The sequence below is a fragment of the Terriglobia bacterium genome (assembly GCA_020073085.1).
Lineage (GTDB): Bacteria > Acidobacteriota > Terriglobia > JAIQFV01 > JAIQFV01 > JAIQFV01.
Genome location: JAIQFV010000001.1, coordinates 519,043 through 576,713 on the forward strand (window position 1 = coordinate 519,043; position 57,671 = coordinate 576,713).

Annotated in this window: 40 protein-coding genes (1 of these 40 running past the window's edge); 23 read left to right on the forward strand and 17 right to left on the reverse strand. The window is 54.9% G+C overall.

The features are described 5' to 3' along the window. The 15 genes from LAO21_02050 to nagA all read left to right on the forward strand — a co-directional run. A protein-coding gene (locus tag LAO21_02050; GenBank protein ID MBZ5551474.1) for an ABC transporter substrate-binding protein crosses the window boundary here: on the forward strand, positions 1-1,373 show its 3' portion. It extends 424 nt beyond the left edge of the window; only the last 1,373 of its 1,797 coding nucleotides appear in the window; its start codon lies off the left edge, out of view; its stop codon occupies positions 1,371-1,373. 18 nt (positions 1,374-1,391) lie between these two features. Beyond that, a complete protein-coding gene (locus tag LAO21_02055; protein ID MBZ5551475.1) occupies positions 1,392-6,875 on the forward strand; it encodes a sigma 54-interacting transcriptional regulator in 5,484 nt (1,827 codons plus the stop codon). A 458-nt stretch (positions 6,876-7,333) separates the two neighbouring features. Then, positions 7,334-7,495, forward strand: a complete 162-nt coding sequence (locus LAO21_02060) for a hypothetical protein (protein MBZ5551476.1) — start codon at positions 7,334-7,336, stop codon at positions 7,493-7,495. A gap of 454 nt (positions 7,496-7,949) precedes the next feature. Beyond that, positions 7,950-10,304 carry an efflux RND transporter periplasmic adaptor subunit gene (locus LAO21_02065; protein MBZ5551477.1) on the forward strand — a complete coding sequence of 785 codons (2,355 nt, stop codon included), beginning with the start codon at positions 7,950-7,952 and terminating at the stop codon, positions 10,302-10,304. Between the two features lie 592 nt (positions 10,305-10,896). Further along, positions 10,897-11,106, forward strand: coding sequence for a hypothetical protein (locus tag LAO21_02070; GenBank protein MBZ5551478.1), 210 nt, complete (start codon positions 10,897-10,899; stop codon positions 11,104-11,106). A gap of 32 nt (positions 11,107-11,138) precedes the next feature. After that, positions 11,139-13,034: a S8 family peptidase gene (locus LAO21_02075; GenBank protein ID MBZ5551479.1), complete on the forward strand. Its 1,896-nt coding sequence runs from the start codon at positions 11,139-11,141 to the stop codon at positions 13,032-13,034. Between the two features lie 567 nt (positions 13,035-13,601). Continuing rightward, positions 13,602-15,599, forward strand: a complete 1,998-nt coding sequence (locus LAO21_02080; protein MBZ5551480.1) for a diguanylate cyclase — start codon at positions 13,602-13,604, stop codon at positions 15,597-15,599. 135 nt (positions 15,600-15,734) lie between these two features. Beyond that, the gene (locus LAO21_02085; GenBank protein MBZ5551481.1) at positions 15,735-16,706 is read left to right on the forward strand and encodes an ABC transporter permease; all 972 of its coding nucleotides are present in this window, start codon (positions 15,735-15,737) and stop codon (positions 16,704-16,706) included. Positions 16,707-16,800: 94 nt separating this feature from the next. After that, positions 16,801-17,760 carry an ABC transporter permease gene (locus LAO21_02090; protein ID MBZ5551482.1) on the forward strand — a complete coding sequence of 320 codons (960 nt, stop codon included), beginning with the start codon at positions 16,801-16,803 and terminating at the stop codon, positions 17,758-17,760. A 245-nt stretch (positions 17,761-18,005) separates the two neighbouring features. Continuing rightward, on the forward strand, positions 18,006-19,046 hold the full coding sequence (locus LAO21_02095) for an SIS domain-containing protein (protein ID MBZ5551483.1): 1,041 nt from the start codon (positions 18,006-18,008) through the stop codon (positions 19,044-19,046). A 136-nt stretch (positions 19,047-19,182) separates the two neighbouring features. Continuing rightward, positions 19,183-20,118 carry a hypothetical protein gene (locus LAO21_02100; protein MBZ5551484.1) on the forward strand — a complete coding sequence of 312 codons (936 nt, stop codon included), beginning with the start codon at positions 19,183-19,185 and terminating at the stop codon, positions 20,116-20,118. 151 nt (positions 20,119-20,269) lie between these two features. Continuing rightward, positions 20,270-22,057, forward strand: coding sequence for a Na+:solute symporter (locus tag LAO21_02105; GenBank protein ID MBZ5551485.1), 1,788 nt, complete (start codon positions 20,270-20,272; stop codon positions 22,055-22,057). Between the two features lie 108 nt (positions 22,058-22,165). Further along, positions 22,166-22,657 carry a hypothetical protein gene (locus LAO21_02110; GenBank protein ID MBZ5551486.1) on the forward strand — a complete coding sequence of 164 codons (492 nt, stop codon included), beginning with the start codon at positions 22,166-22,168 and terminating at the stop codon, positions 22,655-22,657. A 16-nt stretch (positions 22,658-22,673) separates the two neighbouring features. After that, positions 22,674-23,597: an N-acetylmuramic acid 6-phosphate etherase gene (murQ, locus tag LAO21_02115; GenBank protein MBZ5551487.1), complete on the forward strand. Its 924-nt coding sequence runs from the start codon at positions 22,674-22,676 to the stop codon at positions 23,595-23,597. A gap of 59 nt (positions 23,598-23,656) precedes the next feature. Then, on the forward strand, positions 23,657-24,826 hold the full coding sequence (gene nagA / locus LAO21_02120; protein ID MBZ5551488.1) for an N-acetylglucosamine-6-phosphate deacetylase: 1,170 nt from the start codon (positions 23,657-23,659) through the stop codon (positions 24,824-24,826). Positions 24,827-25,007: 181 nt separating this feature from the next. On the opposite strand, the gene LAO21_02125 is transcribed toward nagA, so the two are convergent. The 3 genes from LAO21_02125 to LAO21_02135 all read right to left on the reverse strand — a co-directional run bounded on the left by LAO21_02125 (position 25,008) and on the right by LAO21_02135 (position 29,961). Further along, positions 25,008-25,829: an alpha/beta hydrolase gene (locus tag LAO21_02125; protein MBZ5551489.1), complete on the reverse strand. Its 822-nt coding sequence runs from the start codon at positions 25,827-25,829 to the stop codon at positions 25,008-25,010. A 124-nt stretch (positions 25,830-25,953) separates the two neighbouring features. Further along, complete coding sequence (locus tag LAO21_02130; protein ID MBZ5551490.1) at positions 25,954-29,253, reverse strand: carboxypeptidase regulatory-like domain-containing protein; 3,300 nt, start codon at positions 29,251-29,253, stop codon at positions 25,954-25,956. A gap of 93 nt (positions 29,254-29,346) precedes the next feature. Further along, the gene (locus LAO21_02135) at positions 29,347-29,961 is read right to left on the reverse strand and encodes a TetR/AcrR family transcriptional regulator (GenBank protein ID MBZ5551491.1); all 615 of its coding nucleotides are present in this window, start codon (positions 29,959-29,961) and stop codon (positions 29,347-29,349) included. 370 nt (positions 29,962-30,331) lie between these two features. Between LAO21_02135 and murA the strand changes: the two genes are divergently transcribed. Further along, positions 30,332-31,603: a UDP-N-acetylglucosamine 1-carboxyvinyltransferase gene (gene murA, locus LAO21_02140; protein ID MBZ5551492.1), complete on the forward strand. Its 1,272-nt coding sequence runs from the start codon at positions 30,332-30,334 to the stop codon at positions 31,601-31,603. A 101-nt stretch (positions 31,604-31,704) separates the two neighbouring features. Here the strand turns inward: murA and LAO21_02145 are convergent, their stop codons facing one another. Together LAO21_02145 and LAO21_02150 are read right to left on the reverse strand one after the other, a co-directional pair. After that, positions 31,705-32,505, reverse strand: a complete 801-nt coding sequence (locus tag LAO21_02145) for an ATP-binding cassette domain-containing protein (protein ID MBZ5551493.1) — start codon at positions 32,503-32,505, stop codon at positions 31,705-31,707. A 34-nt stretch (positions 32,506-32,539) separates the two neighbouring features. Beyond that, entirely contained in the window at positions 32,540-33,148 is a 609-nt protein-coding gene (locus tag LAO21_02150; protein MBZ5551494.1) for a molybdenum cofactor guanylyltransferase, read from the reverse strand. Positions 33,149-33,298: 150 nt separating this feature from the next. On the opposite strand from LAO21_02150, the gene LAO21_02155 reads away from it, so the two are divergent. Continuing rightward, entirely contained in the window at positions 33,299-33,502 is a 204-nt protein-coding gene (locus LAO21_02155; GenBank protein MBZ5551495.1) for a hypothetical protein, read from the forward strand. Positions 33,503-33,707: 205 nt separating this feature from the next. Here LAO21_02155 and LAO21_02160 read toward each other — a convergent pair whose 3' ends face one another. The 6 genes from LAO21_02160 to LAO21_02185 all read right to left on the reverse strand — a co-directional run bounded on the left by LAO21_02160 (position 33,708) and on the right by LAO21_02185 (position 40,861). Continuing rightward, positions 33,708-34,916, reverse strand: a complete 1,209-nt coding sequence (locus LAO21_02160; GenBank protein MBZ5551496.1) for a thiolase family protein — start codon at positions 34,914-34,916, stop codon at positions 33,708-33,710. A gap of 132 nt (positions 34,917-35,048) precedes the next feature. Continuing rightward, positions 35,049-36,602: a long-chain fatty acid--CoA ligase gene (locus LAO21_02165; protein ID MBZ5551497.1), complete on the reverse strand. Its 1,554-nt coding sequence runs from the start codon at positions 36,600-36,602 to the stop codon at positions 35,049-35,051. A gap of 47 nt (positions 36,603-36,649) precedes the next feature. After that, entirely contained in the window at positions 36,650-37,642 is a 993-nt protein-coding gene (locus LAO21_02170) for a ketoacyl-ACP synthase III (GenBank protein MBZ5551498.1), read from the reverse strand. Between the two features lie 38 nt (positions 37,643-37,680). Next, a complete protein-coding gene (fabG, locus tag LAO21_02175) occupies positions 37,681-38,463 on the reverse strand; it encodes a 3-oxoacyl-ACP reductase FabG (GenBank protein MBZ5551499.1) in 783 nt (260 codons plus the stop codon). 165 nt (positions 38,464-38,628) lie between these two features. Continuing rightward, positions 38,629-39,648, reverse strand: a complete 1,020-nt coding sequence (locus LAO21_02180) for a VWA domain-containing protein (protein MBZ5551500.1) — start codon at positions 39,646-39,648, stop codon at positions 38,629-38,631. An 85-nt stretch (positions 39,649-39,733) separates the two neighbouring features. Further along, entirely contained in the window at positions 39,734-40,861 is a 1,128-nt protein-coding gene (locus tag LAO21_02185; GenBank protein MBZ5551501.1) for a M20 family metallopeptidase, read from the reverse strand. Between the two features lie 235 nt (positions 40,862-41,096). On the opposite strand from LAO21_02185, the gene LAO21_02190 reads away from it, so the two are divergent. Then, entirely contained in the window at positions 41,097-44,387 is a 3,291-nt protein-coding gene (locus tag LAO21_02190; protein ID MBZ5551502.1) for a carboxypeptidase regulatory-like domain-containing protein, read from the forward strand. Positions 44,388-44,510: 123 nt separating this feature from the next. Here the strand turns inward: LAO21_02190 and LAO21_02195 are convergent, their stop codons facing one another. Next, positions 44,511-44,717 (reverse strand): hypothetical protein, encoded by a 207-nt coding sequence (locus LAO21_02195; GenBank protein MBZ5551503.1) that lies wholly within the window; start codon positions 44,715-44,717, stop codon positions 44,511-44,513. A 271-nt stretch (positions 44,718-44,988) separates the two neighbouring features. Here LAO21_02195 and LAO21_02200 point away from each other — a divergent pair, with 271 nt between their 5' ends. Beyond that, the gene (locus LAO21_02200; GenBank protein ID MBZ5551504.1) at positions 44,989-46,269 is read left to right on the forward strand and encodes a mechanosensitive ion channel; all 1,281 of its coding nucleotides are present in this window, start codon (positions 44,989-44,991) and stop codon (positions 46,267-46,269) included. Positions 46,270-46,386: 117 nt separating this feature from the next. Next, positions 46,387-47,589 carry an NAD(P)/FAD-dependent oxidoreductase gene (locus LAO21_02205; GenBank protein MBZ5551505.1) on the forward strand — a complete coding sequence of 401 codons (1,203 nt, stop codon included), beginning with the start codon at positions 46,387-46,389 and terminating at the stop codon, positions 47,587-47,589. 658 nt (positions 47,590-48,247) lie between these two features. On the opposite strand, the gene LAO21_02210 is transcribed toward LAO21_02205, so the two are convergent. Continuing rightward, on the reverse strand, positions 48,248-48,475 hold the full coding sequence (locus tag LAO21_02210; GenBank protein MBZ5551506.1) for a hypothetical protein: 228 nt from the start codon (positions 48,473-48,475) through the stop codon (positions 48,248-48,250). Between the two features lie 217 nt (positions 48,476-48,692). Beyond that, complete coding sequence (locus LAO21_02215; GenBank protein MBZ5551507.1) at positions 48,693-49,958, reverse strand: adenylate/guanylate cyclase domain-containing protein; 1,266 nt, start codon at positions 49,956-49,958, stop codon at positions 48,693-48,695. Positions 49,959-50,386: 428 nt separating this feature from the next. On the opposite strand from LAO21_02215, the gene pruA reads away from it, so the two are divergent. Further along, positions 50,387-51,946: an L-glutamate gamma-semialdehyde dehydrogenase gene (gene pruA, locus LAO21_02220; protein MBZ5551508.1), complete on the forward strand. Its 1,560-nt coding sequence runs from the start codon at positions 50,387-50,389 to the stop codon at positions 51,944-51,946. Between the two features lie 67 nt (positions 51,947-52,013). On the opposite strand, the gene LAO21_02225 is transcribed toward pruA, so the two are convergent. Further along, positions 52,014-52,544, reverse strand: coding sequence for a protein-disulfide reductase DsbD N-terminal domain-containing protein (locus tag LAO21_02225; GenBank protein ID MBZ5551509.1), 531 nt, complete (start codon positions 52,542-52,544; stop codon positions 52,014-52,016). A 192-nt stretch (positions 52,545-52,736) separates the two neighbouring features. Between LAO21_02225 and LAO21_02230 the strand changes: the two genes are divergently transcribed. Next, complete coding sequence (locus tag LAO21_02230; protein ID MBZ5551510.1) at positions 52,737-53,915, forward strand: acyl-CoA dehydrogenase family protein; 1,179 nt, start codon at positions 52,737-52,739, stop codon at positions 53,913-53,915. A gap of 19 nt (positions 53,916-53,934) precedes the next feature. Continuing rightward, positions 53,935-54,606, forward strand: coding sequence for an endonuclease III (gene nth / locus LAO21_02235; protein ID MBZ5551511.1), 672 nt, complete (start codon positions 53,935-53,937; stop codon positions 54,604-54,606). A 75-nt stretch (positions 54,607-54,681) separates the two neighbouring features. Here nth and lepB read toward each other — a convergent pair whose 3' ends face one another. Together lepB and LAO21_02245 are read right to left on the reverse strand one after the other, a co-directional pair. Next, complete coding sequence (lepB, locus tag LAO21_02240; GenBank protein MBZ5551512.1) at positions 54,682-55,449, reverse strand: signal peptidase I; 768 nt, start codon at positions 55,447-55,449, stop codon at positions 54,682-54,684. 147 nt (positions 55,450-55,596) lie between these two features. Further along, positions 55,597-57,408, reverse strand: coding sequence for a methyltransferase domain-containing protein (locus LAO21_02245; GenBank protein ID MBZ5551513.1), 1,812 nt, complete (start codon positions 57,406-57,408; stop codon positions 55,597-55,599). Positions 57,409-57,671 lie beyond the last annotated feature (263 nt).

Sequence of the window (57,671 nt, forward strand, 5' to 3'; positions counted from 1 at the left end):
CCTTCCAGGTGATTTACGACCCCAAAGTCAACTCACCCCAGGCAGACCAGCTGAAAGTGAACGGACAACCCTTTGCCCTCAAGAGGATGGGGGACTATGAGATTGAATTCACCTTTGCCCAACCTGCCGCCGGGATCGAAAGGGTCTTCGATTCCATTTTCATTCTGCCAAAGCACAAACTCGAAACGGCCTACAACGCCGGGGGTTTTGCTTCGACCTGGACCGTGACCTCCCCCCCGGGCGAAATTGTGGGCTTGGGACCTTTCAGATTCAGCCGATATACACCAGGGCAGAGAGTGGAACTGGAACGAAATCCTCATTATTGGAAGGTTGACGCAGGAAACAGAAGGCTTCCCTACTTATCCCGATTGATCCTGGTAATCATTCCGAATCGGGAAACACAGTTCCTGAACTTCAAGTCGGGTGATCTGGATATCCTCAATGACCTCCGTGCAGAAGATTATTCCGTTCTTGCACGCGGTTCGGGTTCATCGAAGGTCGTGGCGAAAGACCTCGGGCCGAGCCTGGGCAGTGAACTTCTCTGGTTCAACCAAAACCGTAACATAAGCTCCAAAACCCGCCGACCCCTTGTGAACCGGCCCAAATTGGAGTGGTTTACCAATACGCAGTTCCGGCAGGCCGTCTCTTATGCCATAAACCGGAAAAGTCTCGTTGACCTGATATACCAGGGCCGTGCCACCGAGGCTTTCGGACCCCTGACCATCTCAAACAAGTTCTGGTACAACCCATCCATCAAGCAGTACCCCTACGACGTCGATCAAGCGAAGAAACTGCTCGCTGCGGCTGGATTCCAGTGGGCCACCGTCAAGGGTCAACTCCAGTTAAGGGACGGCAGCCAGCGGCCCGTACGATTTTCTTTAATCACGAACGCCGGAAACCGAAATCGCGAAAAAATCGGGGCCATGGTACAAAACGATTTGGAGAAGATTGGGATTCAAGTGGATTTCACCCCCCTCGAATTCAGTTCTTTGATTGCGCGGATTATGGAAACCTTTGATTATGATGCCTGCCTCTTAGGTCCAACGAATGTGGATACAGATCCCAGTGGTCAAATGAACCTGTGGTTATCGGGCGCACCCAACCATCAATGGTTTCCCAACCAAAAGAAACCGGCCACCCGTTGGGAGGAGCGCATCGACGAGTTGATGCTCAGCCAATCGACCGCTTCAAGCATTGAACAGCGCAAAAAGGCCTTCGATGAAGTCCAATTGATCGTCAGCGAACAGCTTCCTTTCATCTACTTAGTCTCCCGCAACGTTCTTGTGGCGGCAAAGAGCCGGGTCGGAAACTTTCGCCCGACTGTCCTGGACCATCATACCCTCTGGAATTGTGAGCAACTCTATTTGAAGTAAGCCTCCTCATCCATTGCCATGCCCCGGAACCTGATAACGAAACGGTACCAGATCGTACGCCCGCTCGGTGAAGGGGGGATGGGTGAAGTTTTCCTCGTCGAGGATCTTTGGGAAAATGGCCGGCAAGTCGCCCTGAAAAAACTCCAGCGGGGAATTCTCACGGAAGGCACCCGGGAGTTCTTCGTGCGTGAATTCACCGCACTTAAACAGCTCCGTCACCCCAACCTGTCCTCGGTATATGACTTCGGATATACCGTTCAAGGCGATCCCTTTTTTACCTCCGAGTACTGTATTGGGGAACATTTGATTACGGGAACGGCCCATATGGGGTTCAGCGAAAAACTGGAGCGTGCCGTCGAGATTTGCCGCGCTCTTACCTACATTCATGCGCGAGGCTATATTCATGCAGATTTGAAGCCCGAAAATATCCTGGTTCTGTCCGGCACTCGGCCGGGCGAAGCCAGTATCAAGTTGCTGGATTTTGGACTGGCGCGCCATATCGATGACCAGGCAAGGCATCGCTTGAGCGGCACCCTTGCCTATCTCGCCCCCGAGGCCATCAAGGGGCGGCCCTTGGATGCGCGGTCTGACCTGTATGCCCTTGGGGTAGTCTTCTATCAGCTTTTTAGCCGGCAACTTCCATTTGGTGACATCGATCCTCAATTGCTCGTCGATATGAAGCTGAATGTGAATCCTTCGCCACCGACCGAGAAGGATGGAACCCTGCCGCTGGCCATCGACATGATCTTGCTGCGGCTGTTAGAAAGGGATCCTGACAACCGGTTTCAGACTCCGGATGAGCTGATCAGAGCCTTCAACGAGAACTTGGGTTATCAGTTCGAAATCGAAACACAGGAGACGGCGAGGGACTATGTCCGCAGCGGCAAGTTCGTTGGACGCGCAAGGGAACAAGCGCAACTGAAGAAGATACTTCAGCAGGTGCTGAAGGCGACCGGTGGGCGCCTCGTTTTGGTGGGCGGAGAGAGCGGTGTCGGAAAAACACGGCTCCTGGAAGAATTGAAGATTCAAGCTCAGTTAGAAGGGGTCAGGACATTTGCAGGCGCTGCCTACGAGAAAATAACACAGCCTTTTCAGTGTTTGATTGACGTCCTCCGCCCCATGGTTCTGAGCGCTCAACAAGCAACCTCAGCGCAGCGGGCCTTTTCCGATAAGTACGAAACGGCCCTGAGCAGGGTTCTTCCCGGCCTTTTTGAAGGCAAACCTCAACCCGCAACGCCCGCCTCTGCGAATGAGAAAGAATTGCTCTTGGAATCACTGGCAGCTTTCCTGCTGGAAGTCTGTGCAGATCACCCCTCGCTCATTTTGATCCAGGATATTCAGTGGGCCGACGCGCTATCGCTGCAACTCATCGAACGCATCGCCCGGGGCCTGCAATCCCAGCGCTTGATTCTTGGCGTTAGCTACCGGTCCGAGGAGGTCAAGGGCTCCGCACTTGAGTCGGCATTGCCCGTCCTGAGTGGTCTCGAATCGAGCGAGACGATAATGGTGAAACCTCTGTCTCCTCACGAGGTCAGCGATCTCGTCAATTCCATGATTGGCACCGAACGCGCCCCTGCGCCCCTGGTTCAAAGAATTGTGGACGAAACGAAGGGGAATCCCTTTTTTATTCAGGAAGTCATTTGGGCCTGGATGGAAGAAAAGATCCTTTCCCCCAGATCGGGCACCTGGGAACCAGAGCCCTCCGTACTGGATTCCCTTCAGGTCCCCCAGACCATGGCTGATGCCTTTCTCCGCCGGATTGGCTATCTCTCCCTCCCTGAGCGAGACCTGCTTCAGGCTCTCGCACTCTTTATCAAACCCGCTCCCCTCACGGCGGTTTCTTTTGTGTTAAACAGGCCTTTGTCGCAAGTCAAGACGGATCTTGACCGACTTGTGGAACGAGCCATCCTCGTCCGAACAGATGCGGCCGAGGACCCCTATTACTTCTTCCAACATACTCAAATGAAGAAGACTGTGGAGACAAGGGTGCCTCCTGCCAGCCGTCCCTCCATCCATGCGAGGATAGCAAGATACTTTGAAGAACAATCAGGCTCAGGTCTTTCTGATTATTCTGAGATGTTGGCCTATTACTATTCGATGAGTGGCGATAAGGGGAAGGCAAGGCTTTACTCCATTCGGGCAGGCGACAAACTGCGACAACTTTATTCTTTATCTGAGGCAATTGTTGCTTACAGACTGGCCGAGGGCTACATCGACCATACAGATATGCGCCGATATGAAATTCGAGAAAAGATCGCCTATTGTTACTACCAGTTGGGTGAGCTTCCAAGCGCAGAAAAGATATATAGGTCCCTGATCAACGAAGGAGGAACTTTTCTTACTCCCGGCAGGATCGCAAAACTTCACTTACGCCTGGGGATGATTGCTCAATTTCGGGGCTGTTATACAGAGGCGATCGATATTCTAAATCGAGGTCTAAGTATAATCGAATCCCTACCTGAACCTATGACCAAGGCGGATCTTCTTGCACGGCTCGGCCTACAACACCAACGATTGACCGACTATCGAACTGCCTTAGAATGTACGAACAAGGGGCTCGCTCTGGTCGAACACCTTGAGAACTATTTTGGTCTAGGGGATATCTACAATAGTCAACTGGCCATTTACTTCTACCAAGGTGAATATGGAAAGGCTGTCGAGGCAGGACATCGTGCTATCGCCGTATACACAAGATTTGGTTGGACAACTGGAATAGCTGGAGTTACGGCGAATTTAGGAGCAATATATGAAGATTATTTGAATGACTATCGGATAGCATTGCGTTTTCAACGTCGAGCTCTCCAGCTACGGGAAAAGCTATTTGACCGTCGGGGAATTGAACAGTCTTATGTAAACCTCTCTAGCATCCACACGAAATTGGGCGAGTATACTACCTCATTGGAATATGTTGATCTTGCTGAGCGCCTTAATAATGTCTTGAGGGACAAACAAATTGAAATCCAAATTTGGCACAATCGAGGGGAGAACTGGACACATCTAGGTGAGTTTGTAAAGGGGCGCGACGCTCTAGACAAAGCAATGAGTCTAGCCGAACAGACACACAATCAACAAGTAAGGATTTCTATTTTCAATCGCTTGGCTGAATGGCATGAGAAGATGGGAGAAATGCAGGAAGCCCACACCTATGCTCAGAGCGCAGCAGATCTAGCGCTTCATACAGAGAGCAAACTCGAAGAACTGTTTGCCCGAGTCGCGTTAGCGAGAATTGAAATTGAACAAGAGAAAGTGAGCAGCCGAGACGATTCATTTTCTATTGCTGGTGCCCTCGCAGAAGAGCTCAACCATAGGGATGGGATACTCCAAGTGGTCCTCCTTCGAGCATTGGTGGACCAAAAGATTAAGTGTTTCGATCATAGCCACAACGCACTTGATGAAATCGCCTCTCTAGCCGAAGGGACGCAGAACATCCTGTTGAAGGCGCAATTCCATTTATTACGAGGACGATTGGCGCTCGCGAGGAAGGATCCCTTTCAGCATTCTGGCGCTGAGGACCTGCACCAAGCTCTTCGTCTTGCAGAATTGACACAGGAAGCTGACTTACTGGCAGAGACGCGGTACTCCTTGAGTCTTTGGTATCAGGCCCAAGGCGATCCCCATAACGCCGGTGTCCAGGCTCAACATGCGCGGTCCATTATCACAGGGATCGCTGGAAGACTTCCGGAAACCCTGAGAAAAAAGTATTTGGAAAAGAAGGAACGGGCCACTATATTAGGATCATTGGAACCCTCGGTGAAAGTCAAGCCGGGGGGCAAGAACTCAATTATGACCTCCAAGAACCTGGCTGACCCATTGGTAACCCGTCAGAGTTATTCTGTCACGCTCTTTCAGATCTCCAAGATCGTCAATTCCATCTTGAATCTCAGCGAGTTGCTCGAACGTGTTATGGATCTGGTACTGGAAGCCATCCGGGTGGAACGCGGTTTGATCCTGCTGGTAGATGAGGTGTCCGGCGAGCTTGAGGTGAAGGCCGCTCGAAATATCAGCAAGGCCACTCTGGACGACGCCACGGCCATCAGCAAGACAGTGCTCGAAGAAGTTATGCACGGTGGTAAACCCCTGATTTCAGTAAATGCCCGCGATGATCTGCGTCTTCGGGATCGCCATTCGATCGTCGATTTTGGAATTGGAATGGTGTTATGCATCCCCCTGAAGGTTAAAGAGAGAATCGTGGGGGCGGTCTATATTGATAACCCTGTGGCAACCCTCCCATTTAATGAGGAGGAGGTCAACTTCCTCTTATCCTTCACCAATCTCTTCGCTATTGCAATTGAGAACTCCCGGTTATACGAGAAACTGAGCCTGGAGAACATTTATCTTCGGCAGGAGGTGCGTGGCAAGTATGCGTATGAAAATATTATCGGCCGAAGCCCCAAGATGATGGATCTGTTCCGAAGGCTGGACAGCGTGGTCAACAGTTCGGCCAATGTCTTGATCTCCGGGGAGAGTGGAACCGGAAAAGAGCTCATCGCTCGCGCCATCCATTACAACGGCGCCCGAAAGGAGAAGAGGTTCATCGCCATCGATTGCGGTGCGATCCCTGAAAACCTTATTGAGAGCGAGTTGTTTGGCTACAAGAGAGGTGCTTTCACTGGAGCTATCTTCGACAAGAAGGGGTTGTTTGAAGAGGCAGACGGGGGCACGATCTTCCTGGATGAAATTACGAATACAAGTCGCGCCCTGCAAGCCAAGTTCCTCCGGGTGATCCAGGAGCGAGAGATCCGCAGAGTGGGAGATTCTCAAGACCGCAAAGTGGACGTGCGAATTATCGCTGCCACGAATCGGGATCTGAAACAGATGGTTCAGAATGGGGAGTTCCGAGAGGATCTCTTCTACCGGCTCAATGTATTGACCCTTCATGTCCCTCCTCTAAGAGACCATAAAGAAGACATCCCGTTGCTGGTGAATCATCTCCTTAAGCAGCTTGAACAACAGAATCCCTCGATCCGCCATACCGTTAGTCATGTTGCCCTTCAAATGTTGATGGAATATCCCTTCCCAGGGAATGTGCGCGAGTTGGAAAACCTTGTGGAAAGCGCCTTTTATATGGCCCAAGAGATTGAAATTCACGTCCCCGATTTCCCGCCGGAGATTTCTCAGCTCAAAGGGAAACTGGCCACTCAAGAGGCCGCCTTACCGATTCACGCTGTCGAAGACTCACTTCGGCCGACACTCGCACCTTCCCCTGGCGAGCAAAGGAGCGAGGAAAAGGGACAAGCCCTGGTCTTGTTCCGACGCATGAAGCTGGAAAAGATCTCATTTTGGAAGATCGTAAAGGAGCCCTTCATGAATAGGGAGATTTCTAAGGAACTGGTACGAGAGATCATCAAAATAGGGTTGGAAGAGTCCCATGGGCGATATAAGGATCTCTTGGAGCCGTTTCATTTGAAAGACAGTGAATATACAGTATTTATGAACTTTTTGAAGAAGCATTCCTGTCAAGTTGACTACAAACCTTACCGTCAGAAAATGTCCTCTGCTTGAGCGCTTGCCGAAACGCATCACTCGGCCTCAACCCTTCCACAAGTCAGCGATCAATCCCTGATCTGCCAGTTCGAGTCAATTCCATCAACAAGTCTCAGGTCACACGTAGTTTAATTTTCATAAATAAATCACCGCTGGAGATTATAATCATTTCTTTTGATTAGTTATTCTAGTTTTAATTCTGTATTCATTTCACAATTCATCATCGAAACAAGCACTAAGACACTTTGTTTGAGTTGTTTATATAAATTTTTAGAAAGAACAAGGATTGGCACTAGTCGTGTACATATCAAAGGCAATTAGCTTTGGAGAGTTGAGAAGATCAACTCTGGAGACGTAGAAAAGGTACCTTCGCTTCTCCGCTCATAGTACTCCTCAGTGACGAGGGGAGGGGGAGACGGGGACGAGGGGGGCCCGAAGCGGGAAACCCAAGTTCCCGTCAACCACAAGATCTCAGTTTGACCCCAAAAGAAACGGACAGGGTTTTGGAGTTTGATAAGCGCTTGGTGCAATTGAAGTTGCTGATTTTTGAGGAGGAAACAAAAATGGAAGAGAATCTGGTTCTTGAGGTTGAGGAGCTTGAGGAAATAGTCGCTCCCAACATCCTCTGGGGTGTATAACTTTAAGATTGTCTAAACTCCGAAATGGGGCGGCTCACCAATCCATTGGTTTCATAACAAGAGTCGCCCCTCTATTAATTTCCCGAAACAAACACGATTCTGGCTGACACAACTGAAATGAAGAAGCCCACAAAGAAAGCAAAGATTCTAACTCTTTTGACCTTGATGCTTGAGATAACGCTTATCTGCGTGGTCGGTCCCCGGTATTTAACACTACTTCTGTTTTTATCTCTCCTAAGCAGCCTTGGAATTCTTGCTGCAAAATCCGAATTGTCTCTTTTGTCCCACTCCAGGTCGGGCAGGCGCAATTCAATTTATTGAAGAGCAACATGGGGCCCCTAGCTCGCGAATCTCATTAGACAAAGCGTGATATCGCGCAAGCCCCCAACGAAGAGACATAAGTCTTTGCAAGACGAAAATGGAATCTTCTAATCATCCAAAATTGCGGCGCGATTTGATCATTACCGAACAGGGTGAGGGGGATCAGACCGCGTACATTATAAAGGACCCCCAATCGAGAAAATTCTTTCGATTGAGGCAACACGAATTCCTGATCGCGAGTCAATTTGAGGGGAAGCTGACCATCGCCCAGCTTGCGACTCATTTCAAGGAAGAGCTCCATCTCAATGTCAATGCAGAAGGGCTTTCAGACTTCGTGGAGAAGCTGGGCGCGAAGGGCCTGCTTGAGACATCTGGACAGGAAACAACTCAAACTGGGCAACCCGTTCTGCCGCCTCTTGCCAACTGCTCGCCCCACCCTTCGTTTTCGCGTGAAAATAAGCGGCGTTCCCGATTGGACAGATTGCTGTATTGGAAGATTGCCTATTTCGATCCCGATGCATTCTTCAACCGGCTATTGCCGCACTTCAGGTTTCTCTTCACGTCGGCCTTCTTCCTGCTCGTTGTCGCCACGATCCTGGCTGCAGCGTGTGTGACTGCATACAATTGGGATGAAATCACGGATCAGATTCAAACCCTCTATTCAACCGCCTCCGTCCTCTGGGCACTCATTATCATGATGCCAATTCTTATCCTTCATGAGATGGCCCATGGCATGACCTGCAAATACTTCGGGGGAGAGGTACACGAGATGGGATTTCTCCTCTTGTACTTCCAGCCTGCATGCTTCTGCAATGTCAGCGACAGCTATGTTTTCAAGAAAAGATCTCAGCGCCTCTGGGTGATGGCCGCCGGCGTATTCATCCAGACTTTCCTCTGGGCTGTCCTCACACTTCTGTGGCGAATATTGGCTCCCGAGAGCTTGATCGCCCGATTCATCTTTATCAATGTTGCGGTCACAGGGTTCGTGACGATTCTGCAATTCAATCCGCTGATTAAGCTTGACGGGTACTACATTCTGTCCGAGCTTTTTTCAATCCCGAATCTGCGGGCGAAGTCCTTTGCCTGGCTTCGGGCGAAGGCAAGATCATTCATGACAGGAACTTCGGGTGCAATAAAAGGGCTTTCGCGGAGGGATCGGATGATTTATTGGCTCTATGGAATGATCGCTTTCATCTATTCATTCGGTTTAATCAAATACGTTATTCTCAGGGTTGAGCAGTTTTTTGTTGAGCAATATCAAGGAACAGGTTTTATACTGTTTTGGGGTGTCGCATTGTTCGTAGTAAGCGACCCGTTGATCCAGGCGATTGGACATGTCCATTCCAAGAAAATGACCGAGAAGAAACAGAGCGCGTCGAAGCACAAGAATCTTTTTGTCACCGGTTTTTTTTGCCTGTGCGGGTGTCTCGTGCTTACCCTGGGCCGATGGGAGCTCAAGGTGGCCAGCGAGTGTACCCTGATCCCCTATGAACGGGCCGAGGTAAGAGCAGAGGTTCCCGGAACCATTGAGCGGATCTATTTCGACGAAGGGCAGGCCGTACACAAGGGTGACGTCATCGCCCGTCTTGCTGATTACAAGTACAGCGGGGAGAAGGCCAAGACTTCGGCTGACATTTCGGAAGCCCAGGCGCGGCTTCAACTGATGGTGGTGGGTCCTTCGAAGGAAGAGATCGCTTTGGGGCAGTCTCAAGTCGATCGCGCAGAGGCCTCCATCAGAAAGGCTGAAGCCCAAGCTCCAATTGCCCGCGAACGGCTGGATTATGCGAACAAGAATTTTGAGCGGGTAAAACGCCTTTTTGACGAAAAGCTCCTCGCTTCGATGTCATTCGATGAAGCCGAGCGTGATCTCAACATTCGAAAGCGAGAATTCGACGAGGTTCAGCACGACGTCGAGGAGAAACGAAGACTCTACCAGGAGGCCCGCAAGGCCCTGGCCAAGGTGATGGCGGGGACACGCGCGGAAGAAATCGAGGCGAAGCGGGCTGAGATCGAAGGACTGGTCTCCCAGCGGACCCTGCTTGATACGGAGAGTACCTATACCGCAATCCGAAGTCCCATTGACGGCATCATTACAACGCATTTTCTCAAGCAGCAGGAAAAGGCCTACCTGGAACAGGGTGACGTGATCTGCCAGGTAGCAAACACTCGGAAGATACTTACCGAAATCCCCGTTCCCGAAAAAGAGGTGGGGGATGTGAAGATCGGGTTCTACGTGCGACTAAAGGCTAACGCATATCCCAGCAAAGAGTTTGATGGGAAGGTCACGCAGATCTCTGATATCGCCGATCCGCAAGATAAGAATGTGCGAATCCTCATAGTCAGAAGCGAGATTGACAACCCGAATTTTCTTTTAAAACCTGAAATGACGGGTTACGCCAAGATATATTGTGGAAAACGAACCATTGGAGAACTTGTCACCCGGAGGTTGGTAAGATTTATTCGCACGGAATTCTGGTCTTGGTTCTGATTCCTCCCTTTTATTCGTCCACATCTCCCTTTACTGCGTCATCAGGGGGCTGCTGAGTCTCCGGTCCGGCCCTCTTCTGGGCTAACCCTAACATCCCCCCTGTAAACCACTCGTAGAAAGCCGCCTTCTGCCTTCCTCTACGCCTCGACCCGTTGTGGTAATTATGGGACTCGGCTCTCTCTCATGTCATATCTAATTGGGTATCGTCGATTGGAGTCTGCTCGCTGGTAGAAATCGATTCCGGGCATTCATTTCGGCGACCGAGAAGTCCTCCTCCAAATTCCATCCTCAGATGCCGTGAGGGTCTTCCTTCACCTTGAGATTTACCTAAGGTTGATCTTTCTTCCTATCAAAGCACAACCCTTCGGGACCGAACTCAAATTCTTAATTTCAGTCAGATTGACTGAAATGCTGTCGGTCATTTTGACCAAAAGCCTGAGGGTTTGGGCGTTCCTCCTTCGTAACCCATTGAAATCCCTCAGTGCAAAGCTTGGTGCACAGGTTGCTGAACTGTAACTGCAGTAGCGCCCATGCTCAGACTGTTTCACGACTGGAAAGTGGGACGATTAACCCAATCTAAGGAGGAAATTCGATGGCTCCAAACAAATCAGGAAGCCGCGATCAAAAGGGCGGAGACCGCATTCGAAAGAATCAGCCGTTGCGGTCATTCGGATCGATTGGAGATCTTGAATTCAATTCAATGACCTTTCGTGGTGCGCGTCTGGTTTGGAATTCTCCCGGCCCAGCGGAGTTCCAGCCGATCTTCTCTTTAGGCGAATCAAGCCAGTTCTTCGTCGAATGACGCACCAACTCACTGAGTGGAGAACAGGGCCGATGCGATACCAACATCTTATTCTCAGGCTCCTCATGGTCGCAGTGTTATCGCTGCCAATGCTTTGCTTTGGCGGAGGTTTGGACAAACTGGACGGATCCCTGCGCGAGAGGGTAAGGCGCGGAGAGCGCGGCACTATCCCGATCATCATCCGGACCGCCCTCGTGCCGGCCGATTCAAACCGTTCAAAATCGCGGCTTAACCAGGCCCTCTACGATAGGATTGAAGGACATCGAGGACGGGTCAAAAAGGAATTCTGGGCGATCGATGGCCTCGCAGCTGAGGCAGAGGTCACGGAACTGGAGGGACTTGCCCAGACACCCGGCATCGAAGGAATCTCGGAAGATCATGTGGTGAGGCCATCGAATGACATTACTGTCAAGTCCGTCGGCGCGGACATTGCCCGGATGAGTTATGGGGTCGAAGGTGATGGTGTTGGGATCGCTGTGCTGGATTCCGGCGTATCTCCCCATGGCAAAGACCTGGATGGCTCTCGACGGATCGGCAGCCGGATTCTCGCTCAATGGAGCACCGTTGGATTGGATGGCAACGCCATGGCGAACGCCGGGTCGATGGACGACAGTTATGGCCATGGGACCCATGTCGCTGGGATCATTGCTGGCAATGGAGATGAATCCGGAGGAGCGCTTTCGGGGATCGCACCGAAGGCGAAAATCATCAGCGTCAAGGTCTTGGGGGATGACGGATCGGGTTATGTAAGTGATGTCATCGAAGGGATCCAATGGGTAATTCAAAACAAACTTAAATACAACATTCGAATCATCAACCTTTCACTGGGGCATCCGGTTTCGGAATCCTACAAAACGGATCCTCTCGCCCAAGCCTGTGAGGCCGCTGTCAGAGCCGGCATTGTCGTTGTCGTCGCGGCGGGCAACTACGGTAAGGATGAGTTTGGGAAGATCGTGTATGGCGGAATTACCAGCCCCGGTAACGATCCCCAGGTGATAACTGTCGGTGCGGCGAAGTCCCAAGGGACGCCCGCCCGTTCCGACGACGCTATCGCGGATTATAGTTCGCGAGGACCCACAGCTCTCGACCTCCTTTCCAAGCCGGACTTGGTTGCCACCGGAAACCGGGTGAAGTCGATCGCAGATCCGAGCACCAATAAGAACGATCTCTTCGATCTCTACCCCCAGAACCGTGTGGACCCGTCTTATTACACTCAGGCTGGAGGGACCGAGATCAAAAAGGTCCACTACTTCATTTTGAGCGGAACGTCCATGGCAACCGCGGTGGTATCAGGGACAGTTGCGCTGATGCTCCAAGCCCAGCCTCATCTCACTCCCAATTTGGTTAAGGCAATCCTCATGGTGACGGCGCAGGACCTGCGACTGCCCTTCGTGGTTCAAGGGGCAGGCTACTTGAACACTCTTGGGGCGGTGATGCTTGCACGAAACGTCTCGGCAACCAGGGCCCCCCTGGGTTCTTCGCAGCTTCTTGATAATGGAAGAGCCTTGAGCACACAGAACACAATCCAGGGAGAAACTGTCAATTGGGGAGGCAATATCATTTGGGGAGAAAACCTGCTGTGGGGTGGAATCATCGAGAGCAATTTAGCGATATGGAGCACTCAGGTGGCCTGGGGCAGCGGCAATGTCATTTGGAGCAATGGCAATGTCTTATGGAGCAGTGGTAACATGCTCTGGGACAGTGGAAATGTGCTGTGGAGCAATGGAAATGTGCTGTGGAGTAACAGTGTCATCTGGGGAGGAAACTTTATAACTGGCGGAAGCTATATCGGAGCAAGTGCCGCGCAATCACTCAATCCCTTGCTAGTATCCAGGTCGTTGTGGAGTTCTGACTTTTGTGGAGGGATGTCGGTGACAACCAGTGGAAACGTGATATGGAGTTCTTCAGCCTTAATATCAGGGGAGTAGTAACAAAACAACGAAGATTCGGGAGTATCCCACCGAATCGCGTCTCGTGATAATATCAGGTGCGCTGCTCATCTAAGGAAGAAGATAGTGTCTAAAAGACCTCTCCAAAACATATCTCTTCTTGATCTCTACATCTTCGTCACGTCAGTTACAGGGGCATACTTTCTCGTAAATGCGGCCATTCACGCCCGCTATATCACGTATTGGAAAGAACTGCTGATACTCGGAACTCTTGGGGCTGTCTCGGCTTCAGTTAAGGTTATCCTTCCCTCGTCAAAAGGTACGATCTCGATTGCATATGCTTTTGTATTCACGAGCATGCTTCTGTTAGGAACACAAGAAACTATCTTGATCGCTGCAATCTGTGCCTTCACTGGGTATGCTGTACAGGTCAAGGAGTTTCGGACGCACCAGCTTGCCTTTAATGTTGGCAATCTAGTTGTTTGTGTGATGGTCGCATGCTATGCAATTCGAATTCTCAACGCCGATGTGTTTTGGTTCCGAAACAGCTTTCAGATACTCCCAATTATTACTGCAACTTCAATCTATTTTGTTCTCAATTCCTTCATGGTTGGCCTTGTCATTTCCCTTAGTGAATCGAAAGGATTTCGGCGCATTTGGCTGGAGAACTTCTACTGGACCGCTCCCAGTTTTTATGTGGGGGCATCCATCGCTTGGGCGCTGACGGTCTTTTATCAGCGGTATGGAATTGCCGTTATCTTCCTTGCTCTTCCCCCTCTGTACCTCACATATTTCACTCACAAGATGTACATGGCCCGTCTGGAAGAGAGTCATTTGCACCTGCGTGACATGGCCGATCTTCATTTGCGCACCATTGAAACTCTGGCCCTGGCCATTGATGCAAAAGACGAAACGACGCATCTGCATTTGCAACGGGTCCGCATCTTTGCGACGGGGCTTGGCAGGGCATTGAACCTGAGTGATGACGAACTCAATTCTATCAAGGCAGGGGCACTGCTTCATGATGTGGGCAAGCTGGCGGTGCCGGAATACATCCTCAACAAACCGGGGAGACTGACGCCGGAAGAATTTAACCGCATGAAGGTTCACCCTCTGGTCGGAGCAGAGATTCTCTCCGCAGTCAATTTCCCTTATCCTGTTGTGCCGGTGGTCCTGTGTCATCATGAAAGATACGATGGCACCGGATACCCAAACGGACTGGCAGGAGAAGAGATCCCTATTACAGCCCGCATCCTCTCTGTGGTGGATTGCTTCGATGCGCTTGCTTCAGATCGCCCCTACCGCCGGGCCTTGCCTCCCGAAGAGGCGATGAAATATATCCATGAACAGAAGGGAAAGGCATTCGATCCAAAGATCGTCGAACTCTTTGAGAGCCTTTATCCCACCCTTGAGCAAGAAGCCCGGGCTGCGGCGCTGGAAGCCCACCGGATCTCTGCCAATCTCCCCTCCTTTTCGCTCCAAACGAATCCCAAGGGGGCGCTGGCGCACCCGGCGACCGGATACAGCGAGACCACCCAGATCCATCATCTTCGAAACATCGCCGCTGCCAACCAAGAGGTTTATTCGCTGTATGAACTCATCCAAACGGTGGGCACCAGTCTCAATCTTGTTGAGACGTTGAACCTCATCGCCTCAAAAATCAGAAAGGTGATTCCCTGCGATTGTTGCGTTGCCTATTTGCGCCAGGACGAGACGCTTGTGCCCCAATACATAGACGGGAAGGAGAAAGAAACCTTCTCTGACCTTGCCATCCCTCTGGGAGAAGGAATTACCGGCTGGGTGGCTGAGAACAAACGGCCTCTGATCAATTCCAATCCGCTGGTGGAATTCGGGTACCTGGGCAATGCGGCGCGGTTCACTCTGATGCGGTCCGCCCTATCCGTGCCCCTTAAGGTGAATGAAGAGGTTCTCAGCGTCATCACTCTTTATGATGAAACCCCCAACAAGTTCGTGGGAGACAACCTTCGGGTGCTGGAGCTCATTGCTTCCAAGACCGCGCTCGCCATCAAGAATGCGATTACCTTTGAGCAAACCTATGAAAACTCCCTGACGGATGATTTGACCGGCCTTCCCAATTCGCGGCATATGTTCCTCAAGCTGGATGAGGAAATCGCGAGAGCCCGCCGAAACGGGACCGCCCTCACCGTTCTGGCTATGGACCTGAACTCCTTCAAGGAAGTGAATGACACTTTTGGACACTCCGTCGGCGACAAGGTGCTTCGCCAGATTGGGAAGTATTTGAGAAGTACACTGCGCGACTACGACTTTGTGGCCCGTCTCGGGGGAGACGAATTTATGGCTGCCCTGCCGGGACTTCTCGGAGAGGATATCAACAAGAAAATTCAACAGGTGCAAGCCGCCATCGAAGGGATTCAGTCCGAAAAACGGTTCGGCCGGTTTATTAAACTCTCGCTCAGCATCGGATCCGCCACTTTCCCCCAGGACGGAAACGACGCCGACACCTTGCTGTCTGTCGCCGACTCGCGCATGTACGCCAACAAATTCACGCAAAAGAAACGTCGCCAGCAGATTGAATTCGCCATGGATACTTCCGAAGAAGAGAGATCGTTTCCAATTCAATGAAACCGGCACCTTAAATTTAGCTCTTCCATTCAATGCAACAACTTTAGCCTGCGCGTCTCCTCCTCCGCGCAGGCTTTTTTTGATCCGCTCTTGTTTTCCGTTCATAATTCTCCAGACGCCCGATATAATCGCAGCATGCTCCGTCGACTCGCTCCCCGGATCCTTGCCTCTATCCCCCTCCTGTTCGGAGTCACCCTTCTTTCATTTCTGTTGATGCACACGGCCCAGGGCGATTTTCTTTCTTCGATGCAGTTGAATCCCCAGATTGATCCCGCCACAATTGAGACCGCACGTACAAAATTCGGGTTGAATCTCCCCTGGTACGTACAATACTTCAAATGGATTGCGCAAATCTCCCGGGGAAATTTCGGGTACTCGTTTGCCTATCAGCAGCCGGTCACCGAGATCATCGGATCGTATGTCGCCAACACGCTTTTACTTTCCGTCACTGCGCTTTTCCTCGCGTTGATTGCGGCATTGCCGTTGGGGATTCTCTGTGCTGTTAAAAGAAACTCGTGGATAGATCGGGCCGTCCATCTGGTCTCCTCGGTCGGTGTGTCGCTGCCCACGATCCTCCTCGCCCTCTTCGCTGTTCTGTTCGCAGCAAAGACGGGTTGGTTCCCCATCGGAGGCCGCGAGCGGCTGGATGCCGCAGAACTGGGTTGGTTCGCCCATGGCCGGGATCTGCTTCATCACCTTGTTCTGCCGGCCATGGTCCTGGCGGTCAATCCGGCCATTGTCTATTTTCGACAGACTCGCAGCAACCTCTCCGCCGTATTGGACGATCCGTTCATCATGACAGCACGTGCCAAAGGACTGGGGCCTCTTCACATTCTATTGCGTCATGCCATGCGCAATGCACTGAACCCCCTCATATCGCTTTTTGGGTTTTCAGTCGCAAACCTGCTAAATGGGGCCTTCCTTGTGGAGATCATTATGTCCTGGCCCGGCTTGGGTCGACTGACCTACGAGGCCCTTCTCAGTCGCGATTTATACCTTGTGATGGGTTCTCTTACATTGGCTTCACTGATGTTGATTGGGGGAAATTTGTTGGCTGACTTTTTGATGGCGTGGAATGATCCAAGGATAAAAGTCAGCTCTATGTAGTATTGTTCCACGGTGAGGTGACCGAAGTGACGGCAGGGCATTCATTCAAGACCCTTGGAACGAGGCACTTGTTATGGGAGCGGAACCTCCTGATATGAAGAGAACCCTCCTTTGGAATCAAAAAATGCTCTGGGGATCCGCCCTTCTCCTTCTCTTCATCCTGGTCGCCTTGGGTGCCGACTTTGTGGCGCCCTATCCCCCTTCCAATCAGTATCGGACGTCATTCAACTCGGCGCCCTTCTCGGACAGCGCGCGGGCCGACGGTGCTCCTCCGTCAATCCGTTTGTTTGTCGCCGCGGATTCATACCGATGGCTTGGATTTCTTCCATCGCGGCGGCACCTCTTCGGCTCTCAGGAGGGAAAGCCGATTTTCCTTCTTGGAAGCGACGAATTCGGACGTGATATCTTCTCACGCCTGGTCTTTGGGGCACGGATCTCGCTTCTCGTCGGTTTCCTCGGGGTTGCCATCTCTTTCTTCGTGGGGATGTTGCTGGGGGGAATCTCGGGGTTCGTGGGAGGTTGGATTGACCAGATGACCATGCGCGGTTCGGAGCTGTTCATGGCGCTGCCCGGCCTTTATCTGCTCCTGACCCTGCGATCCGTATTTCCCAAACAACTTTCCCCAACAGCGAGCTTTTTTCTAATCATCAGCATTCTCTCCCTGGTGAACTGGGGTTCGATTGCCCGCGTCATCCGCGGAATGGTTCTTTCGTTACGAGAAAACGATTTTGTCGAGGCAGCCCGGGCAGTGGGTGCTTCAAGAGCACGGGTCCTTACCCGGCATATCCTCCCCAACACTGCTCCTTTTCTGCTGACTCAAGCGTTGTTAAGCATTCCATATTACATTTTGGGCGAAATTGCCCTATCGTTCCTGGGATTGGGAATTCAAGAACCCAATCCAAGCTGGGGCAACATGCTGGCCTCAGCCCTGGATATCACCGCCCTCACGGAACGACCGTGGATTCTTGCGCCCGGTGCTGCCATCTTTTTGGTCGTGTTGGCCTTCAACCTATTTGGGGAAGGGTTGAACGACGCATTCAAGCCCAGAAGGTAGAGGCCTTCCGCCATCGACGGCATCCTTGATCATTTCTCCTTCCGGCCCGCCTGACAGGGTTTTAAGGCTGGACCCTTCAGGGAGGCGGTCTCCTTGTCGTTACTCGATTGTCCGGCCTCCAACCTCTTCACGGTTATTTTGTGCTACAATTCTCCCACTCCTGGGGTTTGCTGAATCCACGCAACTCAGATGCGCCTGGCCTTTCCGCCACGGCAGACTCGCCTGACTGAGGAGCAACCGCCTTAATGTCTTTGATGCTTCAGGAAATCGATGAGCAACCCGGCGTCCTCGAGCGCACTCTGAATGCAGAATGGAAACATGCCGAGCAGTTGAGCCGAGTTCTCGCGCGGCGGAGTCCTTCCTTGATTGTGCTGGTGGCTCGAGGAACCTCCGATAACGCCGCCCAATTTGGCCGGTACCTCCTGGAAATTACGACTGGGATCCCCGTGTCACTGGCGGCGCCTTCGGTCCACACGTTGTATCGGGCCAGACTACGCCTTTCCAATACGCTTGCGATTGGAATCTCTCAGTCCGGAGAATCTACCGACATTAACCTTACGATTCAGCACGCCAAAGAGTGCGGCGCCATGACCGTCGGGATCACCAATGATTCCCGGTCCACCCTGGCCTCCCTTGTGGACGAGATTTTTGTCACACGGGCTGGCCAGGAAAGAAGTGTGGCCGCGACTAAGACTTATACCGCCCAGCTCATGGTGCTTTACCTTTTGGCGGCTTGTCTTCGAGGATTTCCCGATGGGTGGAGCAAATCCCTGACGCGCATCCCCGGATGGACCGCACGATCCCTCTTATTAAAAGCGAGCATCCGCGAGATTGTGGAGCGATATCGTTTCATGCGTCAGTGTGCTGTGGTCGGCCGCGGCCTGAATTATGCCAATGCCTTTGAGCTGGCGATTAAGCTGATGGAAACCTGCTATGTTATGGCGGAGCGTTTTTCATCAGCAGATTTCCTCCATGGCCCGATCGCCATGGTGGAAGGAGGGTTCCCCGTCATTCTCTTTGCTGCGCCCGGAAAAGCTTTTCGCGACATGCTCAGGCTCACGCGTCGACTGATGCAATTAAAGGCCGAGACCGTTGTGATTTCCAGCGAGGCCCAGATCCTTAAGTTCGCTACGCGCGCATTGAAAATGCGAGACCGGATCGATGATCTCTATTCTCCAATCCCTTACATTGTTCCCGGCCAAATCTTCGCAGCTTTACTTGCGGAAACGAAAGGGCTGAGTCCGGACACCCCTCGATCGCTTAGCAAGATCACCCGAACAGTCTGATAAAGTTCAGGTGGGGCCTCAACCCGTGAAACAACTTGTTCGAAAACCAAGCCGATTGTATCGCAACGGTCTCCCATGAGATCGGAGGACTGCAAATCCCCGAACCCGGAAGCCACCAATCGGCAGAAGTGATCCTATGAAGATACTCATCGGAATTGACGGAGGCGGGACCAAGACAGAAGCGGCAGCCGCCACCGAGGGAGGGGAAATTATCGGCACGTTTGAAGCCGGGCCGTCGAACGTCTTCAAGGTTGACTTCGCCGCCTCTGCTGCGGCGCTCGAAAACGTGATTGAAGGTTCCTTAGCGAAAGCCCATGCCAGCCGGGCCGAGGTCGTCTCCATCTGTGCCGGTTTGGCTGGGGTCGATCGCCCTACCATCCAGAAGCAGATCACCGATATCCTGTACCGGATTGTCCCCATCGACAGGATCTCGGTGGTGGGCGACGCGACGACGGCACTGATGGGGGCCACGGAGGGGGAACCGGGAATGGTGGTCATTTCCGGCACCGGTTCCATCGCTTATGGCATGAACGCTCAGCGTCAACGCGCCCGTGCCGGTGGTTGGGGGCATATCGTCGATGACTTCGGAAGTGGCTATGACATCGTCCGGAATGCCTTCAACGAAGTCTTTCGGGCTCACGATGGGCTGGAACCTCCAACCCGTCTGACGCAAGCCTTCCTCGACACCCTTCATGCCGAAAATGTGGACAATCTGTTGATTGCGATCCACCGGGATTACACGACCGCCGGCAAAATCGCTTCCTTGTTCCCTCTTGTCCAGTCCGTCGCTGATGGCGGTGACATCATTGCCAACAAGCTTCTGGAACGGGCAGGGCATGATCTTTCTTCCACCGCAGAGGCCGTCGTGCGCAAACTGGACTTATACAACCAGGATTTCATTTGCGGAACGACGGGCGGAGTGTTTCAATCCAGCCGGCAGGTTCGAGATTCCTTCGCGTGGTATGTTCACCGGTTCGCCCCTCGCGCCAATGTCTGTTTTCCCAGGAAGTCAGCCGTGGAGGGAGCCCTCATGCTCGCGAGGGCAAATTTTCAAGGCAGAAGGATGTTCTAGCCCCTTTCGTCGCCCCACCTCCTGGTCGCTCTTGTCTCAGACCAAAGCCAAGGAGGGCCATCTCGACACTTCAGGGAGCGACTCACGGGAAATGGTTGAGGTGGACTCAGAAGGGCCTTGCTCCCAAATCTGAATTTATTGGAGACTTCGCTTGCAACTCACATGGATTGACTGGCTCGCCATCGCGGCCTATTTTTTATTCAATATTCTCATCGGCCTCTATTACCGCAAGCGTGCGACGGGTTCGACCGAAGACTTCTTCATCAGTGGCCGCAATGTGTCCTGGTGGCTGGCAGGGACCTCCATGGTGGCCACCACGTTCGCCGCGGATACTCCCCTGGCGGTCACCGGGATGGTGGCCAGCTACGGAATCGCAGGGAATTGGCTGTGGTGGAGCATGCTGATGAGTGGCATGCTGACGGTGTTTTTTTATGCCCGGCTGTGGCGCCGGGCCGGCGTGCTCACAGATGTCGAATTTGCAGAGATTCGGTACAGCGGCAAACCAGCGGCCTTCCTCCGGGGATTTCGATCCCTTTACCTCGGGCTGCCCATCAACTGCATCATCATGGGATGGGTCAATCTCGCCATGGTCAAGATCCTGATGATCATCTTTGGCGTCACCAAGCTTCATGCCCTCATGCTCGTCTTTGCGATCATGTTGGTCACCGCGATGATTTCGACGCTCTCAGGGCTTTGGGGCGTGCTGGTCATGGATCTCTTCCAATTTGTCTTGAAGATGGGCATGGTCATCATCCTGGCCTATTTCTCTGTCAAGGCGGTTGGGGGCATGGGCGCGCTGAAGGAGAAGCTGATGGCGCTGGACGCGGCGAAGGAAGCGACCAGCGGGGGACAAGGTTCGATTCTCTCGTTCCTGCCGACCGTCGGGTCTCCGTGGATGCCAATGATCACTTTTTTTGTTTACATCGCCATCAATTGGTGGGCGACATGGTATCCCGGCGCAGAACCGGGGGGCGGAGGTTACATTGCCCAGCGGATTTTTTGTGCCAAGGATGAGAAGAACTCGCTGCTGGCGACCCTCTGGTTCAACATCGCCCATTACGCAATGCGGCCTTGGCCGTGGATTTTGACCGCCCTGTGCTCGCTGGTTCTTTACCCCACCCTGGTTGACAAGGAATCCGGGTTCATCAAGACCATCGTCGATCCCAACGTATTTCCGGTGGCCCTGCGAGGGGTGATGATCGCCGCTTTTGCCGCGGCTTATATGTCCACCATTGGAACACAACTCAACTGGGGCGCCTCGTACCTGGTCAATGACTTCTACAAACGCTTCTTGCTAAAAGGACGACACGAGAAGCATTATGTCCGGATCTCCCAGGCGACCACGATCCTGATTATGGTAATTTCCTGTGTCGTCACTTACTACCAGGACTCGATCTCGGGGGCGTGGAAATTTCTGATTGCCATCGGGGCGGGGACCGGCAGCGTTTACATCCTTCGCTGGTTCTGGTGGCGCATCAATGCCTGGAGCGAGGTCGCGGCGATGGCAACCTCGTTTTTCGTGTCGCTCATGCTGCAGTTCTACTTTAAACTGAGCAGTGACAACCCCCGCGACTTTGCCTGGATCGTTATCATTACAGTCGCTTGTTCAACCACCGTTTGGCTGGCAGTGACGCTGATGACCGCCTCTGAAAAGAAAGAGACCTTGCTTTCGTTTTATCGACGCGTTCGACCAAGCGCTGCCTTGTGGGGGCCGATCGCCTCTGAGGCCGCCGACGTAATCCCCAGTCATGATGCCTTTTTCAATTTCCTCGACTGGATCTCAGGTTGCGTCCTCGTGTATATGACCCTGTTCGGCGTCGGAAAGATTATCTTCGGGCAAACGGGAACCGGCATGGTGTTTCTTGTGATCGCTGCCGCCGCAGGATATGTCATCTATTGGGACCTCAACCGCCGAGGTTGGAAAACGGTCCTCGAGTAGGCTCACTTTGTTGGGCCCTCGATGAGCCCTCAAGGAGGCGGTTCGGAGGGGCAGCACGATATCGGGTTCCAAGAACCGACCCGGCCGGTCGGTGGCGGCTTGAATCGAATGAGCATTTCTTCAGAAAAATCTGTGCCGAACCCCGTCCGCCTGTTCCGCTCAGCAACGGGGCTGACCGATCTCTTGCACGTGTTATCGATTGCGGCGCCGCTCTTCCTGATTTTGCTGGGAGCCTATATAATCTATGGAAACCTTATCGCCGACTCTGTTGCCCGGACCGCCGTGTTGGTGGCGATCTTGGCTGTCGTCGCAGCCCTGGCGCCCGTGGGAAGCCGCCTCAAACATGTCGACATCACGGAAAACGGCTTGCGGGTGCTCTCCTCCCACATCCCGCCTTATGACATCGCTTTCGCGGATATCGAGCGGATTTCCATGGTGCCGGTGTTTGGTATTGTGAAGCTGAAAGTGAGTGCATCGGAAACCTTGCCGAGTGACTCGGTTTGGATCATCCTTGAAACACCTGATGGAAGGACCAGGCAAGAGGTTCTAGAGGAATTCCGGGGGTTCTTACAGGGGCACCTCGGAGCTTCCGGCCTTTAAAGATCTCAATTGACCCGTGAGAAACAAAAAAGACTTCAACCGACTAACGACAGAAGCCCGCAATCCAAGAACGCGGCAACTTGACGTTCTGCCGACGCGACAGCTTGTTGAACTGATCAACCGCGAGGATCATAACGTCGCCAAAGCCGTGGGGCGCTCTGTGGCTCAGCTCACGCGCGCTGTAGAGATAATCTCGAGCCAGGTGGCGAAGGGGGGACGTTTGATTTACATCGGGGCGGGCACCAGCGGGAGGATTGGAATCCTTGATGCCGTTGAATGCGCTCCTACCTTTAACACCGATCCGGACCAAATCCAGGGGATGATCGCGGGCGGATTTGATGCTTGCTATCGCGCCATTGAGGCGAACGAGGATGATGCGGATGCAGGGGCCCGTGACCTGCTCAAGAAGGGGGTCTCCGCACGGGATATCGTGGTGGGAATTGCCGCGAGTGGGCGGACCCCCTACACCTGTGGGGCGTTGCGGTTTGCCAACTCCATGGGTGCGAAAACCATCGCCGTGGTCAACAACCCGCGCTCCGAGATGAAGAAGATCGCCGACCTCACCATTGAAGCCCTCACAGGCCCGGAGGCCCTGACGGGATCAACCCGCATGAAAGCGGGCACAGCCCAAAAAATGATTTGTAATATCCTTACGACCGCCACCATGGTTCGGCTCGGCGCTGCCTATTCGAACCTGATGATTAATGTCCACATGAAGAACGAGAAGTTGCTGAACCGCGGTCTGACGATCTTGCACGAAATCACCGGGGCCGGTGAGCCAGAGGCTCGCAAAGCGGTGGCCTCGGCTCGAGGTGACCTGAAAATCGCAGCCGTTATGCTCGCACGAAAGTGCAACGCTGCCCAGGCCCGAGACCTCCTGAACGGAAGAGAGGGAAACCTGCGGAAGGCGCTTGAGAAAACCACGCCTGCAAAGAAGTGACTGCGGGCACCCGACCCCAGTTGGACTCATTATTATCTGACGAGAGCGACTGAAAAATTATGCTGACTGCCATTCGAACAAAGTCCGTGACAACGCCACGGGAAGAAATCCAGGAGGCCGTGATTCTGGTCGAGGGGGGGGTTGTCAAGCGGGTGGCCTCCAGAGCGGATCTGGAAATCCCGGCGGAAGCAAGCATCGTAGACGCACCGGACACCACTGTTGTGCCGGGTTTTCTCGACATCCATGTGCATGGCGGTGCGGGACATGATGTGATGCACTCTTTCGACGAATCGCTTTCGGCCGTTGCGACTTCCCTCTTCCGCCACGGCACGACGGCATTCTATCCGACCACGGTAACCGCCTCGAGGGACCAGACCCTCCGGGCGGTCGAGTTTCTGGGCCAGGCCATTAAGCGGATTGAGGCCGGAGAGTTTCCCGGACAGAATCGGGAACCGATGGCCCTCCCATTGGGCATCCATCTCGAAGGGCCTTTCATCAGTACGGCCAAACCGGGGACCCATCCGGCTCAACACATTGCTGCGCCTTCCAAGGAGTTTCTCAACGACCTGCTCGATGCCTCCGACGAACGCATCGAACTCCTCACGGTCGCTCCGGAGGCCGAGGGAGCGGTTGAATTCATACGTTATGCAAGATCGTTGGATCTCAAAATCGGTTTGGGTCACAGCAACGCCACCTTTGAGGAGACGGAAAGGGCCATCAATGCCGGCGCCACCCACGCCGTCCACTTGTTCAATGCGATGCGACCCTGGAATCATCGCGACCCGGGAATTGTGGGGGCCGCCCTGGCTGATCCGCGCCTGTCGTGTGAGGTCATTGCCGACGGGATCCATGTCCATCCACTGAATGTCCAAATTGCCTTTCGACAAAAGTCCTATGAGAGGATACTGGGGATTACGGATGCCACCAGTGCCACCGGCATGCCAGATGGACGTTATCAATTGGCGGGATTTGAAATCGAAGTCAAAGCCGGCGTTTGCCTCGGCCCGGACGGCCAGCTGGCGGGATCAACCCTTACACAGGATCGGGTAGTGAAGCATTTTGTCGATTGGCATTGCTGTAATTTCCGGGAGGCCATCCAGACCACCACTCTGAACATCGCCCACCTCATGGGAATCGAGGCCCACCACGGACGAATCGCCGAGGGGTCGCTGGCACGATTCAATTTTTATGACGAAAATCTGAAGTTCGTGGGAGCAAAGATCTTCTAGTCCATTTCCGCGAGCATTCATCCCCCCACCGTCCACCGGCGTGAGCGCGATGGTCGCAAATCATCCGTTCCTTAACTCTACTCCCTGGACAAATTGGAAGTGGAGTCCGGCCACCGGACTTGAGCTCCGTCGAGCCGTTGTCTCCGGTCGTCTTTTGAATAGGAATCCGGGGGTCCAAGCGCTAGCTTGCAGGTCGTCTGGCGACGGGGGTCGAATCCAGAAATTCAATCACCGCCTGGTTGAATTCCTCAGGATATTCGATGGGGACGTGGTGTCCGGCGTTGGCAAACACCTTCAACCGGGAGTTTGGAATCATCTGGTGGAGACGCCTGGAATTGTCAGGCGAAATGATGCGGTCCTCGCTTCCCGCAATAATCAAAGTCGGAATTCTCAGGGAAGGCAGCCGATCTTCACTGACGTATCCTACGGCGGAAAGCAACTGTCGGAAGTAGGCAAACCGGGGGGGCCGCGACTGTCGCTTGAACTCCACCAATGCGGCAACGCGATCTGGGTGCCGCTCGGCAAATCCGGGAGCTGTTCCGTAAGCGATCTCGAGCCGGGAGATCTCATCGCTCACGCTTTCCTGATACTCCGCCAGATAGGCGAGCGTCTCCGGATCGGGCTGGGCAGCCGTGGCACCCCCATAAAGGGTGGAGCAAAGAATCAGATGCGTCACCCGGTCGGGATGGGACAGCGCCACTTCCTGCGCGATGATCCCCCCCATGGAGATGCCCAGAACGCTGGTCTGAGGTATTTTTAGTGCATCCAGCAGGCCCACCGCATCGTCGGCAAACATTTTCATCGAATACGGAATGTCAGGCTTCGCAGATTGACCCGATCCACGATTGTCGAAGGTAATGACCCGGAAGTAACCCTTTAGCCCGGCGACCTGCCAATGCCACATCGGCGTGGCATAGCTCAGGCCCTGAATAAGGACCAGCGGCTCTCCTGCACCGTGCTCCTCGTAATAAATCTCAATGCCGTTGCCCTTAATGGTTGGCAAGACCGGCCTTTCCTGGAAGTCACCAATTGAAGGGTTCGACAGAAGAAGGTAAAAATCCCTCGACGCCCCAAAACAAAAAAGGGACAGGCTTTCTCAATGGCCAGAAGCCTGCCCCTCAACTCGCTCAGAAAGAAAATTTCAATGCAAATTGGATAACCCGGGGCCCTGCGCTGGAAGATGTTATCGTGCCAAACGTTCCGGGCACGAGGGTATTGTTGTTGGGGAGCGCGAAGTTCACCGTGTTGAAGACATTGAAAAACTCTGTGCGGAACTCGAGCTTCGTTTTCTCGCTGACCGGCACGAATTTGATGAGGCTGAAATCGACGTTGCGTTGATCAGGACCGATGATGATGTTGCGTCCGGACGTCCCAAACGGTGGAGTGTTTGTGCACGTGGGAGAGAAAACCGAAGTGTTGAAAAAGCGATTGAGCCGATCGTTGACGGAGCCCGATAACCCGACCGATCCTGAGGAGAGAAGATCCGCCCGATTGAAAAGGGCCGAGCCAGAGGCGCACACTGCCGAGAATGGGATGCCCGACTGGAGGGTGACAATTCCAGAGATTTCCCAGTCATTGACTACCGTCTTTGCAAATCGTGAACTCCCGCCATAGAACTTGGGCAGATCGTACACCCCGCTGAGAACGAAGCGGTTTCTGCGGTCAAAGTCGGAGAGAGCACGCTGTGAGTTGCGGTTCTGCTGATCCCCGGGCAGCCCGATCAGTTCGTTCGTCGCCGCCCCCGATACATCATCAATCGACTTGGAATAAGTGTAAGAAGCAAGGAATTGAAGGCCACTGCTGAACCGCTTCATCACACTCGCCTGCAACGAGTCATAATGGGCGTCCGCAGTCGTTTCGGCACTCTGCAACCCGTTCAGGGCTTTGTTATTCGAGAAGCCGGAACCGGTGAACGGGGCCGTTTCACTGGCACCCTGGTTGAAAGTGAATACGTTTATGAGCTTTGTCCCTTTCGAACCCACATATCCAATATCAACCAGCCAGTTCTTCAATGGCTCCCACTGGAAGCCAAGATTGTACTGATAGACGTAAGGGGTGCGGAAATTTGGATCTACATAGAGTCCGCTGATGGGGGTTCGAACGGTCGGGAGTGGAATTCCGCCAAATGAGAATGGAATCGGCGAAGGAATCGTTGCAGGGTTAATCGGGAAAGAGAGGGTCGTCAAATTTGGAAAGGGATTTGCGAACGATCCCAGTCCCAGCCCGACAACGTCAAAAGGATAATTGAATATCTGGAGGTTGGCGATGCGCGTGGAGAAACGGTCAAAGTAAACCCCGAAGCCCCCTCGAAGGACGAAATTCTTGCCAACTGAGGGTTTCCAAGCAAAGCCAAACCGCGGCGCAGCATTCCAGTCGTTCGGGTTTAGGGTGTCTCCAGGCTTCAAGGTCGCAAAACCATTCGGCGGACTGCAGGGCTTGGCAATGGTGCAAGGCAATGTGTTGTGGGCAAACGCATTCACATCAAAATTGACCAGTCGGCCACGGACTTCGCTGATGCCGCCGTTGAGGCCCACGCGGAATCCTGCATTGATTGTCAAACTGTCAGAAACGCGAAAATCGTCCTGCACAAACCAGGCGAGATCCGTCGCCCGCATCCCGCGGTCGGGGACACCATTGCCTAGCAACCCGAAGGCAATATTGCCCGCCAGAAAATCGCGGAACGAATTAAAGTTGATCTGGCCTCGTGAGAAAAAGTTGAAGAAGAAATCCACATGATACCGCCGAACATCCCCTCCGAACTTGAGGAGATGCCGCCCCCGCGTATAAGACAGGGTGTCCGACCAAGTAAAGGTCTCGGTTGTCGATCGCTGGTCGGCCAATGTCGTGGAGCCCACTGAGAATAGGCCCAGCACCTGGATCGTTGCCAAACCGGGGAACTGAGCGGCGAGCGGATTGTTGATCCCAAACTGCGAATTGGTAAACGGCTCTTGCGGGCTCGAGGGTCCGTTGATACGGCTGAATCCAAAGCGGGCTTCGTTGATAACCTGCGAGCTGAAGATGTGCGTATCAGCAATCGAAAATACACGGTTACGAAACTCAATATTCCCGCCGTAGCCTGGCAACTGCTGGGGGTTGCTGCCCACAAAACTGAACAAGGACTGAAATTGGGGGGTGTTCGAAAAAAAGAATTTGCCCGAGAGTTTGTTGTTGGCCGTCAGGGCTTGATCGATGTTTATGTTGATTTGATCTTCACGGAATCGCGACACCCCGCTGAGGGGAGTGCTGATCAAACTCGTCGCCGTGGCTCCCTGTCCAGCCGCACTTGGGATCGCAAATTGACCGTTGGGCAATTTTGCCTGAAGGAGCGCGCGACTAATGGGGCTAAGTGTGATTGCAGGGTTTGGAGGGGGCAGCTGTGCTGAAAACTGAGCGGTCAGCGCGTTAAGTGCGGCATCGCTCCGGTCATTTGTCAGGCCGGAGGGAATGTTGGGGAAGGTCAAACTATTGTTTAAGGAGGCCCCATTCCGCTCACGCGTTCCCTGGTATGAGAAAAAGAAGAAGGTCTTGTCTTTAACGATGGGACCGCCCAGCGTGCCGCCAAATTGATTGCGCGTTAGAATCGGGCGAGGCCGTCCCTTGGCGTTGAGGAAGAAATCGTTAGCGTTCAACACCCGGTTGCGCAGGAATTCATACACATTCCCATGGAATGAATTGGAGCCGGATTTGGTGACTGCAGCGACATTACCGCCGCTGTTGCGACCTTGGGAGGCATCGTACATGGAAGTCTGTACAATGAACTCTTGAATGGCATCTGGGGCTGGAACCGAGACGTTCGGGGTCGAGTTCGTCCCGGGACTGTTGACCTCCGTGCCGTTTACCACCACATTATTGCTGGTGCTGCGCTGACCGTTCACTGAGATGTTGGAGTCGCCTCGGCCGAGCTCGGTATTGTTCGACAACGAAGCGCTCGTTCCGGGAGAAAGAGTCAACAACTGTTGGAAATTGCGGGTGGGCAGCGGCAACTGGCGGATGGTGGATTCCTCGATGACGCGGCCTTCGGTTGGCGTGGAAGTCTGCAGGATGTCCGCATTCGCCGTTACGGTAACGGTTTCCTGAGTTTGAGACACCTCCAGTTGAACGTCGAGGTCGCGCACTTCCGTGACCGCCACCTTGACGCCTTCGATCTTCTTGGTGGTGAACCCTTTCAGCGAAAATTCGGCGGTGTACGATCCCGGGCGGAGCAGAGCCGCCACATAATTTCCGGTCGCATCCGTCGTCAAAGCACGACGTTCCCCGGATTCGGAGATCAAGACGACGCTCACACCCGGGATGACAGCGCCCGTCGCGTCGGTCACCACCCCGCGCAGGGTTCCTGTGGTCGCCTGCGCCCACAGTGAGGAGCCGGCTAGCCCTGCCAGAACCAGCGTCACAGCCAGCAAGGAAATCATCATTCTTCTTATGCTCATAACGTCCTCCTGAATAGACCACTTTGCGGAGCGGCCCTTCTGAAATTGACCTCAGCCTGTGGTTCTGCGGCTCACCTCGAAACTCATCCCCTGTCAACAGCCCTGAAGCCGCCTGTAGAAATCCGAAAATGTGTCAATCACCTGCTCGTCATTCATTCCCAGGTGATGCGAGCCGCGAAACAGTCGCTCCACCAGGAAATAATTAAAAAACTGCATCCACATGGAGGCGAAGACGACGGCCGGATCCGCCCGGTCCTTTCCTCGTCGGCGACTCCCTTTTGCAAATTCCTGGGCGTACTGCCGCCGGAAGAGGTCCGTCAACCCCGGAAAAAACTTCTTGAAATGCCGGTTTCCGAATTCCGTCACGTCCACATACATCAGCAACCAGAAATCGCCGTGCCGGTACACCAGATCCCGGATCCTCCGGGCCATGGCCTTCACCTGGCCTGCCTCGAAAGGATCGTCGACCGAATCGAGCAGTTTCTGCCTCTCCCGGTTCATCACGACCGCGTAGTGATTGACGATCGAGGTGAACAGTTCATCCTTCGTCCGGTAATAATTGTAAATGTTCCCGAGGGACACCCGGGACCGCTGGGCGATCTGGCGCATGGACGTTCCGTGAAAACCCTGCGCGCAGAACAATCTCAGCGCCACCTGTTCGATTTTTTCTCGATTCGCATCAATGACCGTGGGATGGAGCTTGGGCATGTGCTTCCCTCTGGACGGGATCAACCCTCAGGATGAGATGCGGCGATTTCAGGTGCACTCAACAAAAATGAACGTTTGTTTTTTAATAATTTTCTCGCTTCTTGTCAAGTCTTTTCTGAGCTTGTGAATTGTAGACACATCAAAGAGCCCTTCAGGACCTGAACCGGCGCGCGCGGGGACAGCTCAGGGCCGAGGGAGCCGCACCATGCTACGGCGTCGCTCCCCGCTGGGCTCTTCCCTCACACCGCCGGTGGCTGCCCTCCCCGGGGCTTCAGTCGTGGTCTGACGACGGCTATCGACGGCGGTCCTTGGCTGCCCACGACCGGCTGTGGTACCATCGCGCCGCAAAGGGAAAGGAATTGAAACCGCTATGGATCAACTTCGGATTGGGGGTGGCACTCCTCTTCGGGGGACGGTGACGATCGGTGGGGCGAAGAACGCCGCGCTTCCAGCCATGGCTGCGGCACTTCTGACTCCGGAAGAGGTCCGCCTCGAGAATCTGCCTCACGTGTGGGACATTCGAACGCTCCGGCGGCTCCTCGAAGTCATGGGGGCTGAGATCTCCGCCCGCGAAGATCTGGCCGCCCACCGCTGTTCGATCCGCGCTGAACGACTCTCCTCCCTGGAAGCCCCCTACGACCTCGTCAAGACCATGCGCGCCTCCGTGCTCGTCCTGGGACCGCTGGTCGCCCGCTTTGGCCATGCCCGGGTCTCCTTGCCGGGAGGGTGTGCCATCGGCGCCCGGCCCATCGATCTGCATATCAAGGCGTTGCGGAAGCTCGGAGCCAGAATTTCCACTTCTCACGGCTACGTGGTGGCCAAGGCCGACTCCCTGCATGGAGCGGACATCTATTTCGATAAAATCACCGTCACCGGGACCGAAAATATCATGATGGCGGCGACGCTGGCCAAAGGCAAGACCACCTTGCGGAATGTGGCGCGCGAGCCTGAAATTGTGGACCTAGCCGCTCTCTTGATCGCGATGGGGGCCCGGATTGAGGGCGCGGGAACAGACACGATCCTCATCGAAGGGGTCGAATCCCTCCACGGGGCCACCCACCAGATTATTCCGGATCGCATCGAAGCCGGCACTTTCCTGATCGCGGCCGCCATCACGGGAGGCGACGTGACCCTCCGCAATTGCAACGCTTCCCACCTGACCTCGGTGGTGGGAAAACTCATTGAAGCCGGGGTACGCATTGAGATCCCCGATTCCACCACCATCCATTACTGCAATCATACCTCGGTGCGGGCCGTGGATCTGACCACGTATGAGTATCCCGGCTTTGCCACCGATCTGCAGGCCCAGTTCATGGCCCTGATGACGCAGGCTCAAGGCAGTTCCATCATCACGGAAACGATCTTTGAAAACCGCTTCCTGCATGCCTTGGAGCTCATCCGGATGGGGGCCGATATTTCCATCGATGGCCGCCGCGCTATCGTTCGCGGACCAACCCCCTTGAGCGGCGCCAACGTGATCGCCTCCGATCTGCGCGCCTCTGCCTCCCTGGTGCTCGCTGCCCTCGCAGCCCAGGGAGAGACCGTGATCGACCGCATTTACCATCTTGACCGCGGTTATGAACAGATTGAGGAGAAACTTTCCGCTTTGGGGGCAAAGGTAGAACGGTTGACAAGCGCTTAGCGCGTCCACTTGGGAGCACAAACGCAACTCCACCTCTCCAATTCTGGTGGATATCCCGGTGCTTCTTGTGTTTCCTTGGAGATGATTACAGATTCGGTCTTCTACAACGTACCGGCCTCGAGCGCCACCACGTGATCGCGCATCACGAATTCGTGGACGAGCGGATCGCGTGACGCAAAGAACTCGTCGCGTGTCCCGAGAAAATGGACGCGACCCTCCTCCAGAAGGACCACCCGCTCCGCCACTCGCCGGGTCAATTTCAAATCATGCGTGACCACGACCGCGGTCAATTTGTATTGATCATGGAGGCGTTGAATCAGCCGAGCGACGAGCTGCGATTGGATTGGATCGACCATGGTGGTCGGCTCGTCATAGAGGATGGCCTCCGGCTCCGCTGCCAGGGCCCGGGCGATCGCGACACAGCGTTTATGGCCGGTGGACAGGTCCTTCGGGTAAAGGTCCACGAGATCCTCAAGGTCCACCATCTTCAAGAACCGGATGGCTTCGCGTCGCGTCTCCTCATCGCTGAGGGGATGTTTTTCATTCACGGCGAAGGTTACGTTTTCTGCAACCGACAGGGAATCAAATAAGCCTCCCGACTGGAACACCAGCGAGATACACCGTCGCAACGAGGTCAACTGCCGCTCATCCATGGCCACGATGTCCTGCCCCTTGACGTTGATCTTGCCCCGGTCGGGCTTCATGAATCCCACCATGTGCATCAGGGTCACACTCTTGCCCACCCCGCTGCGACCCAGGATCGCCAGGGTCTCCCCTTTGCGCAGGTCGAAGGACACGTCGATCAGGACCTTCTTTTCGTCGAAGGACTTGTAGACGTGCTCGAACTGTATGAAGGGGGTCTCGCCCTCAACCCTCAACATTGACTGATCCGTTTCACTCATGAGGATGCAACCGCGGCTATCCGGTCTCTTGGCCTCAACTTTCTTTTCTTGCAGCCAGCAGTTCTTCGGGAGTATTTACGTTTGTAAAAATCTTGAAATCAGGAGAGAAGTGCCTGATTTCACCCGTGCCGATGACCCGCAACTTCCCGAGGGAATCATAAAAAGAGCTCACCTTGTACCGCTTGGCCGCAATCGAGGATTCCACCGCGGGTAGGCAAGCCCGGGAATACACCGTGCAGAGCGGTTGGTATTCTCCTGACCCGTCCACCGGCACGGCGATGTCGGGCTTTTCGACCATGGCAGCGCCTACCAGATAGCGGAGAAATCTCTCCGTCATGAATGGCAAATCACAGGCAAGAAAAAGGGCGTACTCGTGCTTCGAGTGACGCAGCCCCGTGAGAATTCCCCCCAGGGGACCGCACGGCTCCACCGCGTCTTCAATGATCTCGACGTCCAGACCCAGACTGGCGTACCGCTCCTTCGGCCCTATCAATGTGCAGCTTTCGCACACCGATTTCAAAAGTCCCACCGAACGCGCCATCAAGGTTTGTCCGCTCACCTCGATCAAGGCCTTGTCTTCACCCATCCGGGAGCTTCTTCCACCGGCCAGCAGAAAGCCTGCTATGGGATAAATGGATGCCATCGTGCTATCCTCCGCAACCGTCCACATAGACCCGCGATCATGACCCCTTTTCGTCTCCGCTCGCCCATCGACCACGGGGTGGATTCCAACGCGTCTCGCGCCCAAAAATGATCTATAATATGAGAGATTAAAACTGCGGGCACATAAACTATGAACACGCTGATCAAAAAACTCAAATCATGTCGCTTTTCCAAGGCCGCCGAAGCCCCGAAGCGGGACGAACCCTTTCATGATACGCGTCACCACTGCGATCACCCGAAAATGCGGGTGGACTGGACCCTTGAGAAATGTGGTGACTGCACGGTCTACGAGCCCGTACCCAAACCCGATCCGTTGCACTCCTCGAAGCATTGAGCATTCCCAGAAGTCTGAGGGCAACATCGTCGACTGGCCTCTCTGGCATGAACTCAATTTGGGCTGCGAACGAGTTGTAGGGCCGGGATGCCGGTGCGCGTCCGATCAATTCAAGCCATCACCACTCTCGCGAGAGAGATCCTGGCGGGGAACCATGCACGCCATGACCCTCGGATGGACAGCGCCCAGCCTGTTCGGTTCCAGGTCACGCCGCTGGCTTCAGGACAGTGCACACGGACGCGCAAATGGGTCCGCCGATGTTGAATGTGGCAGCGGCCTTCGCATTCTTCACCTGCAATTCCGCTGGAACCTTGCCGAGAAGTTGTTGCGCAGCCCAACCGACCATCGCCACGCCGGTCGCTCCGACCGGGTGACCCTTGGCGATGAGTCCGCCCGAAGTGTTGATCCCGCACTCCCCATCCACCCTCGCTTTGCCTTCGACCCAGTATTGGGCCCCTTTGCCATAGGCGGCCTTGCCGATCACTTCAGTCCCGATGGCGCCCATGACGGTGAAGCAATCATGAATCTCGGCCACGTTCACATCCGATGGAGTGATCCGCGCCATGGCATAGGCTTTTCCCATCGCCGCGAAGGCACCCGCCGGCTTGAGAACATCACGCCCCTCTTTTTTGAGGGGATCCGTGGCTTGGGCGTATCCGGCGATTTCAACGCAGCTTGAACGGGGGACGCCCAGTCTCTTCAGTCCTTCTTCAGTCGCCAGGATCATGGCCGCATAACCGTCTGTAATCTGGGAGCAGTCGTAGGTCTTCAACGGGAGACCCTCGACGACATAGCGGTTGATCCCTTCGATCTTCATGGCCTGATCCAGAGTTATCTGGACTCTCTGCATTTGGGCATAGGGATTGTGCCTGGCGTTTCCATACTCATTCACCGCGATCTGGGCCAGGGCTTCCTCGCTGACCTGGTGAACCTTCATATAGCAGTGCATAACTTCCGCAAAGATGTGAGGAAAAATGAAAACCTTTCCCTCCCGCTCGTCAGGATGCGAAAAGTATCCCAGAACCTCCCCGATGAGCTTGCCATCCATTTTCCCTTCGGCATCGCGCATTTTTTCATACCCCACAGCGGCGCCCACTTCACCCAGTCCCAGTTGGAGCTTCTGGATGACCGAAAGAATCGCCTGACCACCGGTGGCACAGGCGTTTTCGACCGCTTCGATCGGTTTTCCTTCCATTCCGGGGACGCTCGCCATCAGCCCGGCCAAGAGTCCCTGCTTGTTCAGCGAGAAATTACAGGCCGCGCCTATGGAGCCCACATCCAAGCTCGAGGCTTCCACCCCGATCGCCTGGCACACCCCCTCGACAGAATTCCTGACGATCTCAGGGACCGTCATGCCCATAAGCTTCCCGAACTTTGATTGATGGTACGCCGCAATGTAAATGGGTTTTAACATAATGCCTCACTCTCCTCGTTTTATTGACCAGAAACAATAATGAATGCCTCGCAGCCGTATTCTAGTCCAAATCCTCGAAAATCGTTAGATGCGCTTTGCCGCACACCCGTCGGCTCCAGTAATCCTTTGGCTTCAGTGGCCCAGCGATTTCCCATTTCTCTCGTGTAGATAGCGCTCCTGCAGTTCTGATTTCACGACCTTTCCATAAGGCGTACGAGGAAGCGTCTCCGTATAGATGAATTCCTTGGGAATTTTGTACTTCGCAAGGCGAGTTGCGAGAAAGCGGGACAACCCCTCGCTGGAGACGGCCCATCCCTCGCGAACGACCAGGAAGGCCACGCCGACCTCTCCCCAGGTGGGGTCAGGCACTCCGATCACCGCGGCATCCTTGATTTCAGGATGGAGAAGCAGTTCTCCTTCGATCTCAGCGGGATAGATATTGACCCCGCCGCTGATGATCATGTCCTTCTTGCGGCCGGCGATGTAGAAGAACCCCTCCTCATCACACTTCACCAGATCGCTCGTATGGAACCACCCTTCCTTGTCGAGGGCTGCAGCCGTGGCATCGGGATTATTCCAATACCCCAGGCTCACGTGAGGGCCCCGAAGGAGCAGTTCCCCCACTTCCCCCGCAGGGGTGATGCGCCCTTCCCCATCGACCAGTCTTGCCTCAGTCAACATCATCGGCTTACCAATGGAACCTGCCTTCCGGACCGACTCCTCGAGGGTCATCGAAAAGCAATTCACTCCCACCTCAGTCAGGCCGTAACCTTGCTTGAAGATGACCCCCCGCTCCTGGTATGCGTCAATAATGTAGCGAGGCAACGGAGCTCCACCGCTTATGAACCAGCGCACATGTGCGAGATCGATGTGTGAATACTCGGGGGCTTCCAATAACATTTTGAAAATGGTCGGGACCCCAAACACGACCGTACATTTCTCCTTTCCGATCGTCCGCCAGACCTCGGAGGCATCGAATCCACGGTGGAGGACGATGGTCCCCCCGATCACAAAAAGAGGAACCAGGAACACCCCCAGACCTCCAGCGTGATACAGTGGGGTGAAAATAGGCGCCACATCCTCCTCTCGAAGCTGCCAGGAAATTGCGGTGTTATAGCCATTCCAGGCCACCATACGATGCGGAATCATGACGCCTTTGGGTTGTCCGGTCGTGCCGCTGGTATACAGCAGGCAATAAAGGTCCTCCGGGTCGCAACGCGGTCCAACCCAACCAGAAGGCTCCAGGGTCTCGGTCGCCTTCCTGTAACTTGTATCCCCTGCATTCCGCGGTTCATCCAGGGAGATCCAATGCTTCAGGATTACTTTCCTTCGGAGTTGATCGACCGTGTCTGAGAGATCTCCCCCGAAGAGGAAAGCACTCAATTCGCTCTCGCGAATGATGAATTCCAGCTCGTAAGGCGTAAGGTGCGTGTTGAGCGGAACCAGAACGAGGCCTGTCTTCCCGGCGGCAAAGAAGGCCTCCAGAAACTCGACCCGATTGTGGGCCAGGATTCCCACCCGATCCCCCTTTTTCAATCCGCACCCTTCGAGCAACAGCCGGCCGCAGCGAATTGATCGCTCATTCAACTCCCGGTAGGTGAATCGTTCTTGAGTCGGAACATACACTAGCGCTGTTTTCTCAGGGGTGAGACGAGACCGTTCTCCGAGGATATCAGCGGAAATCATAGACCACTTCAGACTCTTTTCACCGAATCCTGTTGAGGTGCGTTTATTCAAGTCATTCGGATCGCTGTGGCCGCCTGATTGTAACCCACCCCCGAACCCACCAGGACCAGCAAATCCCCCGAGTGGATCTTGCCCTGCTCGAGGGCGTCATCCAGAGCCATCCCGATGCACGCGGAGCCGGTGTACCCAAATTTCTGCATGACCATGTGCGTCCGTTCCATCGGCAGCCCCAAATCCTTCATGACAAGCTCGATGGTGGGCTTGCGCACCTGCGTAAAGATAATGAAATCGATGTCCTCGATTTCAAACCCGCCGTTCTCCGCCAGACGACGAACGATCTTAGGCCAACCCTGATCGTTGATCTCCGGAGGATACCGATTGATCATGCGCACCTGTGTCCGGCCGGCACGGAGGGCGTCCTCATTGGCCGGCTCGAAGGTTCCACCCGAGTAGATGCCCCAGTAATTATGATACGACCCATCCGCATGAAACGCACTGGCGATAAATCCCGGGCGATCACCGGGCTCAACCACGGCGGCGCCGGCGCCATCTCCATAAAAGAAGGTCATGGGGTCTTTTGGATCCGCCAGCTTGTGCATCAGATAAACACCGACGACGAGAACAGTCCGCAGGGAGGGATTGGCGGCGATCAGACCGGCCGCCGCGTTGAGCCCGGTGGGAAAGGAGGCACAGGCGCAACCGACGTCGAAAGTGCCCGCATTGACGGCGCCGAGCTTGTGCTGGAGAACAACGGATGTGGAGGGAGTGATGTAATCCGGCGAGTCCGTTCCGAGAATAATCAGGTCCACCACTTCAGGCTTCCGATGTGCCCGCTCCAGGGCCTGCCGCGCCGCCGGCAGCGCAACATCGGAGGTGGTCCAGCCTTCCGGGGCATGCCAGCGCGTCAAAATCCCTGTTCCGGATTCCATCTTGTCGACGAAGTCGGGCACATGGGCCAACTGTTTTCGCAGGGTATCATTGCTCACCTCGATTTCGGGCAGAAAGCGTCCCGTCGAGACGATCGTTCCGTAACGGTTCATAAGAATCATCCTTTGTGTTGTGGCAAGAGAACGGGCTGCTAGGTTCCCAAGACAATTCCGCCATCGACCGACAGGATCGCTCCGTGGACGTACGTCGCCGCGTCCGAAGCGAGCCAGACGTAAGCATCGGCAATGTCGTTCGGCTCGCCCATTCGTCCCAGCGGTGTGTGTGAGACCATCGACTGGATCACCTTTTCCGGCATCGCCCTGACCATTTCCGTGGCAATGAATCCGGGGGCGATCGCATTGACGCGAATCTTGTAGCGCCCCAACTCCCGCGCCCAGGTCCGGGTCATGGCAATCACTCCCGCCTTGGTCGACGCATAATTCGTCTGGCCGAAGTTCCCGTACAACCCGACCACCGAGGAGGCATTCAAAATAACTCCCGAGCCCGCCTTGATCATATGGGGGATGACCGCGCGGGTGCAAAGAAAGACCCCCTTGAGGTTCACCGCGATGACCGCATCGAAGGCCTGCTCGGTCATCGTCGAAGCCACCGCCCCCTCCTTCCATTTTACAATCTGCGCATCACTGGTAATCCCGGCATTGTTGACAAGGACGTCGATCTTACCCCATCGTTCCACCACGTCTTGAACTGCGGCGTCCACACCTGTTGCATCGGTCACATCCACCCGGCGGAACAACGCCTCCCCTCCCGCTGATTTCAACTCTTCCAGCAGGGCTGCGGCAGCCGCCTCGCTCACATCCCATGCCGCGACCCGGCTTCCCTCCTGCGCAAAGCGACGGGCCGTCGCCCGCCCGATCCCCGCTGCTCCCCCTGTTACAATCACGACCTTGTTCCTGAGTCCCGTCTCTATCATGATGGCAGCCTCCTCCGTTCAACCCAACCTGTGAGAAACAGCCCTTCAACACCCCGGCAGAATTAAAAAAACGAACGCTCGATCGTTTTGCACGGAAGAATTTAGCGCCGGGACCGGACCGCTGTCAACTGGATCGTGCCCGGTCTCACTTCGTTCCCTGGATGGTCAGCGTCGGGGGGCGTAATAGCCACGACGATAGCGGACCGTGAATTCGGGACGATGGACCTGCACTTTGATGCGCCGGTACTTGCCGTCCCGGGCGGGGTTGGAGGGATAATAACCGATTTGATACTGCCCTTTGAGATCGTAGACAATGTCTTGACATGCCTTCGGCACCTCGTCGAGCGAGTTCACAAAGATCGCCTTGCCTCCACTCTCGTTGGCATAGACATTGAGAGAGGAGCCGTGGACGTTGAGGGCCTGAAGATGGGAGGCCAATCCCATGATCCCGCCCACCCCCTTGAGCCCAATGGCATAGACCAGGGCTTCGTGACTGCGGATCTTGTCGATTACCCCGCCCCCGGGAACATCCAGCCCATCCGAAATCACGACAACCGCCTGTTTCTTATTGGAAGCATCCCGCATCTTGAAGATCGCCTCTTCGACCCCCGCCCCCACCGAGGTGCCACCCTGAGCGACCAACCGGGCGAGAACCCGGCTGAAGTCTGTGTCGGCGGGGGTGAAATCCACCAGGGGATAGAATTGATCGGTAAATCCCAGCACAAAGATTTCATCCTTGGGTGAAAGGGCTTTTGCAAGCAATTGTGCGGCCTCTTCGGCCTTTTCCAGCTTGCCGCTGTTCGCCATGCTTCCACTGGTGTCGATGAGGATTCCGACGGTGACCGGGGTGTCGGTCTCCACGCCAAAGAGGGCGATGTCCTGTTGCACATTGTCTTCAAAGACGGTGAAATCCGTCTTCGCCAATCCGGGGACAATCTTTCCATTCTGGTCGAATACCGTCGTGTGAAGGTTAACCAGATCCACCTGCACCCGGATTGGAGGTTGGCTGGTCTGCTGGGGCTCAAGAGCGCCTTTCTTTTTCTTTTGAGCGAGGGAGAGCGGACCAAAGACCAGGCAGGCCCCTGTCAAAAGTACAAGGAACACACGCGGAGAGGCCTGCAGAAGAAAGCCGGCCGCCGTTCGGATCCGCAGTTTCAAATGACGGGAGAGAATAAGAATGGACATGAGACCGGTTGAATGGAGCGGTGTTCTCTGATCTTCAGCGTAGCGTTGAATACGATGCTGCCTCCTGGTAAATTTCCAACGTCTTTTACTCCATCGTCAACAGCCGGGTGAGCAAGGCGACGCGCTCCGGGAGTCGATCCAGCTGGATGAACTCATCCACCGAGTGTGCGCCGTCGCCGATCACCCCGAGCCCGTCCAGGGTGGGGACCCCGAGGGCTGCCGTGAAGTTGCCGTCGCTGCCCCCGCCCGTCGCACCTTCCGAGAGCCTGAGTCCGAGCTCCCGTCCGATCGCTTCGGCCCGTCTAAATAAAGCAGCGATCCTCGCAGTGCGCTCCAGTGGCGGGCGATTGATGCCTCCGGAGATCTCGAGTTTCGCCCCCGGGTTGAGGGGCCTCAGACCATAAATTCTTCGGGTAAGGCGTTCGCCTTCCCGCGCGGTTTTCACGCGCACATCGATTTCAATCTCAGCTTCCGCGGGGACCACGTTCGATCGCGTGCCGCCCGTAATGAGCCCCACGTTCACCGAAGTGCCGAGCCTGCGGTTCGTCATGGCCTGAAGTCTCAGCACCTGGCGGGACAGCTCCTCAATCGCATTCACGCCGGCTTCGTGGGCGATCCCTGCATGAGCCGCCACCCCCCGGACCCGCAGCCGGAAGACCCCGACACCCTTGCGCGCTGTCTTCAAGCCCCCGTGGGGCGAAATCGACGGCTCCAACACCAAGACATGATCGCTCTTCCTGGCTTCCGAAAGGATGAGGCTTCGCGATGAATGGCTTCCCACCTCTTCGTCAGAATCAAAGAGCGCCACGATGCGCCGCGGCGTTTCGAGCTCTAAATCCCGAATCGCTTTCAAGGCAAAATAGAAGGCCGCAATACTGGCCTTCATGTCAAAAATACCCGGCCCTCTGGCCCTGTTCCCTTCGATGGTGAAAGGAAGCATTTTCAACGTTCCCCCTGGCCAAACCGTATCCGTGTGGCCCAGAACGAAGACCTGTCTCCTCCCCCGACCGGCGCCCAGCCGAAGATGGTTCCCATATCCTCGGACGTGATGCACCTTCGACGTCACCCCAATCGAGCGAAACTTTCTCGAAAGCCAATCCACAAGCCGGTCAATGGCCGCTTTATCATCCGAGGGGGACTCCATCTTCACCAGCTCACCGATCATTCCGACCAGTTGCTCTCGCTGCCCCCTGAAATATTCAATGAGATTCATGTGATTGCCGCGTCATGTTACCCCTCAAACCGATCAAGTCAACAAATCATTTCATCCTGTAGAAGTCAAAGTCAAGGTTCAATCCTGAATTATCTCGCCCTTCTTTAATTTTTTAAAAAGAAACTCTTCTGCTCCCTTTCCGTTTTTGTTTATAATCAGGGCGTACACCACTACGAACCAAACCGACTACAAATCGTCAGTCACTAACCATTCGTTCCGGCAACAGGAGGTCACCATGTGTGGCTCAAGATTCCGTGCGAGTTACGCCGTAATGGTGTGTCTCGCGGCATACCTGTGTTTGACGAGCTTTGGTTTTGCACAAACCTTCCGGGGGACAATCCTCGGAACGGTGATGGACAATTCGGGCGCCGTGGTGCCGGGCGCCGGTATCACGGTGAAGAACTCAGCCACGGGGCTGACGCGGACAACGGCCACGGATACGGTGGGAAATTATGTCGTGGCGGAACTCCCTATTGGAACCTACGAGCTGACGGTCGAAATGAAAGGGTTCCAGAGGGCCGTTGTCACGAACCTGAAAGTTGAGGTGGCGGTGGAACGGCGGGTGGATGTCACCTTGCGGCCGGGCTCGCTTGAGCAAAGGATGGAAGTGGAGGCCTCGGTCCCGCTTGTGGACACCACCGATAACACCCTGGGGGGGTTGATTGAAAGCCAGCAAGCCGAGAGCCTGCCGGTCAACGGTCGTGACTTTAATAAACTCCTCGTTCTGGTCCCCGGAGCGAGCGGGGCCCCGGACGGCACCACGGATTCGCCCGGATCCTTTGGCTTGTTCAGCGTCAATGGCAATCGCGGCCGTTCCAACAATTATCTTCTGGACGGCACCGACATGAATGACGGTTATCGGAATCTGCCGGCCATCAACGAGGCGGGCGTCTTCGGCACTCCCGCCACTATTCTCCCCATCGAAGCGATCGCTGAAGTGGGGGTCCTTTCTCATTTCGAGCCGGAATACGGACGGAACGCCGGGAGCGTGGTTAACATCGTCACCAAGTCCGGGACCAATCAAATTCACGGCAGCGTGTATGAATTCTTCCGAAACGATAAGCTCGATGCCCGAAACTTCTTCAACCCCGACACCGACCCGAAGACGGCGTTCCGGAACAACCAGTTCGGGTTTGTCCTGGGCGGCCCCCTCGTGCATGACAAGACGTTTTGGCTTGTTAACTACGAGGGCCAACGGGAGCGCGTGGGACTGAATAGTGTGGCGCGCGTGCCGGACCCCCGGGAAATTGCCGCGCTTGGAGGCGCCACGAATCCGATCATTCGGGGGATTCTGGCGCGAAACCCGTGGCCTCAGCCCAACCGGCCGGTGCCCCTGTTTGATCCGTCGCCCAACGCCTTTATCACCACTCGCGCCTTCAATAACGTCGACAGCTTTATCGCCAAACTCGATCATACGTTCAACGCCACCAATACGCTGACCGGGCGATACTATTACGGGAACAGCGACCAGAGTTTTCCTCTGGCCATCCTGGCGGGCAACGTCCTTCCCGGCTTCAATACGGTCACCCCGACCCGGGTCCAGCTGGTCTCACTTTCGTACATCCACATCTTCTCCACCACCAAGGTCAACGAAGCCCGGTTCGGTTTCAACCGGTTTGTGGAGAAGTTCCTCCCCGAAGACAACGGCTTCGACCCAAGCACTATTGGGTTGAACACCGGCGCCACCAATCCCCGTGATTTTGGTTTGCCCTTTATTCGAATCCGGAACGATCCCGCGCTTGGATCCTCGATCGCCTCCATTGGTTCAACGCTGTCAGTGCCCCGGGGCCGCGTTGATACCAACTGGCAATTCATCGACAACTTCTCCTGGAAAGTGCCCAAGCACAACGTCAAACTGGGCTATGAATTCCGGCGCACCTTCGTGAACGGCTTTTTTGATGCCGGCTATCGCGGCCGCCTTGATTTCGCATCCCTCCAGGATTTTCTCCAGGGGAATTTGAGTGGCGGTCGCAGCGCCCGGGGCGATTCGCAGCGGGGGACCTTCCAGAACTCTTATGGGTGGTATTTCCAGGACGGCTTCCAGGTCCGGCGCAACCTGACTCTCAACTATGGCCTGCGGTGGGACTACTACGGGGTCATCGGAGAAGAGCGGAATCGGTTCAGCAATTTTGATCCAACCCTCGGCCTCGTCCCCATCGGCTCGAACGGCCTCGACAGGTTGTACAACCGCGACCTCAATAATTTTGCTCCACGCCTCTCAATTGCCTGGGACCTGACCGGAAAGGGCAAGACGGTATTGAGGGCGGGATGGGGACTGTTCTTCGACGCCTTCTCGCAGGACTTCTTTGTCGGCCAACTTCCCTTCAACACGTTCAATCCGGGTGCGGCATACAATCCTATTGGACCCTCTGGTGTTCTTTTCTCTTTCTCCACGACTGACACCTTGCAGCGCGGCGTCCCTGTCTTCACCGGTTTCTCGGATTCCGATGTCTTCGCCACGCAGCGCGACTTGCGCACACCCTACGTGCAGAACTTCAGTCTGAATCTCCAACAGGAGGTCGCCAAGAACGTGGTTCTGCAAGTGGGCTATGTGGGATCTCAGGGCCGGAAGCTGTTCCGGTACCGGGACATCAATCAGCCGCCCAACCCCGCAGTTTCTACCTCACGGCCCTTTGATAACGGTCCCTTCGCTCCTTCCGGCGGCACCTTCTTCTATATCAACAACCTGGAGAGTTCAGCGGCGTCCAATTACAACAGCCTGCAGACCAGCCTGGCTTTCCGCAACTTGCACGGCTTCACGTCCACGGTGAACTGGACTTATGGGCACTCCATCGACAATGCCAGTGACGGGCAAGACTACGTGGCCAACGCCACGCAACCGGAAAACAGTTTCCGCCCGGACCTCGAACGTGCCAATTCCAACTTTGACATCCGACACCGCATTTCGTGGACCTTCTCCTACGAAATTCCACAGTGGTCGCAAAGCTGGAAACGTTTAACGGCCGGTTGGCAGGTCAGCGGCGCCCTTTCGCTGCAATCGGGGGCCCCTTTCCACGTGAACCTGTTTGATGATTACAACGGGACGGGAGAGTTCTTCCCCCGCCCCGACCTTGTTGGCGACCCCTTCGCCGGGACCCATGGCCCGGACGCCTTCTTGAATCTCACCGCGTTCCAGGTTCCATGCCGCCTGGACCCCACCGGAGACGGGAGCGCCGCGTCCTGCATCCCGGGGACGCAGCATTTCGGTACGCTGGGCCGGAACTCTCTTCGGGGGCCGAACTACAGGGATTTCGATTTTGCAATCATGAAGATGACGCCGCTCAGTGAGAAGATCAAGCTCCAATTCCGCGCCGAATTCTTCAATTTGTTCAACCACCCCAACTTCAGCTCGCCGCTGCTGCCGGGGTTTTCCTCTGACGCCAGCTTCAACGGTATCAATCCGGTGACAGGGCATGGCGTTGGGTTTTTGCCCATCACGGTCACCCCTGATGTCGGGATAGGAAATCCTTTCCTGGGAGGCGGTGGTCCGCGGAATATTCAGATGGCATTGAAACTGATCTTTTGATCTGGCGGGGAGAGCACAAAAGACCTCGGGCTGCTCGATTGAGTGGCCCTTTTTTGTGCCCCGGGTTTTCCTTCAATCCAATTCCGTTCAGGAAGAAGTCGATCGATGGGACGTAAGCTGGGCTCAGGCCGACTTGGCTTGCGTGATCTCTTCCGGGCTCAGTTCAAACTTCATCCCCGGCTGCAGTTCCTTCGGCAATACCCAGCGCTCCCCTGATTGAATCTTCTGCTGGAGATCAAGGTACAACTGCGTATACTTGTGTTCTTCATCGTAGGCCATTGCCGTGGCTTTGCGAAAACCAAAGCTGATGTGAAAGAGTTCGAAGGTCATGGCGAAATCATAACACAGGTATTGCAAGAGAGACAGCCGGCCTGCACGCTCATCCCGGGTTCTGCATGCTCTTCGCTCCAGTGCTTCAGGCCGCGCCATGAAGAACGAGTTCGAATCGCTTGCTTTTGCGAATACAAATTCTGATTTATATTTCCTGATCGCGTCCCTATAATTCCATTCGCCCTTAGGATTTCAGAGTCACAGAGGCCTTGTGAAAACTCAGCCGAATGCACGCCGTCAGCGGGAATGGAGGGGAGCACTCCTTTGCCTCATGGCACTGCTGCTCGTGTCTTTCGAAATGAAAGGGTTTGCCGCCAGTTCCACTCCCCTTTCGACCGAAAGCAACCCCGCCCACAACACCGGGTCCGTGGCGTCGTCCAATTCCGTCGTTGAGATCCTGCAACGCATCCTCCAGGACCAGCAACGGCTTCGCGAGCTCAGGCCGGGGCGGTCCATTCTCCAGACAGAAATCGAAACGCTTCAGTCGGATGTTGATGATCTCACCGCCCGAGTCCAGGCGACCCCGGCCGTCATCCCAACGGGCGAGAGCAACCCCAGGCGGGATTCACTCGAGAAGAAGCTGGCCTCCGCTCAATCCAGGTTGAGCACCTCCACTCAAAAGATGAGCAAGGTCGAGGATGCAATGGAGGAACTCAGTAGTGAGCGGAATTCGATGCTGCTCGCTCTGGGACGCCGCATTGTGTTCTTCCTGATCTTTGCCTTCCTCATTTGGATCCTGGCACGACTTCTGAAGCGCATTCCCGGACGCATCGTCAAAGAGGAGCAGGACCGCTTTTACATCCACAAGCTCATCACCTATTCCGGCCGGCTGCTGGTCACAATCATCTTCCTCTACACGATCTTTGGAGAACTCGGCTCGTTCTCCGCATTCCTTGGACTGACGGGCGCCGGGGTCGCCATTGCCTTGCAGGATGTGATCGTGAGTTTCGTGGCATGGTTCTTCATCATCGGACGCCGAGGCCTGACCATCGGTGACCGCATCGAGGTCTCGGGCGTACGGGGGGATGTAATCGACATCGGGGTGCTCCGGATCGTCGTGCAGGAAGTCGGCAACTGGATCAGTAATGACGTCCCCACGGGGCGTCGTGTCTTCGTGCCCAACAGCTTCGTGTTCAAGAATTACTTTTTCAACTACACCAAGCCGCAACCCTTCATCAACGACGAGCTTAAGCTGACGTTCACCTTTGAAACGGACTGGCAGCAGGCAGTTGACCTGGTGCGGGCAACGGCTCGAAATGTGATGAACGAGTTCTTCGACGGAGAACCGGGAGGAAAGGAACTGGTCCCCCAGGACGAATCCTTCACGCACTGGGGAACCGGCGTCAATCCGGCGATGCCTGCAGTGTATACGCGAATTGCGGAGAGCGGCGTCGAGGTTCGAATCGTTTATTACACGCGGGTTCGCGAGCGCAACAAGATGCGTGACGCCATGAATCGCGCCATCCTGAAGGCGCTTTCAGCGCATCCCGGTCTGACTCTTGCTTACCCGACCTCCCGGGCCATTTCCACACCCTCGGGAGTCAAACCGTGAACCTTGAGGAGGGGACAAGGCGCTGTCACCCTGCCGCCCTCTTCGGGTCCGTTGAAAATAGCCGTCTCGTATCTGCCGGAGGTTCAGGTTGGAATGATGGCCGCTCAAATCTCTAAAATGAAAATCGCCGTGGTGGGAGCCGGTCCTGCAGGTTCGATGGCAGCATCCCTGCTGGCCGAAGCCGGTCATGAGGTTCTGCTCTTTGAGCGCAAAGGAGGGGCGTGGGAGAAGCCGTGCGGCGGCGGGGTCACGTCAAAAGGGATACAGCGCTATCCGTTTCTGCTGGATGCGATGATTGAGAAAAAGTCGATCCGTCGCATCGAACTTCTTGACCATGAGGGCCGCAGCATCCACCTCCCCCTTCAGGCGCCCCTCTACATTTACTCACGCAAGGCGCTCAATGAACTCATGCTCCAGAGGGCGTTGTCGAGGGGGGCGCGCCTTGTGCCGGCCCACATTAGAGATCTTGAAGCCAAAGATGCCGAAGTGGACTTGAACGGCTCCCCCGGCGGGCCAAGCCCCCACTGGGGTTTGCACACCCCTCACGGTTCGTTTGAAGCCGACTTTGTTATCATTGCGAACGGGGCGAAGAGTTCCCTGGCGGATAACCTGGGACATAATTTCACTACCGCCGACTACAGCTCCGCGATGGGATACCACCTCCCCCTTCGCGAAGATTTCATCCGGATTCAATTCCTGAAGCAATTCAAGGGCTACATCTGGACATTTCCGAGAAGCGATCACCTTTCGCTGGGGATATGCTCCAAACTCTCAGAGCACAGTGCCGATGAATTGAAATCGTTCCTTCACCTCTTTGCCCGGAGAATCTATGGCCGCGGGATCCCCACAAATGCTTACTTCTATTCCGCCCTGATCCCTACGCCGAAACTCGAGACTCTGCATCGATTGAAGATAACGGGCCCACACTGGGCACTCATTGGCGATGCAGCAGGATTGGTCGATCCCATCACAGGGGAAGGTATTTACTTCGCGATTCGATCCGCTGAGCTGCTCGTTCAGTCATTGCTGGAAGGTCAAGCTGATCTGTACCCGGCCAGGGTTCGCGAGGACTTTGGCCTCAATCACCAACGGGCCGCCCAACTGATGCCCACCTTTTACACGGGACGGTTCTGGGGGGGCGAGTTCACGACGCGCATGATTCAATTCGCTCGCGCTTCTCGGACTATTCATTCCATCCTGACCCAGCTCTTCGAAGACCAGGACTACATCCACCTGAAGCGCCGCCTCATGCAGCAATTTCCACGAGCAATGATGGAAGCCGCACTGGGCGTTAGACCACTGGTTGAGAAGCCGATATAAGGCGGGTTTCCGCCCGGGGCCCGAGGTCGTTCTCCCACCCATCAATCCGAGGTTCTAACCTGTGGATCTCGCCGAGGACCACGGATCGCCCGTGGACCTCGTCCCGAATTGCCTGATCAGGATTAATCCATTCGGCTGGCATGCATGGGAGGACGGTGGGAGGATCGCTCGTAGCCCCCCCCTCCTGGATCAGGATGAGGACTCTCCTCCACAAATGCAGTTTCCCATCTAAGACTCCCCGGCACCATTGTGAGGGTATCACAACGAACGTTCTCGGAATAAGTTCGCCTGTACTGGCAAGAATAGGACCGCCCATCGAGCGAGCTTCTAAACTCAATGATGCTCTCCATGGGCCCTCCGTACTGATTGGAGGATAACCTCAAAATTTGTCGAAATAACAACGGGGGTCGTTTTCCCTCTATACGCGGTGTGTTGGACCCTCCGAGGATCTTTGAAGTGGCAGGATAGGCGGAGATTATTCGACCTGAGGCACCTTGTGAGTTGCAGACGAAGGGGTCTTATTTGCGGAAAAACGAGGCAGGAGTCTTTGCGCGAGGAAGGCGTCTCATCCCACCTCTTTGACTACAAGACGCAATCTGGAGTGGCCGGGAGGTTGAAAAGATTCTAAATCCGGGCGTCCCGCATTCTAAAGGGGGTGTCACATTTCCAGGGGTGGTGCTTCCTGATCATCCCATTGCAGACTGTCAGGAACAAAGGTCATCGTATAGCATCCCCGGAATTGCAGGTATTCAATCTTGTACTGGCAGGTGTAAGACCGGCCATGGTATTCGTTCTTATATTCGATCACGTTTTCCACAACCCCTCCGATTTGCCTTCGGCGCTGATCCGCAATCAGATTCTCGTAATAGATCCATCCGTCGCTCAAACATGATTCAATCTGATTTCGGGAAGCCTTCCCGGTTGAGATCTCCCGGGTGACTACTCCGGGATTCGGGATCACTTCCGACTTCACTGTATTAAGGGTGGAAAGGAGGGGTAGAAAATATGCCCCAGCCAAGATTTTTACATATCGGCTTCGAAAAAGGAGATCCCAGCAATGGCGTCCGGTTCGACCCCGAACCGTAATGTTTGCTGGACCTTGGCTAACTTAGCGACCTTACCTCATAGGCGTGTGAAAGCCCGCCCTTCGCCTTGCTCACAATTCCCGGCCTAAACTCTTCAACCACGAGGTCCGGAGCCAATGCCTGGCAAATTTCTTCGCCCACCAAAATGATATTCCTTTCCCGGCTGCCGAATTCGCACAGGTTGCTCGCCGTGTTGACGACTTCTCCCATTACCGTGATGTGTCGGTACTGGGAGTGGCCCATCTCGGCACGATGCACGGGGCCGAGGGCAATTCCAATCCGGTTAAACAGCCTGGGGATTTTCAGTATGGACCACTTCGACTTCAGGGTGTCGAAGCTTTTCTGCATTTCGAGGGCTGCAGACACCGCCCTCTGTCCAGGTTCCGCCACGGGTTTTGGAACATTGAAGGTCACCATCAACCCGTCTCCGAGAAACTTGTCAATCGTCCCCCCATGATTCAGAACCACGTCACCCAGCAGCTCGAAGTATTCATTCATCAAGTCAATCACCACCGACGCGTCGAGATGCTTTGCCATCTCAGAGGACCCTGAGACATCTGAGAAAAGCACCGCGGCATCCTCGGCATCTCTCCGGGGAGTAATTCCCAACAATCGAAAGTTATCCGGGTCATCAAGAAAACTTCCCACCTTCAATACCAAGGAGGCGATGAGCCGTTCGGCGGCCTGCTGATCTCCCAGATCGAACTGCTTACTGCCCCTCTTATTCAGGAACTCGGCAACGCCGAGGCACCGTCCGTGGTAGATGAGCGGGAGAGCCAACATCTCGAGAGTGTCCGCCTTGGACACCTGGTCGGCTTTAGAGGCAAATCCCCCCTCGCCCCGAGGGTTATGAGTGATGATCGCCTTGGCGGACTTGAAGACGCTTCCGGCAACGCTATCCAAGGAGACGCGCAACCGTTTGAGATTCTCTGAACCCTGCCCCTCTAACGACAGAAAGACGAGTTCCTTTGGCTCCCCGGCGCGCGTGATGGAGGGGGAAGGCACCAGAATCGAGCTTCCCGTCGCTTCGATGGCATCGGCAATCGTGACGAGCTGGGCGTCGATCTCGCTCTTCCGAGTGAAAACAATGCTCCCCGCACTCAGCAAGGCCCGATGTTTGGTCTCCAAAGCGGAGTGCTGCCCCTGGAGGTTCTTGAGTTCGTTCTCAAGGTGGGATTGACTGATTTCACACCGCAATTTTGTCACGTAGATCGCGACACCCACCGCAGCGGATAAAACAGCAATTGATCCCGTCAGGATGGGAAGTAACTTCGCGAGATCCATCGACTCTCCTCCTTAATTTCCGCTCGTCCTCACCCGTCTGTGCTCATCCCCGACGGATCTGAATTCCAATCCCCGACAAGGCAGGCTGAAAAGCACATCGAGCGCAACGACCGCGCATTTTTCAAATGAGACTGATATGGGCAATGCGTGATTTCAGGCCAGGAGGTGAGCATGAATCCCGACCTCATGAATCCGGGTAACCCGCGGCTTCCATCTCGGAATTCTGAGAGACTTCAGTCTACACCGTTCAGCTGGATTTTGGAACGTCCAGTTCTTCCCCGGGCCGCTTGGCAATCCGGCCAAAATCGCATAGGATACTTACCTTGTCTTGGCGCGTTCGGGTCTTCCCGGGAATCGAGCGATGCACGACTGCCCTTCACCCATGCCGGACTGTCTGCAATCATACCCTCTCTTGAAAGGACTCCCTTATGTTTCATCCCTTTAAGAATCAACCTTTGGTCGACTTCACAGACGCGAAGAATGTTGCTGCCATGGAAACTGCCTTGTCGAAGGTGGAACGGCAGTTCTGTCAAAAATATCCTCTGATTATCGGTGGAGAACGATTCGAGACGGGAGACTTGCTGCCAACGATCAATCCTTCCCAGCAGGATCAGGTGTTGGGCTCGTTTCACCGTGCGAACCAGGCTTTCGCGGAAAAAGCCATTGATGCCGGCTGGAAGGCCTTTCACGACTGGTCCCGATTGCCCGCCCGGCGGCGCGCCAATTACTTGTTTGCCGCGGCGGCTGAAATGCGTCGGCGCAAGATGGAGTTCATGTCATGGATGGTCTTTGAGGTCGGAAAAAGCTGGTTTGAGGCGGATGCCGATGTCAGTGAGGCCATCGACTTCCTGGAGTTTTATGCCCGCGAAGCCCTCCGGTACGGTCTGCCGCAACCGTTGACCCCCTCTCCCGTCCCGGACGAGCACAATGATGCCTTCTATATTCCCCTTGGGGTGGGCGTGGTGGTTCCGCCCTGGAACTTCCCCCTGGCCATTACTGTCGGGATGACCGCGGCGGCGATCGTCGCCGGAAATTGCGTGGTGCTTAAGCCCTCCAGTGAATCCCCTCTCATCGCGTACAAGTTTGCTGAACTCATGGAAAGTGTTTCGCTGCCTGCGGGGGTTCTCAATTTCCTGCCGGGAAGCGGCGGGCAGATCGGCGATTTCCTGGTGTCGCATCCACGCACGCGGTTCATTTCATTCACGGGTTCAAAGGCCGTGGGCCTGCGTATTAACGAACTGGCCGCAAAGACTTCACCAGGACAGAAGTGGGTCAAACGAGTGGTTGCAGAAATGGGTGGCAAAGACACCATTGTAGTCGATGCGACCGCTGATCTCGAGGCGGCGGCTGAAGGAGTGGTGGCGTCTTCATTTGGCTTCCAAGGCCAAAAATGCTCCGCCTGCTCCCGGGTTGTGATTGAGGACAAGGTATATGACAAGACGATGGAGATGATCATTGGACGCACCCGGAAGATCACGGTGGGGCCCACCCGGGATCAGAAGAACTACATGGGCCCGGTCGTCAGCAAGTCAGCCTATGAATCCATTCTGAATTACATCGAAATCGGGAAGAAGGAGGGAAAGCTCCTGTCCGGCGGCGGCAAAGACGACAAGGCGGGAAACGGGTTCTTTGTTCAACCCACTATTTTCGGGGAAGTCGATCCGAAGGCGCGAATCTCGTGCGAAGAGATATTTGGGCCCGTGCTTGCGGCGCTGCGTGCCAGCGATTTTATGCAAGCCATCGAGACCGCCAATAACACGGAGTACGGGCTGACCGGGGCCCTCTATTCACGGGATCGCTCGCACATTGAATTCGCCCGGACGGAATTCCACGTGGGGAATCTCTATATCAACCGTAAATGCACGGGGGCACTCGTGGACGTCCATCCGTTTGGCGGCTTCAACATGAGTGGAACGGATTCCAAGGCGGGAGGACGAGACTACCTCTTGCTGTTCCTGCAATCAAAAGCTGTGGCGGAAAAATTTTAGGGGCGGACCGCTTCGAGCGCAGCCCACGACCCTCTGCGAGTCGCGTGGGCCAACGGGTGGTTCGGGCTCATTTGACGACTTCGACTGGAACGTCAAAGGGGATTGTCCTCGGCGGATAGCAGGTCCTTTCGTCACAGGCCTGATACCTCAGGCTTCCTGAAATGGTCCGGTGGCCCGTCGACGCTCCTCCCTTGCTCCGGGCCGGTACTTCGAACTGCACCTCCCCCTCGAAAACAAGGACTTTCTCTTCTGAAAATTCCAATTTGCGGTCCAAAGCGGGAGGGAACTTTGCGGGCAGGAAGGTGAACTCCGGGGTGTTCTTGAGAATCACCTGGGTCGGAATCAGAAATTTGTCCCGGGGCCGGTTGGAATTGATGTGGTAGCCATTTTCGACTATCACGTGCAGGCGGACCACAAAGGGTCGTCCAAGAACAACACGATGATCGTCGACGACACCCTGCACATGCACGGGGTCCGGACGAACCCCGCGCGCTTGAGAGAAGGGAGCCCAATCCATTTCATCAATCCCGGGGAATAGAAGAGTCCCCATCCCTATCCACAGCGCGATTGCCGCGGTCAATTTGATGCCAGTCCTCAAAAGCATCCTCCCTTCCCTGCCCGACTTGGTCCCTGCAAAAAGGCGCTATTATATCATAGGCGTCGCGTTCTTCGACCGACCCGCCGGGTTGACCCGTTCAGTTGAAATTTTGGTCCGCTGAGTCTACACTCTGTCCTCGCTTTGAGTCGTTTTCGAATCGCAAAGATGCACGTCTTATAGAGGAGCGCACCGATGTCGCCATTCAAAGGTGTCGATTACCTGGAGATTGATTCTCTTTTTTCAGATGATGAGCTGTTGGTCCGCAAGACGGTGCGTGAGTTTGTGGATAACGAACTGCTGCCGATCATCACCGAACATAACCGCAATGCCACCTTCCCCGTGGAGCTGGTCAAGAAGATGGCGGACCTCGGGTTCTTCGGGGCCAATTTGGAAGGTTATGGATGCGCCGGGATGTCGAACGTGCAGTATGGGCTGATCATGCAGGAACTGGAACGCGGTGATAGCGGGCTGAGAAGCTTTGTCAGTGTGCAGGGCGCTTTGGTCATGTTCCCTATCTACACTTATGGAAGCCAGGAGCAGAAATCCCACTGGCTTCCCCGATTGCAGTCCGGACAGGCCATCGGGTGCTTCGGTCTGACTGAACCGGATTTCGGTTCGAACCCCTCCGGCATGCGTACCCGGGCGAGAAAGAACGGCGATGGTTATGTTCTGAACGGAGAGAAGCTGTGGATCACGAGCGGCAGCATTGCCGACGTGGCCCTGGTCTGGGCTAAAGTCGATGATGAAGAAGACGAAATCTCCGGATTCCTTGTGGAAAAGAATCGCCCCGGCTTCTCAGCTTACGACATTCACGGGAAATTCTCGCTGCGCGCGAGTGTGACCAGCGGCTTGTTATTACAAGACTGCCGGATTCCGGCCGAAAACCGCCTGCCTCACGCCCGAGGCCTGAAGGCCCCGCTCTCGTGTCTCTCCGCCGCGCGTTATGGAATTGCCTGGGGAGCCCTCGGGGCAGCGATGGATTGCTATGACACGGCGCTGCGGTACGCCCTGGGCCGGAAACAGTTTGCCGACAAACCCATTGCCAGCCATCAACTCGTCCAGGAGAAATTGGTGTGGATGATCTCGGAAATCACAAAGGGCCAATTGCTGGCGCTTCAACTGGGACGGCTGAAGGACCGGGGTCGCGCCGACTTCGCCCATGTCTCCATGGCCAAAAGAAACAATGTCTGGATGGCATTGGAATGTGCCCGGCGCGCCCGCGAGATTCTGGGCGCCCAGGGGATTGCGGATGAGTATCCAATCTTCCGTCACATGGCAAACCTGGAATCCGTTTACACGTACGAAGGCACACACGACATCCATACCCTCATCATCGGTCAGAGGATCACTGGGATTCCGGCGTATGAGTGAACCAGCCGGAAGGATGAATATGGAAAAGAAGGAACGAGTCGAGGTCATCCTCAAACGGCTCGACCAACACTATCCGGCGCCGGAATGCGCCTTGTTGCACCGGAACCCCTTCCAGTTGCTCGTGGCAACAATCCTTTCTGCCCAATGCACCGATGAGCGTGTGAACATGGTCACGGAAACCCTGTTCAAGAGGTACCGCACTCCAGTCGATTTTGCCCGCGTTCGTCAGTCCAGTCTCGAAAGAGAAATCCGATCGACCGGATTTTTCCGTAACAAGGCGAAAAACATCCGCGCTGCATCCAGGATCCTCCTTGACCAATTCAACGGTACAGTGCCCAAAACGATGGAGGAGTTGTTAACCCTGCCGGGAGTGGCCCGGAAGACTGCCAATGTGGTCTTGGGGACGGCTTACGGGATCGCCTGTGGCGTGGTCGTGGACACTCATGTGGGTCGACTCTCGGGGCGCCTGGGGCTGACACGGCAAAAGGATCCCAAGAAGATCGAGCGGGATTTAATGAAGATCATTCCGCGTGATCGCTGGATCGCTTTTTCACATCAATTGATCTGGCATGGGCGCAGGATTTGCCAGGCGAGGAAACCCAAGTGTTTGATATGTCCGCTGCTGGATGTGTGCCCGACGGGTCAAAAGGAGGCCATTGTTCGCGGGGCGGGAGGTCAGGGCGGGGCTTAAAGCCGAAAATTGGGACTTTGCAGGCGCCGGATCTCGCGAACCGCACAGTTCCCAATGAAGGAGCCGGCGGTCAACTTAGTTCCGTTCCCCGCAGCCTGCGGAGACGATCTTCCCCATACGGGACCAGCGTGTGCGAGTGAAGAAGTGCACCAGAATGTCCACATCCCCCCCGATCCGATCTGAAATATCGGTTGCCGTCCAGACGTCGGTCGGGGCATCGAAGGACCAGTAGACAAAGATCGGTTCACCCACCATGTTTTCTTTTGGAACAAATCCCCAGTAGCGGCTATCCAGGGACTCATCGCGGTTATCACCCATGGCAAAGTAATGATCAGCCGGGACTGTCACCGGGCCAAAGTTGTCGCGAATTCGAGCTTCACGGGGAATCCATTCGCTGTCAGGGTAAATCTGAGAGTCCCGGTGAATGACGCATGGCTCCTGGACCAGGTTCCCGTTTACAAATAATTGCTTTTGTTTTACCTGGATGGTATCGCCCGGCATCCCAATAAGCCTTTTGACGAATACAATGTTGGGGTCCACGGGGTAGCGGAACGCGATGACATCACCACGCTTATAGTGCTTGATCGCCGGCAGGTGGACATCCGTAAACGGGATCTGCGGACCGTACAAAATTTTATCCAGGAAAAGATGATCCCCGATCAGGATCGTATTCTGCATGGAGCCGGTGGGTACCACCGTGGCCTCAACCACAACTGCCCGGATCAACAGGACAGCGGCAAGCACCATCGCCAACGATTTGATATTCTCCCAAATCGACTCCATCCAGCCGGTCTTCTTCTTTAGCTCCAGCTCCTTGCTCACGGTGGCTGCCTTTTCCTTCATGCTCTCTCCTTGGCGATCATCCCCTGATGAATGTTCCGCTTGAGATTGTCTTTATACCAAACTTTGTCGTGCCCGTAAATCCTTGAGATGCGCGCTCCGGGTTGGATGCATCCGAAGGGGGCTTTCGCGCAACGAGTTCTCTTGCGGCTAACGACGTCTTTTGCCCGTAATCAGCAACGCCCCGATCGCCCGGTACTGTTTAAGGTCCTCCGGCGTGTTCAAACCCCACCCCGGCTTGAATTCAGCTTCATTCACCGGGGTCGAATCAGGGACCAAAATCGTCTCGGTTTCTTCAAATCCCGCGTCGTGAAACATCCGTTCGTACTCGGCCCTTCCCAACAAATGAGCTTTCACTTTCAATAGCTTCACCCACATGTGGGTATACGGATTTTCCAGGAACAAGTTCACGACGCAAAAAAACTTCCCTCCTGCCCTCAGGACCCGGAAGATCTCTCGAACGGCAAGCCCTGGATCGGGAGAGTAATAAAGCGCCTCGCAAGAGAAGGCCTTGTCAAACTCGCCGTCCCGAACCGGTAGGGCTTCGGCACTGGCCACCAGAAAATTTAAATGCTCTGGATTGGCCGGATGATTCGTCGCCCGCTGGATCATGCCACTGGAGATATCGATTCCGACGACTGCGCCCTGCGGAGCCATCTTTGCCATGCGCCGGGAGGCCCAACCAATCCCACATCCAAGATCCAACACCCGGTCACCGGGAGCCAGTTGCATTCGATCAATTGTACCCTGGGCGATTTGATTGTGATGGTCTTCCATCTCCTCCCCGCGGCCCGCCGCCGCCCATTCGTCAAACTCAATCTGCAGTTGTTTGCAGGGCGAAGGTGCAGATCCGACAAATTCGCGCAGGACCTCTGCAATCGAAGTGACATGCTGGTCGAGGAAAATACGACGCGCCCTTTCACGGAGACTCCTCCGAAGGGCTTGATCCCTGACGAGTCGAGTGGCCTGGATCGGAAATGATTCCAGCGTGGGGGCCGCCAGCCCGACTCCCCATTGCTCGACCAACTCACAATGCCTGACTTCGGAACCGGGCAACGGGAGAGCAGCCAATAAAGGTAAACCCGCCGCCATCGCCTCGGTCACGGTCACTCCCCCCGGCTTCGAAATCAGGAGATCGTGTGAATGAAAGAGCCGTGGCATCTCCTGGGTCCAACCTTGAATGATCAGCTGAATGTTCTTGAGTGAGGTAATTCTTTCTAAAGTACGCTCGAGCTTCTGATTCCTCCCCACGAGCACGGTCACCTCGACTGGACTCCCGATCTCATCCAATGCTCTCAGGAGATCGTTGACCTTAAGGAGTCCTTCGCCGCCCCCCGCCAAAAGGATTTTCAGCCTGGCGGGGCGGCCCGTCTCTTCTTGCATGCCCGCTCGCTGCGGAGACGGCGCGAAGAATTGTTCGTCGACAGGGATGCCGGTCACTCTTATCTTCTCGGCGGGAGCACCCAAGGCCGAAAGTTCGGTGCGAACCTCATCGGACCCGGCGCAGTAAACGTCCACTTCATTCCGGATCCAGGCCCGATCGGCATCATAGTCGGTAAGAACTGCCATCAGCGGAGTATCGGGAAAATATCGGCCCTTCAAAATCGAAGCAATCTCATTGACGCCGACTTCCGAAGTGATGATCGCCTTAATGTTCCATCCCTTGATTTGGCAGTGGAGCCGATCGGCCGTTGATTCGAGCAATCGCGGAGGAAAGGTGTGCGATTGTTTTCTCTGAACTCCTTCAATCCATCGCCACAGGGAAGGAACATACTTCAAGACCAGGAGGTACAAATCCACGTAGATCCAGCGGATCCAATATGGCATGCACGGGGTCACATCCACCACCGTAGCCTTCCACTGGGGAAAATTCTTTTCGCAGGTCTTTGCCACGGCCTCTGCAACCCGACGATGCCCGGCGCCGAATTGAATCGTCAGGATGAGAATCGTTTTCTGCTCCATAGGCTCCCGGCGAGGTGGTTCATTAGCGACTGCGAACTAATACAAACATTTAAAATAGAGTTACATGGGGTATTTGGAGAATCCTCACGGTAGGGGCGTCCGCCGTGGCGGACTATGCGCCCCTACGTTGAATCATGCGCGGTCTTGCATCATATTCAAAGACGTTTGCATTAATTTACCGGTGAAATGGAAAATATTGAAGGGAATGAGCCAATCTGGCGAGTTTAGTCGGGCAACGAGACTTGTCGTTACACAAAACGAGA

Bases quoted from the DNA above. Each gene is read 5' to 3' on its own strand.
- LAO21_02100 (MBZ5551484.1), top strand. From the start codon at position 19,183: ATGAAGATACTCATCGGAATTGACGGAGGCGGGACCAAGACAGAAGCG.
- nagA (MBZ5551488.1), top strand. From the start codon at position 23,657: ATGCTGACTGCCATTCGAACAAAGTCCGTGACAACGCCACGGGAAGAA.
- nth (MBZ5551511.1), top strand. From the start codon at position 53,935: ATGGAAAAGAAGGAACGAGTCGAGGTCATCCTCAAACGGCTCGACCAA.
- lepB (MBZ5551512.1), bottom strand. From the start codon at position 55,449: ATGAAGGAAAAGGCAGCCACCGTGAGCAAGGAGCTGGAGCTAAAGAAG.
- LAO21_02090 (MBZ5551482.1), top strand. From the start codon at position 16,801: ATGAAGAGAACCCTCCTTTGGAATCAAAAAATGCTCTGGGGATCCGCC.
- LAO21_02165 (MBZ5551497.1), bottom strand. From the start codon at position 36,602: ATGATTTCCGCTGATATCCTCGGAGAACGGTCTCGTCTCACCCCTGAG.
- LAO21_02245 (MBZ5551513.1), bottom strand. From the start codon at position 57,408: ATGGAGCAGAAAACGATTCTCATCCTGACGATTCAATTCGGCGCCGGG.
- LAO21_02230 (MBZ5551510.1), top strand. From the start codon at position 52,737: ATGTCGCCATTCAAAGGTGTCGATTACCTGGAGATTGATTCTCTTTTT.
- LAO21_02070 (MBZ5551478.1), top strand. From the start codon at position 10,897: ATGGCTCCAAACAAATCAGGAAGCCGCGATCAAAAGGGCGGAGACCGC.
- LAO21_02080 (MBZ5551480.1), top strand. From the start codon at position 13,602: ATGGTTGGCCTTGTCATTTCCCTTAGTGAATCGAAAGGATTTCGGCGC.
- LAO21_02215 (MBZ5551507.1), bottom strand. From the start codon at position 49,958: ATGGATCTCGCGAAGTTACTTCCCATCCTGACGGGATCAATTGCTGTT.
- LAO21_02075 (MBZ5551479.1), top strand. From the start codon at position 11,139: ATGCGATACCAACATCTTATTCTCAGGCTCCTCATGGTCGCAGTGTTA.
- LAO21_02150 (MBZ5551494.1), bottom strand. From the start codon at position 33,148: ATGGCATCCATTTATCCCATAGCAGGCTTTCTGCTGGCCGGTGGAAGA.
- LAO21_02200 (MBZ5551504.1), top strand. From the start codon at position 44,989: ATGGCACTGCTGCTCGTGTCTTTCGAAATGAAAGGGTTTGCCGCCAGT.
- LAO21_02190 (MBZ5551502.1), top strand. From the start codon at position 41,097: ATGTGTGGCTCAAGATTCCGTGCGAGTTACGCCGTAATGGTGTGTCTC.
- LAO21_02130 (MBZ5551490.1), bottom strand. From the start codon at position 29,253: ATGAGCATAAGAAGAATGATGATTTCCTTGCTGGCTGTGACGCTGGTT.
- LAO21_02135 (MBZ5551491.1), bottom strand. From the start codon at position 29,961: ATGCCCAAGCTCCATCCCACGGTCATTGATGCGAATCGAGAAAAAATC.
- LAO21_02095 (MBZ5551483.1), top strand. From the start codon at position 18,006: ATGTCTTTGATGCTTCAGGAAATCGATGAGCAACCCGGCGTCCTCGAG.
- LAO21_02195 (MBZ5551503.1), bottom strand. From the start codon at position 44,717: ATGACCTTCGAACTCTTTCACATCAGCTTTGGTTTTCGCAAAGCCACG.
- LAO21_02110 (MBZ5551486.1), top strand. From the start codon at position 22,166: ATGAGCATTTCTTCAGAAAAATCTGTGCCGAACCCCGTCCGCCTGTTC.
- LAO21_02170 (MBZ5551498.1), bottom strand. From the start codon at position 37,642: ATGAACCGTTACGGAACGATCGTCTCGACGGGACGCTTTCTGCCCGAA.
- fabG (MBZ5551499.1), bottom strand. From the start codon at position 38,463: ATGATAGAGACGGGACTCAGGAACAAGGTCGTGATTGTAACAGGGGGA.
- LAO21_02055 (MBZ5551475.1), top strand. From the start codon at position 1,392: ATGCCCCGGAACCTGATAACGAAACGGTACCAGATCGTACGCCCGCTC.
- LAO21_02160 (MBZ5551496.1), bottom strand. From the start codon at position 34,916: ATGTTAAAACCCATTTACATTGCGGCGTACCATCAATCAAAGTTCGGG.
- LAO21_02155 (MBZ5551495.1), top strand. From the start codon at position 33,299: ATGAACACGCTGATCAAAAAACTCAAATCATGTCGCTTTTCCAAGGCC.
- pruA (MBZ5551508.1), top strand. From the start codon at position 50,387: ATGTTTCATCCCTTTAAGAATCAACCTTTGGTCGACTTCACAGACGCG.
- LAO21_02185 (MBZ5551501.1), bottom strand. From the start codon at position 40,861: ATGAATCTCATTGAATATTTCAGGGGGCAGCGAGAGCAACTGGTCGGA.
- LAO21_02205 (MBZ5551505.1), top strand. From the start codon at position 46,387: ATGAAAATCGCCGTGGTGGGAGCCGGTCCTGCAGGTTCGATGGCAGCA.
- LAO21_02145 (MBZ5551493.1), bottom strand. From the start codon at position 32,505: ATGAGTGAAACGGATCAGTCAATGTTGAGGGTTGAGGGCGAGACCCCC.
- LAO21_02180 (MBZ5551500.1), bottom strand. From the start codon at position 39,648: ATGTCCATTCTTATTCTCTCCCGTCATTTGAAACTGCGGATCCGAACG.
- LAO21_02085 (MBZ5551481.1), top strand. From the start codon at position 15,735: ATGCTCCGTCGACTCGCTCCCCGGATCCTTGCCTCTATCCCCCTCCTG.
- murA (MBZ5551492.1), top strand. From the start codon at position 30,332: ATGGATCAACTTCGGATTGGGGGTGGCACTCCTCTTCGGGGGACGGTG.